Source organism: Romboutsia maritimum (assembly GCF_002251085.2).
Lineage (GTDB): Bacteria > Bacillota > Clostridia > Peptostreptococcales > Peptostreptococcaceae > Romboutsia_B > Romboutsia_B maritimum.
On the sequence record NZ_NOJZ02000016.1, the window covers coordinates 1 to 54,920 of the forward strand.

Consider the following 54,920-nt stretch of genomic DNA (forward strand, 5'->3'; position numbering starts at 1 on the left):
AATAATTGTTTTTTTCATAAAATCTCCCTTTACCAATAAACTTTATAATATTTTCCCCCATTTTTTACATCCCTTTATATATTTAGACATATTTTTAAATAAACCTTTATAATATAGTAATTTTAGAAGAACTAGTGAAATAATAGATAAATTTAAAAATAAATTTTTTAATTATTTAAGATAGATTTTACCATAATCAATTAATCACATTTCTATAGTGAAAATTTTCCAATCAGAATTTTTATCCTTTACTATAGTAAAAAAAACTTGATCTTCCCCATTCTTAATAGGTGTATTTGAATCATCTTTAAATCTAATATAATAAGATACCGAATAAATTTTAATATCTTCCTTTTCTATTAAATTATTCGGATTTAACTGGTTATATATATCTAAATCACCTTTGTATGTATTTTCATTTTTTAATAGTTCTATTTTTATTACCTTAGTATTTTCTATATTATTTAATTCTTCTTTGGACAACTTATATGATCCATTATAGGGTTGTTTCAAATAACAATCACTCAATTTATCGATATCATGGTTATTTTGAAATTTAAAGTAATTTTCAATAACTTTTTCAGGATTATTTTCCCAATCTGTTTGTTTTTTCTGTTTAATAAAAAGTCCTCCTACAAAAACTATTATTGCTAGTGATAATATACATATTTTTTGTTTCTTACTCATAGAAACTTCTCCTTTGACCTTTTTAATATTTTTCAAAAATATTGTAATTTTTATTTTCTTTACTATATTATTAATATAATATTATTAATGGAGGATTTTGTAAATGCTCAAACATTAGAAAATAACAATTAATAAAATGTATTAATAAGGTATGTCTATCATTCATTAGATGTTAGAAAAACTAAAAAAAGCTGAATAAAAATAAAGTTTATTTTAATTCAGCTTTTTTAGTATAGAATTGTAATTATATATCTTAAAGTAGTATTGCTCTACTCATTAATTCATTGCTTCTTTTTATAAATAAATCTAATTCGTCTGTACTTAATTCTTTATTAGCTAACAATGCTAAATCTAGTACATGATTGCATATTAATTTTATATCTTCTTTTTTATTTTCATCTTCTTTAATTGATACCAATTTTTTTATAATAGGATTGTTTTCATTTATTACAAGTGTTTTTTCTTCCTCAAAGTTCATTCCTAAATCTAATCCAGAAAATCTCGTCTGCATTTCTGCCATTCTTCTTGATTCTTCTGATACAAGTATTATAGCTGGTGTTTCTTCATTTTTAAGACTTTCAACAGAATAATTTTTAATTTTTTCACCTATAACTTCATTAAATAAATCTAATATCTTTGATTTATTTTCTTTATTTTCTTCAGTTTCTTCCTTTTCTTTTAACACATCAGAAATATCTGAGTCTATTCTATTAAATTTCACTCCATTTTCTTTAAATTCTATAAATGACATAAAATGATTATCAATAGTAGAATTTAATACTACTGCATCTAAATCATATTCTTTAAATAACTTAATATATTGAGATTGTTGTTTTTCATCACTTATATAAAATACTTTATTTTCATGTTTTTCCTTGCACTTATCTAAATAATCTTTAAGTGTTATATGTTCCCCACTTATATTTTTAAACAATATAAAGTCCTTTATTTTATCATAAAATCCTTCATCTTTTAAGCACCCATATTTTATAAATACTTGGATATCATCCCAGAATTTATTATACTCTTCTCTCTCATTCTTAAATAAACTTTTTAGCTTATCTGCTACTTTTTTAACTATATGCTTAGATATTTTACTTACATCTCTATCATTTTGTAAGAAACTTCTAGAAACGTTTAATGGTAAATCCGGACAATCTATTACACCTTTTAATAAAAGTAAAAACTCTGGAATAACTTCTTTTATATTATCAGCAACAAAAACTTGATTGTTATATAATTTCACTTTACCTTCTACAAGTTCAAACTCATTCTTTAATTTTGGGAAATAAAGTATTCCTTTTAAATTAAATGGATAATCTACATTTAAATGAATCCAAAATAATGGTTCATCAAATGAATTAAATACTTTTCTATAAAAATCTTTATATTCTTCATCAGTACAATCTTTTGGTGATTTTGTCCATAATGGATTTATATCATTTAAAGGAGTTACTTCCTTATTTTCTGTTTCATCTTCTTTTTTAGATTCATCTTCTATATAAATTTCAACTGGCAAGAAAGAACAATACTTATCTATTACTTTTCTTACCTCGTATTCATTTAAGAACTCTTTGCTATCATCATCTATAAATAGTGTTATTTTTGTACCCCTATGTTTTATTTCTTCTGATTTAGATATTTCATATTCAATACCACCCTCAGATTCCCACTTAATAGGTGTTGAATTTTCTAAATAAGAAAGTGTATCTATCTGAACTTTTTTAGATACCATAAATGCAGAATAAAACCCTAATCCAAAATGTCCTATTATATCATTATTTTCTTCCATTTTATCTTTATATTTATTAAAGAAATCTTCAGCTCCAGAAAAAGCAACTTGATTTATATATTTTTGAACTTCTTCTTCTGTCATACCTATTCCATTGTCAGTAAAACTAAGTGTACCTTTGTCTTTATTTACAGCTACTATAATTTTATATTTTGTAGCCTCTTCTTCATTTATTTCGCCTAAAGTTATGAGTCTTTTATATTTACTTATTGCATCACAACCATTACTTATAAGCTCTCTGATAAATATATCTTTATCAGAGTATAGCCATTTTTTTATTATTGGAAAAATATTTTCAGTATGTATTGATATATTACCTTTTTGAATTGACATAATTAACCCTCCTTGATTTAAAGTATATATTTTATCTTTATACCTTTTTTATGGATGTAATTCCATTTTATAATTATTATTGTAGCATATTTGTTAGCACAGTCAAGCATTGAGTGCTAATTTTTTTTATAAAAATACGGATAAAACAAAAGGGCTGTCCCAAAAGTATAATAATTTTGTGAATTAACCTAGCGAAGGGGTGAGATATAAATTCCACCGACATTTGCAGGTATGTTTTTTACCTGCATGGAGGAGAACTTATACTCAGCCCAAGTGATATGTTAATCACAAAATTCTATTTTGAGACAGTCCCTTTATAAAACTACTTCTAACTGACTTAGTTACATAAAATAATCAACACCCGATTTAAATATTTTTTGATCTTTTTCCCCTAATATATTTTTTAATACATTTTCTCCAATTCTTTCTGAATGTCCCATTTTACCTAATATTCTTCCATCTATACTAGTTATTCCTTCAACAGCATATTTTGATCCATTTGGATTAAATTCTATATCATAAGTAGCTTCATTACTAAAGTCTACATATTGAGTTGCAATTTGTCCATTTGCTATTAACTTTCTCATAGATTCATCACTTGCCACAAATCTTCCTTCTCCATGAGATACTGCTATACTATGAGTATCTCCTACACTAGTTTGATATAACCAAGGTGACTTATTTGATGAGATTCTTGTTCTTATTATTTTAGCTTGATGTCTTCCTATATTATTATAAGTAAGAGTTGGCGAACTTTCATCTATATCTCTAATTTCTCCATATGGTAATAATCCTAACTTTATAAGAGCTTGAAATCCATTACAAATACCTAATATTAATCCATCTTGATTTGTTAAAAACTCATTTACTGCTTCTTTTACCTTTGGATTTCTAAATACAGTTGCTATAAATTTACCTGAACCATCAGGTTCATCTCCTGCACTAAATCCACCAGGAAGCATGATTATCTGGGATGATTTTATTTCTTGTACTATAGTTTCTATTGACTGCTCTATATCTTTATATGTTAAGTTTTTAAATACTTTTACACTAGATTTTGCTCCAGCTATTTCAAATGCTTTCGCTGAATCATATTCGCAATTTGTACCTGGAAATGCCGGTATAAATACTTTTGGTTTTGCTATACTTATGGATGATTTAACTTTTTTATTTTTAGAAATAAAACTTATTGTATTTATCTTATCTTTTATTTCTTTAGATTTAGTTGGAAATATAGGTTCTAATGTTTCACAATAAGCACTATACAATTCTTTCAATAATAACTCTTCATTATTTACAACTATACTTTCACTATTTATAGTTCTTCCAAGAAGAATATAGTTGTATCCTTCTAATATACTTAAATCATCATCCTTTAACTCTAAAATTATATGTCCATAATTAGGAACAAACAATTTATCACAATCATCATAAATTTTATTTGCTTCTTCACTAAATCTAAATCCTATTTTATTACCAAATGCCATTTTACTTATAGCTTCTCCAATACCACCATAGCCTACAGCATATGCTGATAATACTTTTTCACCTAGTATAAGCTCATTTACCTTATCTAAATTTCTTTTTAATAAGTTAAAATCTATAACTTCATTTTCAAGTCTATCTGTTGATAAAATTACAACTTTCGAATTAATTTTTTTAAATTCTGGAGAAATAACATGTTTTGCATCCACAGTATCCACAGCAAAAGATACAAGTGTTGGTGGAACATTTATGTCTTTAAACGTACCAGACATACTATCTTTTCCCCCAATTGCAGGTATTTCAAGCATATGTTGTGCATAATACGCCCCTAAAAGAGATGCAAATGGCTTTCCCCACTTACTTGGATTATCCCCAAGTTTTTCAAAATACTCTTGTAATGTTAATCTAATATTTTTATAGTTACCCCCAATAGCCACAACTTTACACACAGAATCTACTACTGAATATAAAGCTCCATGGAATGGACTCCATTTTCCTATCTTAGGATTATACCCATATGTCATTATAGTTGAAGTATCAGTTTCTCCATCTAGTACAGGTATTTTTGCTACCATACCTTGTGCTGGTGTTGATTGATATTTACCTCCAAATGGCATAAGTACTGTATTTGAACCTATTGTATTATCAAATTTTTCAACTAATCCCTTTTGTGAGCAAACATTTAAATCTGACAATACTTCCATAAATTTTTCTTTAATTTTACGTAAGTTACCTTCTTTATCCATTTCTATTTTAGGTAATTTTGATAATTGATTTTGTTCACCAAAGAAATTTTTATCTTCCTCTACTTTTTCTACATGAACCTTAGTTGTTTGTTTAACTCCATTTGTATCCAAAAATTCTCGATTTATATCTACAATAGCCCTTTTGTTCCAAAACATTCTTAAATATCCTGTATCAGTTACTGTTGCAACATGAGTAGCTTCTAAATTTTCTTCTCTTGCTAATTCTATAAATCTTTCTTTATCTTCTTTTTTTATAGCAACAGCCATACGTTCTTGTGATTCCGATATTGCAATTTCAGTTCCATCTAATCCATCATATTTTTTAGGAACTAAATCTAAATCTATATCTAAGCTATCTGCAATTTCTCCTATAGCTACACAAACTCCTCCTGCTCCAAAGTCATTACATCTTTTTATCATTTGTGCAACTTGTTTATTTCTAAAGAATCTTTGTATCTTTCTCTCATTAGGAGCATCTCCCTTTTGAACCTCTGCACTACAAGTAACTATTGATTCTTCACTATGTTCTTTAGATGATCCAGTTGCTCCTCCACATCCATCTCTTCCTGTTTTTCCTCCAAGAAGAACTATTATATCGCCTTCTTTCGGTCTTTCTCTTACTACATTTTCTTTAGGCGTTGCTGCTATAACTGCTCCAATTTCCATCCTTTTAGCTGCAAAGTCTTTATCATAAACCTCAGCTACTTGTCCTGTTGTTAATCCTATTTGATTTCCATATGAGCTATATCCATTTGCAGCTTGTGTAGTTATTTTCTTTTGTGTAAGTTTTCCTGGTAATGTATCTTCTAAAGAAATTCTCGGGTCTGCACTTCCTGTTACACGCATTGCCTGATATACATAACTTCTGCCTGATAACGGGTCTCTTATTGCTCCTCCAAGACAAGTTGCAGCTCCTCCAAAAGGCTCAATTTCAGTTGGATGATTATGTGTTTCATTTTTAAACATAACTAAGTATTCTTCTTTTTTTCCATCTATATCTACATCTACATTTATACTACAAGCATTAATTTCTTCACTTACATCTAAATCTTCTAGCTTACCTTCTTTTTTTAATTCTTTCATTGCTATAATAGCTATATCCATTAAACAAATATCTTTTTTCTTATCTATATATACTTTGTTTCTTGAGTTAAGATACATATTATACGCATCTTTTACTACATCTGTATATTTACCGCTTTCTATCTTAACATCTTCTATTTCTGTCATAAATGTAGTATGTCTACAATGGTCTGACCAGTAAGTATCTAGTACTTTTATTTCAGTTATAGTAGGATTTCTTTTTTCTGTATTCTTGAAATATTTTTGTATATGATCTAAATCTAGAAGTGTCATTGCTAGACCTCTATCTTTTATAAATGTTTTTAATTCTTCTTTTGTAAAATCTATAAATTTATCAATAGTTTCTACAGATGTAGGTACATCACTTTTAATCTTAAGTGTTTTTGGTTTTTCTAAAGAAGCCTCTCTACTATCCACTGGGTTTATACAATATTTTTTTATTTTTGTAAGTTCTTCTTGAGTTAGTTTTCCACTTATAATAAAAATTTTTGCTGTGTTTATAATTGGTCTTATTCCTTGATTTACTATCTGAATACATTGAGATGCCCAATCTCCTCTTTGGTCATACTGACCTGGGAGAAATTCTATTGCAAATATACTAATTTCTTCTTTTTTTAATAACTCATTTATATCTTCATGATAAACTATATCTAAATTAGGTTCAGAAAATATTGTTCTTGCAGCATTTTCATAAACTTCATTTGATATACCTTCTATATCATATCTATTTAAAATCATTAAATTATCTATACTATTTATGTGCAAACTTTCTACTATATCCTTTTTTAATGCCATGGCTTCAAGGTCAAACCCTTTTCTTTTTTGAACAAATATTCTTTTGACACTAGATTTAACACTTATAGTATTTAACATGCTTATTCCTCCATCTTAGAAAAATTAAATTCCTATGTCTGTTCTATAATGCATATTTTCAAAACTTATCTTTTTTATATTTTCATATACTTTACTAGCTGCTTTTTCAACTGTTTCTGCTTTCGCCGTTATACCTATTACTCTTCCACCATTAGTAACTAATTTATTATCTATAATTTTAGTTCCACTGTGAAACACTACTATGTCTTTATCTAAATTCTCAAGACCCGTTATTATCTTGCCTTTTTCATATTTTTCAGGATAACCTCCTGATGTAAGCATTACACATACTACCTCTTCTTTTTTATAATTAATATCTATATTCTTTAAGTTATTGTCAATAATAGCACTCATTATTTTATTTAAATCTGTATCTAGTCTAAATAAAACTGATTGAGTTTCAGGATCTCCAAATCTAACATTGTATTCAAGCACTTTAGGTCCTTTGTCTGTTATCATCAAACCAACAAACAAGATTCCTTTAAAATCTAAATTATCTTTTTTGAATCCTTCTAATGTTTTAGATAATATTTTTTCTTCTATCTCTTCTGATAATTTCTTTGTATAAACTTCACTTGGCGAAAAAGTCCCCATTCCTCCAGTATTTAATCCTATTTCATAATTATTAACTTTTTTATGGTCTTTTGCACTTACCATAGGAGTTATTGTATGATTATCAACAAATGTTAATATAGATGTTTCTGTTCCTTTTAAAAATTCTTCTACTACTATTTTTAATCCTGCATCTCCAAATTTTTTATCTTCCATCATTTCTTTTAGTGCTTCTTGTGCTTGTTCTTTATTTTCAGCTATAACAACACCTTTTCCTGATGCTAATCCATCTGCTTTTATTACAACTGGATACCCAAATTCATCTATTTCATTCATTGCTTTATTTAAGTCTATATACTCTTTATATTTTGCAGTAGGAATATTGTGTCTTATCATAAATTCCTTTGAGAAAGACTTGCTTCCTTCCAACTGAGCACATTGTTTATTAGGTCCAAATATTTTAAGTCCTGATTTTTCAAATATATCTACTATTCCCATAACAAGAGGAACTTCTGGTCCCACTATAGTCATATCTATTTTATTCATTTTTACAAAATTTAAAAGCTTATCTATTTCATCTTCTTTAATATCTATACAATTAGCTATTTTAGATATACCTGGGTTTCCTGGTGCACAATAAATTTGTTCTACATCTTTTTCATTTTTTAATTTCCAACATATAGCGTGCTCTCTACCGCCACCACCTACTACTAATATCTTCATTTTATCCCTCCTAGTGTTTAAAATGTCTTATCCCTGTAAACACCATTGACATACTATATTTGTTACAAGCATTTATTGAGTCTTTATCATTCATTGAACCACCTGGTTGAACTACTGCTTTTATATTATATTTATTCGCTAAAGTCACACAATCATCAAATGGGAAAAATGCATCTGATGCTAATACTGCTCCTGTAAACTCTTTTTCACTATTATTTTCAATTGCATTTTTTAAAGCCCATATTCTTGAAGTTTGACCACATCCTAATGCTAATGTTTGATTATTCTTTACTATAGCTATCGCATTAGATTTCATATTTTTTACTACTTTCATTCCAAACTCCATATCTTTAAGTTGCTGTGCTGTAGGCTCTATTTCTGTTACAGTTTCATACTCATTTACTAAATCATTATTTTTATCTTGAATTAATAATTTTCCATCTATATATTTCATATCATAAGGTTGTAAACTAGATTCTATTTTAGATAATTTTAATATTCTCAAGTTTTTCTTTTTCTTAAGTATTTCTAATGCTTCTGATGTAAAATCATATGCTACAACTATTTCTAAGAAAATTTCACTCATTTTTTGAGCTGTTTCTTTATCTATTATAGAAGTTATACCTACTATTCCTCCAAATATTGAAACTTCATCAGCTTCATAACATTTCGTATATGCTTCAAAAGTATTTTCGCCTAAACCTACTCCACAAGGATTAGTATGTTTTATAGCTACTGAAACTACTTTATCACTATCTTTAAATTCTCTCATGACTTCTAAACATCCATGTAGATCGTTTAAATTATTGAAAGATAATTCTTTACCATTTAATTGTTCATAATTTAATATAGGATTTTTTGCATTTGATTGCTTATATAGAATTCCATTTTGATGTGGATTTTCTCCATATCTCAAAGTTTGCTCTTTTTGGAAAGTTAAATTTAATATTTCTGGATAAGTATCTTCTAATTCTTCAGAAAAATAACTTGATATAAGAGCGTCATATCTTCCAGTTATTGAAAATGCCTTATATGCTAATCTTTTTTTATCTTCTAAAGTTAAATTATTTGTTTTTAGTTTTTCTATTATTAAATCATAATCATTAATATCTACAACAACAGTTACGTCTTTATAATTTTTAGCCGCTGAACGTATCATAGAAGGTCCACCGATATCTATATTTTCTATAATTTCATCATGATTTTTTCCTGCTTTTAATGTTCCTTCAAAGTCATATAAATTTACAACTACTAAATCTATTGATTCTATTTTATGATTTTTTACAGTATCTACATGTGATTGATTGTCTCTTTTATATAAAATCCCACCGTGTATATACGGATTTAAAGTTTTAACTCTTCCATCTAATATTTCTGGGCATTTCGTAACTTTATCTATTTGAATTGCATTTATTCCATTTTCTTTTAGCTTCTTAAATGTATTTCCTGTAGATATAATTTCATATCCAAGATTATTTAATTCTCTAGAAAATTCAACCACACCACTTTTATCTGTCACACTTATTAAAGCTCTTTTACTCATTTATAAACACTCTCCTATCTTGAACATTTAGTTTTTTTTCACAGTAAAGACTTACACTTCTTATTAAAATTTCATGTTCTATCTTTAATACTCTCTTAGCTAATGATTTTGCAGTATCATTTTCTCTTACTCTCACTACATCTTGCATTATTATAGGTCCTGTATCTGCTCCTTCATCTACAAAATGAACTGTAGCTCCTGTAATTTTTGATCCATAATCAATTACTGCTTGATGTACCTTTTCTCCATAATAACCTTGACCACAAAATGAAGGTATTAATGATGGATGTATATTTATAATTTTATTTTTAAATTCATTAACAAAATTAGAATTAATTATTTTTAAATATCCTGCTAAAACAATTAAATCTATTTTATTTTCTTTTAAAATGTTGATTATATTACTCTCATTTGTTTCATAAATTGCATTTATATTGCTTTTTCTAGCCCTTTTAAGTCCATAGGCATCTTCTTTATTTGATATCACAACCTTTACATTTCCTTTTATCTCTCCAGATAAAGTTGCATCTATAATTGCTTGTAAGTTGGTTCCTCCTCCCGATATCAAAACACCTATATTTAACATAATTTTACTCCTTCATGAGTGTCTACAACTTTTCCTATTATATAAGCTTTGTCTTTTAAAAGTTCTGTATATTTACCATCTAGATTTAGTTCATTTTCATAGTTTCTATTATTTATATATGTTAACACTTCATTTGCCTTTTCCTTATTAACGATTAATACTAATCCAATACCCATGTTAAAGCTCTTATGAAGTTCTCTTTCTTCTATACAATTAAAACCTTCTATCATCTTAAATATAGGTGGTTTATCCCAAGAATTTTTATCTATATCTATACCTAAATTTTTAGGTATAACTCTTGGTATATTTTCTATTAATCCTCCACCTGTTATATGAGCTATAGACTTTATTTCATAGTGTTTCATTAGTTCCATAACTAATTTAACGTATATTTTCGTAGGAGTCAAAAGTGCTTCTCCTAATGTCATTTTTAATTCTTCTAGATATTCTTCTAACTTATAATTGTACTGTTCTAAAAATATTTTTCTTATGAAAGAAAAACCATTGCTATGAATACCACTTGATGATATTCCTATTAAAACATCTTCATTTTCAACATTTTGACCTGATATTATATGTTCTTTATCTGCTATTCCTACAGAAAATCCAGCTAAATCATATTCATCTTTTGAATACATTCCTGGCATTTCAGCTGTTTCTCCTCCAATTAATGAACATCCAGATAATTTACATCCATCTGCTATTCCTCCGACAATTTGTTCAACTTGTTCTGCTAATAATTTTCCTGTAGCTATATAATCCAGGAAAAATAAAGGCTTTGCTCCTTGGCATATTAAATCATTAACACACATTGCTACTAAATCAATGCCCACCGTATCATGTTTATTCATCATTTGAGCTAATTTAAGTTTAGTCCCAACCCCATCTGTAGATGAAAGTAGAACTGGCTCTTTCATAGATACAAAATCTTTTAAACTATATAATCCACTAAAATTACCTAAATCACCTATTACATTATTATCATAAGTTGATTTTATCTTTCCTTTTATAAGATTTACCGCTCTATTTCCTTCATCTATATCTACACCCGATTGTTTATAAGTTAGCATTATAATAATTCCTCCTTATCAATTTTCTTAACTGGATAATCTCCATCAAAACAAGCTTTGCAGAATGTACATTTATGTTCTGTAGCATCAAGCATTCCTTCTATATCTAAAAATTTAATAGTATCGCATCCAATAAATTCTCTCATTTGCTCTAAACTATTGTTAGATGCTATAAGTTTTGAGCGATTCGGTGTATCTATTCCATAGTAACAAGAATATTGAACTGGAGGAGAAGTTACTCTTAAATGTATTTCTTTTGCTCCAGCTTCTCTTAATGATTGAATTATCTGTCTAGAAGTAGTTCCTCTTACAACTGAATCATCTACTAAAACTACTGATTTTCCTTTAACTACTGTTGATAATGGATTTAATTTGATTTTTACTGCTATTTCTCTTTCTTCTTGAGTAGGTTTTATAAATGTTCTACCTACATATCTATTTTTAACTAATCCTTCACTAACTTTCAAGCCACTCGCATTAGAATATCCTATTGCTCCTGCCCATCCTGAATCTGGTACTGGAACAACTATATCTGCATTTATATTTTCATCTTTTGCTAATATTTCACCACATTTAACTCTAAAATTATATACATTTACATTATCAATTGTTGCATCATTTCTTGCAAAATAAATATGTTCAAATATACAGCTTTTCTTTAATGGTTTATAATTCTCAGAATAAAAATAAGATTTCATCTTCCCATCTTTAATTACTACAATTTCTCCGGGTTCTACATCTCTTATAATTTCTCCTCCAAGTATATCTATTGCACAATCTTCTGATGCAAATATATACTCATTGTTTTTTTTACCTAATTTAAGAGGTCTAAATCCATGTGGATCTCTAACTGCTACTAATTCATCTTCTCCCATTATTACAAGTGAATATGCTCCTTTTATATAGTCCATAGTTATCTTTAGACTTTCTACTATATCTCCTTTATAATATCTAGCAAGTATATATAAAATCACTTCTGTATCTGAATTAGCTTGAAACATATATCCTTCTTCTTCTAACATTTCTCTTAAATAATTCGCATTTACTAAGTTTCCGTTGTGAGCTAATGCTAATTTTCTCTTTCTACAACTCCCTACTAACGGCTGACAATTTGCCATATGACTTCCGCCTGCTGTAGAATATCTAACATGACCAATACCCATATTTCCTTTTAACTTAGATAATTCATCTTCTTTAAATACCTCTCCGACTAAGCCCATATCTCTTTTATAATTAATATTTTCTCCATCTAGAACAGCTATTCCGCAACTTTCTTGACCTCTATGCTGCATAGAATATAAAGAGTAATATAATTCTTTTGATATATTTTTATCTGAATAAATTCCTATAATTCCACACATTAGATCTCCTCCTAAAGATTTTTCATTCTCGAAAGAACTTCTTCATATCCTTCTACAAGATCTCCTAAATTTCTTCTAAATCTGTCTTTATCCAACTTTTCATTTGTATCTACATCCCAAAGTCTACATGTGTCTGGTGAAATTTCATCAGCTAATATTATATTTCCATTAGAGTCTTTACCAAATTCGATTTTAAAATCTACTAATTTTAAATTCATTTTTAAGAAAAACTCTTTCATTAATTCATTTATTTTCAATGTTTCTTCTCTTAGAAATTTTAATTCTTTCCTTGTAGCTAATTTCATAGCTACTGCATAGTCATCATTTATTAGTGGATCGCCATAATCATCATTTTTATAAGAAGTTTCAAATATTGGTTCATCTAATACTATTCCTTCTTCCATCCCTACCCTTTTACAAAAAGTACCTGCTGTTATATTTCTTACTATAACTTCTAATGGAAGTATCTCTACTTTTTTAACCAACATTTCTCTATCTGATATGCTTTTTATGAAATGTGTATCAATGTTATTTTCTTCTAACATTTTAAATATTATTGTTGATATTTTGTTATTTAATATTCCCTTTGAAGAAATTTGAGCTTTCTTTTCTCCATTAAATGCTGTTGCATCATCTTTGTAAAATACGATATATTCATTTTCATTTTCTGTAGAATATACTTTCTTAGCTTTTCCTTCATATAATAACATTATTATTACCCCCTTAGATTTTTATCATCTTCTAATACTTTCTGTGCCATTTCTTCTCTATATAACTTTAAACCTTCTTTTAATTTTGGATATTTTAAGCTCATTATTTGAAGTGCTAATAATGCTGCATTTAATCCTGAATCTATTGTTACAGTTGCTACAGGTATTCCTTTTGGCATTTGAACTATTGATAAAAGTGAATCTAATCCATCCATTGTAGATGATTTAATCGGTAACCCTATTACCGGTATTAATGTTTGTGATGCTATTACTCCAGGTAGATGTGCAGCTTTTCCAGCGGCCGCTATTATTACGTCTGTATCATTTTCAATTTCTTCTAAGAATTGTGTTAGTTGTTTTGGTGTCCTATGTGCAGATAATACTCTAGTTATAACTTCTATTTCATACTTTTTAAGTAGACTTATTCCTTCTTCTACTTTAGGATAATCAGATTTTGAACCCATAACTACTGCTACTTTCATTAGATTGCCCCTTTCTTGTATTTATTCTTTTTCTAAACCGAAAATATTCGTTTTATTGTACGAACTTTATATTTAAATATTATAATATAATACGTATTTTAGCAACACATATTTTAAATTTTTAAAAAATATTTTTATGCTATTTAAATATTCTTATACTACTTAAATTTTTTTATACTATTTAAATAAATATCAATTTTCCTATATAAAAAATGAGTTGTCTCAAATTTAACTTTGGGACAACTCATTTTAGTTTATTTATTTTAAGAATACGAACTTACATATAAATAATATAGATAGTATTATTAAAGATATATTTACTTCTTCTTTTCTATTTGTTGCAAATTTTAATATTGTAAAAGATATTATTCCAAATATTATTCCATCAGCTATGCTGTATGCAAGTGGCATCATAGCAAATGTTAAAAATGCTGGTATCGCATTTGTAAAATCATTAAAATCTATTTTAGTAAGAGAACTTGCCATCATAACTCCAACTATTATAAGTACAGGAGCTGTTGCTTGAGTTGGAATTGATACAAATATAGGTGCAAAGAATAATGATAATAAGAATAAAACACCTGTCGTAACTGCCGTTAATCCTGTTCTTCCACCTTCACTTATTCCTGAAGCACTTTCAACATATGATGTAACTGTAGATGTTCCTAATAATGCTCCTGCTGTTGTTGCTATTGCATCTGCAAACAATGCATTCTTAGCATTTGGTAAATTACCTTCTTCATCTAACATATTTCCTTTAGATGCTACACCTACTAAACATCCAACTGTATCAAACAAATCTACAAATAAGAATGTAAATACTACTACTACCATATCAAAACTAATTATTTGATTCATAGGAACTGTTAAAGCCTGTAAAAATACTGGTTTTATCGATGGTATACTTGAAGATATTATTGCTTTAGGTAATTCAACTAATCCTGCAACCATTCCTATAACTGATATAATTACCATCCCTAAAAGAAATGCTCCTTTTACATTTTTAGCAATAAGTACTGATGCTATTATTAATCCTAATATAGTTAATAATACTAATGGATCATGTACATTTCCTAACTGTAGTATAGTATCTCCATGAACAACTATTCCTGAATTTGATAATCCTACAAGTGTTATAAAAAGTCCTATTCCAGCTGTAACTGCATATTTTAAAACTGATGGTATACAATTAAGTATTTTTTCCCTGATATTGGTTGCTGTAAGTATTATAAATATTATTCCTTCTATTAAAACTGCACATAATGCAAACTGCCAAGTATATCCCATACTTAAAACTACTGTATATGCAAAGAATGCATTCAGGCCCATACCTGGAGCTAAAGCTATTGGATAGTTAGCTAAAAGTCCCATTGCCATACAACCTATAAATGCTGATATTGCTGTTACTGCAAATACTGCACTCTTATCCATTCCTGTAGATCCAAGTATATCTGCATTAACAACTAGTATATATGCCATTGTCATAAATGTTGTTATACCTGCTATTATTTCTGTTTTTACATTTGTGTTATTTTCAGATAACTTAAATATTTTTTCTAAAAATTTAATATTATTGCTATTATCAGCTACTTGCATGAAATACCTCCATTTTTTTATTTTTGCCTTCTAAAGTTCGTTTATATATTAATATTATAGATTATATTATAATATATAGTTCATATATTTTCAAGATTTATTGAACATTTTTTATTTTTTTTTATTTAATAGTTCGTTTTTTAATAAAAAAATATGGTATCTAAATTAATAGATACCATATTTTCGTAAAGTGTTAAGGTTAAATATATATTAAATTTTTATATAAACAAATTTATTGCTTTATTATTTATTTACCAAATTCATTAAATTCTTTTTCATTTGATGGTATTACAAGTTCGCCAGATTTTATCTTCTTAACTTGATCATTTACATAAGTTAAAACATCTTCTGGTATTAATTTAGCAGTATTATCTGCTATTCCAACACCATCTTGTTTTAATCCATATACTTTTTCAACTCCACCTTCTAATTTTCCATCTGCTAATTCTTTAACTGTTTGATATACAGCTACATTTACTTTCTTTAAAGCAGATGTTAATATATTTTTAGGAGCTAAACTACTTTGGTCTCTATCAACACCAATTATATATTTATTTTGTTCTTTAGCTACTTCTATTGCACCTAATCCTGTTCCACCTGCTGCTGCAAGTATAACATCTACATCATTGCTATATAATTGACTAGCTATTGATTTACCTTTAGCTGCATCTCCAAATGTCCCTGCATACTGAGTTTTTACTTCTGCTGATTCATTAGCTGTTTTTACTCCAGCTTTATATCCATATTCAAATCTAGATATAATTGGGTTGTTCATACCACCTAAAAATCCTACTTTATTAGTTTTTGTCATTTTTCCAGCTATAAGTCCTGTTAAATATGTTGCTTCATTTTCTTTAAATAATATCGGAGTTACATTTTTAGGTATTTCATCGTAAGTTTCGTCTATTATAGCAAATTTTTGTTCTGGATAATTTTTAGATTCTGTCTTTATATCATCCACCATAGTGTTTCCTACACCTATTATTAAATCTAGACCTTCATCCACTAAGCTTTCTATATTAGGCATATATTCTGATTGTTGTTTTGATTCTACAACCTTTATTTCTATTCCTAAATCTTTTTTAGCTTGTTGTAATCCTTCGTAAGCAGATTGATTAAAAGATTCGTCATTTATCCCACCTACATCTGCTACCATACCTACTTTAAAAGTCTTTTTCTCAGCTTTCTCTGATGATTCTTTACCACATCCAACTAGAAGTGATGCTGATAATACTGTAACTAATGATAATGATATTAATTTTTTAAATTTCATAATTTATTCCTCCGTTGCCATTTGTGCAAAATGTCTATTTTTTAGTTTATTCCCATTCTATTGTTCCCGGTGGCTTAGAAGTTATGTCATATACTACTCTATTTACTCCATCAACTTCATTTACTATCCTATTAGATATTTTTTCTAAAACATCATAAGGCATTTTATACCAATCTGAAGTCATTCCATCAGAAGATGTAACAGCTCTTAATCCTACTAAATAAGCATACGTTCTTTCATCTCCCATAACTCCAACTGTTTTTACATCTGGTAAAGTAGCAAATGCTTGCCATATATCCGTATATAATCCAGCTTTTTTAAGTTCATCCATATATATAGCATCTGCTTCTCTTAAGATATCACATTTTTCCTTAGTTATAGTTCCTATAACTCTTATTCCAAGACCAGGACCTGGGAATGGATGTCTGAAGATTAATCCTTCTTCTATTCCAAGTTCTAATCCTATCTTTCTCACTTCGTCCTTAAATAATTCTCTTAAAGGCTCAACTATTTCAAATTCTATGTCTTCTGGTATTCCTCCAACATTATGATGTGATTTTATAGTAGATGCGCCTCCATCTCCATGACCACTTTCAATAACATCTGGATATATAGTTCCTTGAACTAAGAAATCTATTTTTCCTAATTTATTTGATTCTTCTTCGAATACTCTTATAAATTCTTCGCCAATTATTTTTCTCTTAGCTTCAGGTTCTGATACACCTACTAATTTAGATAAAAATCTATCTTCACAATTTACTCTTATTAAATTCATGTCAAATTTTTCTCTAAATATTCTTTCTACATCGTCACCTTCATTTTTTCTAAGTAATCCATGATCTACAAATATACAAGTTAAATTATCGCCAACAGCCCTATGTACTAATACTGCTGCTACAGAAGAGTCAACTCCTCCACTCAATGCACATAATACTTTTTTATTTCCTATTTTTTCTTTTAATTCTTTTATTTTATCATCTATAAATGAATCAGTTGTCCAGTCTCCACTTACCTCACAAATATTATATAAGAAGTTTTTAATTATCTTATCTCCTTCTAAACAATGTTCTACTTCTGGATGGAACTGTACTCCGTATAATTTCTTTTCTGTATTTTCCATAGCTGCTACAGGGCAATCATTTGTATGCGCAACTATTTTAAAGTCTTCTGGAAGAACATCAATTAAATCAGTATGACTCATCCAAACAGTATTTGTAGAAATACCTTCAAATAGAGTAGATTCGCTATATGTTATTTGAGTTTTTCCATATTCTTTTTCACTATTATTTCCTCTTCTAACATTCCCTCCTAAAGTATGAGCCATGGTTTGAACTCCATAACATATACCAAGTATAGGAACTCCTATTTCAAAAATTTCTTTGTTTATTTTAGGTGAATTTTCTAAATACGCACTATTTGGTCCACCTGTAAAAATTATCCCTTTTGGATTTTTTGCTTTTATTACCTCTATATCAGTAGTACAAGGAAGGATTTCGCAATATACATTATTTTCTCTAACCCTTCTTGCTATTAATTGATTATATTGTCCACCAAAATCTATTACAAGTACTAATTCATGTTTTTTCATATTTATATCTCTCCTTGCATACTATAATTTGGCGCTTCTTTAGTTATAGTTATATCATGTGGATGACTTTCTTTTAATGAAGCTGCTGTTATTTTTATAAACTGTGCACTATCCATTAAATTTTGTACTGTTGAAGCTCCACAATAACCCATTCCAGCTCTTAAACCACCTATCATTTGGAAAATTATATCTTCCGCTTTTCCTTTATAAGCAACCATTCCTTCAACACCTTCTGGAACTAGTTTTTTAGAGTTTTCTTGGAAATATCTATCCTTAGACCCATGCTCCATAGCTGCTATCGATCCCATACCTCTATAAGTTTTATATGATCTTCCTCTGTAAAGAACTGTTTCTCCTGGACTTTCTTCTGTTCCTGCAAATAATGATCCCATCATACATACAGAAGCTCCTGCTGCTAAAGCCTTTACTATATCTCCTGAGTATTTTATTCCACCATCTGCTATTACTGGTACTCCATATTTTTTACCAACCTCAGCACAATCCATAACAGCTGTAACCTGAGGAACTCCAATTCCTGCTACTACTCTTGTTGTACATATAGATCCTGGTCCTATACCTACTTTAACACAATCAGCACCTGCTTTTATTAAATCTTCTGTTGCTGCTGCTGTTGCTACATTTCCTGCTATAACTTGAAGTTGAGGATAAGCTTGTTTAACTTTTAAAACTGCATCTAAAACGCCTTTAGAATGACCATGAGCTGTATCTAAAACTATTGCATCTACATTTGCCTTAACTAATGCCTCTACTCTGTCTAGCATGTCATTAGTTATTCCTACTGCTGCTCCACATAATAATCTTCCTTGTGAATCTTTAGCTGAATTTGGGAATTGTATTTTTTTCTCTATATCTTTTATAGTTATTAATCCTTTTAAATAACCTTCATCATCTACGATTGGAAGTTTTTCTATTTTATGTTTCTTAAGTATATTTTGAGCTTCTACTAAATTTATACCTTCTTTAGCAGTTACTAAATTTTCTTTTGTCATAGCATCTTCTATGCTCTTAGTCATATCATCTTCAAATTTTATATCTCTATTTGTTATTATCCCAATTAATTTATTATTTTCATCAACTATAGGTACTCCTGATATTTTATATCTAGCCATAATATCATCTGCATCTTTTATAGTATGATTTTTAGATAAATAAAATGGATCTACTATAACTCCACTTTCACTTCTTTTTACTTTGTCTACTTCTAAAGCTTGTTCTTCTATAGACATATTTTTGTGTATTATCCCTATTCCACCTTGTCTAGCCATAGATATAGCCATCTTTGACTCTGTAACTGTATCCATACCTGCACTCATTAAAGGAATATTTAACTTTATTTTTTTAGTTAGGTAAGTTTCTATATTTACATCCTTTGGTAATACTTCTGATTTTTGAGGAACTAATAAAACATCATCAAATGTTAATCCTTCTTTTATTATAGTTGCCATAGTATTTCTCCCTTCATGATTTCAATTTATACGAATATTTTATTTAAAATATATTGATTTGTTCGATTTTAAAAAAGTTAACAAAAAAACCTGTATAGTAACTTCCATCATTTCTAATAAAAGTGAAATTACTATACAGGCTTCCAAAACATCTCTAAATTATAGCCAATATATAGGGAACTCGTTCAGCCTATACATTTACTTTATTAGATGTTCTGATATAATAATTTCACTCATAGTCAAGACATTTACGGTATCTCGGTAGAAACTCTCAGACCTTATTTCCAAGTATATACGAGTGATTTGTAATCTTATTTCATAAATTTTTTCTTAAGTTGAATACTAATTTATCAAAATTTGTTCATTATGTCAATAAGTTTATCTTATATTCTTCGTTTATTATACAATTTATTATATTAAATATTTGATTCAAAGGAATCCCTTTATTTTTTGCTATTTTTTTACATTCTTCATATTCAGGAGTTGCCTTTATCAATTTATTTTTATAATATCCTAATTTAACTGTTATATCTCCATAATGTGTATTTATTTTAATAAACTTTCTCTTAAGTCTCTCTCTATTATATTTATGATATCTTACTCCAAATGTACTCGTTTCTATAAGTAATAATTCTACAAATTTTTCTAAATCATTTTCATTACATAAAATAGAAATTTTATTTGATGGTCTATTTTTTTTCATATATATACTTTCAGTATAAATATCTAGAGCTCCTTCTTCTAAAACTTTCTCATATAAATAAGAATATACCTCTGAAGACATATCGTCAATATTCGCAATTATTTCATATATTACTTCTTGTTTTTTTTTTGACCTAAAATACATCTTAACATATTAGGTATCTCAAATTGCTTTTCTCCAATTCCATATCCAATTTTATCTGGCTCAAATTCTAATGTATCTATAAATTCATTGCATAATGTTTTTATTATTGCTGCACCTGTAGGCGTTGTACATTCGCCCTTTACTGAATTTAATTTAACTGGGACTCCTTTTAAAATTTCTATCGTTGCAGGAGTTGGCACTGGCATCATTCCATGATCACATTTTACAAATCCAGAACCTAATGGTACTAAACTTGAATATATTTTATCTACACTCAATAAATCAATTAGTATAGAACTACCTACTATATCTACAATAGAATCTATTGCCCCCACTTCATGAAAATGAATTTTATCTATGGTTGTTCCATGTACTTTAGCTTCTGCTTCACCTATAGTCATAAATATATCTTTAGACATTTTTTTTATGTTATTATTTAAATCACTATTATCAATAATATCAAACACATCTACTAAGTATCTATATGCACTGGTTTCTTTTGTGATGACATTTACATTTGTACCCACTATCCCACTTTCATTTTTAGAGGTTATTTCTATTTCAAACTCATCATCTAATTTTAATTTACTCAATTCCTCTAAAAATATTTCTTTAGGTACACCTAAGTTTAGTAATGTAGATAATGTCATATCACCTGATATTCCATTTATAATATCAAAATAAAGAACTCTCTGATTCATATTTTTTCTCCTTAAATACACATACTTTGTATTTTTAAAACTATTTCAGCTTATTTATCATCGATGCTAAATATCCTGCTCCAAATCCATTATCTATATTTACTACAGAAATTCCTGACGCACAACTATTTAGCATTGTAAGAAGAGCTGATAGACCTTTAAAGTTTGCTCCATAACCCACTGAAGTAGGTACTGCTATAACAGGAACATCAACTAGACCTCCGACTACACTAGGAAGTGCACCTTCCATACCTGCTACAGCTATTATCACCCTTGCACTTTGTATTAGATGTCTTTTATTTAATAATCTATGTATTCCAGCTACTCCTACATCATAAACTCTTTCTACTTCGTTTCCTAAAAATTCAGCAGTATAATAAGCTTCATCTGCCACAGCTATATCCGATGTTCCACCTGTAACTATTAAAATTTTTCCTTTTCCTTTATTTCTAATATTATCATTTTTTATTTTTAATATTCTTGATAATTCTTCATACTCAGCATTACTATATATTTTTTTTATTTTTTCAAATGTTTCTTTTCTACATCTAGTACCTAATATATTATATTTTTTTTCATTCATCTTTTCTATTATGCCAATTATATGCTCATCACTTTTACCTTCACAATATATAACTTCTGGGTATCCATTTCTTAATTCTCTATGATGGTCTATGTTCGCATATCCTAAATCTTCATATGGAAGATTTTTTAACTGACATAGTGCATCTTCTACACCTATATTATTATCCTTAACTTCCTCAAGCAATTTTCTTAAATCCATAATAATCCCTCTTTGTTTTTATAAAAATTTTGTTTTAAATATAGTACCTTAACCCCAACTATATTTTTAAGAAAGATATATGGAAACTAGTCCACTTCCCTAATTCACTATCTACATAAATATGTCCTTCATGTGATTCTACAATTGCTTTTGTTAAAGCCAATCCTATTCCTATACTTTGAGGATTAATATTATTTTCATCTTTATAGAATCTTTCGAATACTTTTTTTAACTTATTTTTAGGAATTCCTTTTCCATTATCCTTTATTATTATCTCGACTGACATTGGACTTTCATCAATTGCAATAAATATATTTCCACCTACATCTGTATGTTCTATTGAGTTTTTTATAATATTTGCGATTGCTTCACTCATCCAATTCCTATCATGCATTAGTTTTACATCTTTCTCTGCTATAAATTCAATCTTTTGTTGCTTTAACTCTGCTTTTTTTCTTAATCTAGATATTGAGTCATATATCGTTTCATTTATAGAATTCATTTCTTTATCAAACTTAACTGAGTTACATTCTAATCTTGCATACTTCAGCAAAGTTGTTATTAACCAATTCATTCTTCCTAATTGATCTTTACTTAAATTTATAAACTCTTTCATATCTTCATCGTCATCTGTATTATATTCTAACATTATGTCATTATACATAGTTAAAGCTGAAAGAGGTGTTTTTAATTGATGAGATATATCATTTATAATATTCTTTAAAGTTATTTTTTCTTCTTTTAATTCATCAATCATCTTATTCATTCTTTCTTCCATCAAATCAAATTTACTATTAAACTTGCTAAAAATTCCTTCTTCAAAACTGCTATAAGATACTTTACTAATTCTTCCCTCTATTATATTTTCAGCTCTTTTAGTTACTGACTTTATATTTTTCACTATTTTCTTAATAAAATGATTTATAGATAAAATTGTGCATATAAAAAATAATATCCAAAATATAAAAAGTGTTTTTGTTTTTATGCTTATAATATTTTTAGTTAATGGATTAATATCTCTACTTATATTCGTATTATATGAGTATTTTTCCATAATTCTTTTACCTAATTCATATTCTGATAAATCCTTACCTGTAACAGTTGCTACTATTTCTTCCTCAAGTTCAGGATTGTATTTTACTACTTGTCCAACAATAGATATATTTTGATTTATATAATCACTTTCTATTTTACACAAAATACTATTTACAGCTAAATTTAATCCAAAATAACCTATAATAAAAACTATAATTAGTGATATAAGGATATTTCGTCTCTCTTTATCCCTTATAATATCTAAAATACCGTTCATGTTTAAACTCTCCTTACTTCTGGATTAAATTTATAACCTATCCCTCTTACAGTTTGTATATAATATGGAGATTTTAAATCATCTTCTATTTTTTCACGTAATCTTTTTATATAAACATTTAAAGTATTACCTTCCACAAAATCACCTTCGACATCCCATAATTTTTCTAGTAGAATATTTCTACTCATTACATTTGGCGAATTTTCCATAAGAATTAATAACAATTTATATTCACTTAACGTTAAAATAACTTCTTCTTCATTTTTTATAACTTCATGGCTCAACAAATCAATTTTTAAATCTTCTGATTCTAAAACATGCTTATTATTTATATTGTTTTTTATTTTTTTTCTTTTTCTTAAATTTGCATTTATTCTAGATATAAGTTCTTTTAATCTAACAGGTTTTGTAATATAGTCATCTGCTCCAATATCTAATCCCATAACTATGTTACTTTCTTCATCACAAGCTGTAGTAAATATTATAGGCATTTCAAATCCTTTATTTCTAGTTTCTTCGCAAAATTCATACCCAGTTCCATCAGGTAGCATTACATCTAGCAATATCAAGTCAATATTTTCATCTATATATTCTCTTGCTTGTCTTAAATTAGTTGCATGTAATATATTAAATCCTTCTTTTTGTAATGTATATATAAATCCTAAAGCTAACGGTCTATCATCCTCTACTAATAATATATTATCCATATTTACCTCCTTGTCTATGTAAATATAATATCAAATATTACGACATATAATAACACTTATATTCTATATGACTGATTTCCTCTTATTTTAAAACAAAAAGAGATTTAATAGCAACATTAAATCTCTTTTTGTTTAAAATAATTTACTCTTCATTTTTTATCATATCTATCATATCAAATTTCTTTAACTTAATTATAGGAATTAAGGTACTTAAAATATTTATTATAAGTAGTCCAGATATCCCTATTATAAATATAAATATTGGCATATTAACTACTCTTGAATCTCCATGTCTAATTAAATTTACGTATATAAATTTCAAAATTATACATGATATAGGAACTGAAACTATACATGGTGTAATCCAATTAACTATACCTTCGAAAAGTATACTTTTTATTAAATCTTTTTTATTCATCCCAATTGCCATAAGAGTTCCAAATTCTTTCTTTCTATACAATATTGCTGAACTTCTATTATTTATAATATTTAAGATACTTATTAACATGGTAAGCCCCGCGAAGCTATATATTATTATACTCATTCCTATTATATAATGTTTGTAATGCTCCTTAATCATATAATGATCTTCATATGTATAACCCAAATCCAGAGTTATATAATCTTTTAGTTTTTCTGAATAAATTTTTCTGACTGACTGATTATAATAATCAAATCCTATTTTATGTTGTTGTATACTATTCAGATCTCCATCAACCATTTTATCTTTATATTTATCATATGTATTTTCAGAAACAATTATAGAAAATGTATTATCATTCATTATTCTGTCACTATCTATTATTTGATTCTTTCCTATACTCCCAATTACATGTAATGTAATCTTTGATTTTTTAGCTTCTTCTAAGTCTTTTTTCGTTGGATTTTCAAATTTTTCAATTGAATCAACAGAATTTACAGGATATATATTTATATTATCCTTTTCTTTAAAACTAGTCGAAGCTTTTTCATATATCCTTCCTTTCAAATCTACACTTATCGGGTTAACAAATATAACTCCATTATTTTTAAATTTTATTAAATCCGCATAATTTCCTTTTATTTCTTTGTTTATTTTATTAAAAGCCTCATCATCATATACTAATATTTCTCCATTGTGAAAAACAGTTCCATTTAATTTTTCATTATATTTTAAATCTGTTGTGTCAAATGATTTATCATAAGATTTTATATTTTCAATCAATAAATCTTTGCCCATTATATGAGTTTTATATATTTTTCTTCCTATTTTATCTTTAATTAAATTTTCTTTAATTTTATTTAATAATTTATCATCATCTGATATTCTACTTAGCATACAACTAATAAACTCTTCATCATCTATATCATAAGTATTATCTTTCTTAGAATAATCATAGGTATTATAAATATATTCAGCAATATCTGTATACGTAGAAATTTCAACATCAGAATGATTATTATTTGAAAATTTATTAATACCAACTATTATTGCATCTATATATCCACTAAAAACTAAAAACATTATCAAAGATGCCGATAATGCTAATGTAGTTATTATAAAGCTTCTATTATTAGCTCTCAAATTTCGGTAAGCAAGTTCTCCTTCTACGCCTAATAGATATCTTAAAAACTTACTTTTTCTCTTTTTTATATTTTTTTCTAACTTTAAAGAATTACTCTTTATACCTTGTATCAACGAAATTTTTGATGCTTTTAATGCAGGCTTAGCCGTAGATAAAATTATTGTCACTAGTGTTATAAATACTACGCATAATATAATTTTTGGTGAAAGTTTTACGTTTACACCATAAAAATCAATAGCCATGCTATTCTTTACAACTATATTTATTATAAACCAGGTTATTAAATGACCTATTAAGACTCCTGGAAAAATAGATAATCCACCTAATATTAAAGATTCTTTAAATATTATTTTTCTTATTTGAGTTGGAGTTGCTCCTATACATTTTAATAAACTAAGTTGATTAATTTTTTCTGTAATAGATGAATTAATAGAACTATATATTAGTACTACTGTTGATATAAACACTATGATAATCATCACTAATTCTATAATCTTTTGAGATATAATCATATGACCAGTCATGTCTTCTCCCATATAATATAAAAGCGTAGAATTATATTCCAAATAACTCACTTTGCTTTTTTTAAAATTATATACATTATCATAATTTGCAACTTCAATATCTAGATCCTTAGCTATTCTATCTAATATCTCAACCTTACCGTTTGTTTTATTTAATCTTACAAATACACATAATTTTGTATAATTATCCGGATTTTCAAGATTCGATAGTCCTATCAAGTCTTGAGAATTTGTATAAGTTCCTTGGAAAAATCCACTTATTTTATAACTTTTATCTCCAGCATTAAATATATCTCCTATTTTTTTGTTATATTGTTCTTTTGCCTTTCTCTCTAAAATTATCTCTTTTGATGATTTAGGAAATTCACCTTCTACTAAATTCATAGATCCTTTATATGTGTTAGAGATAAAATTTTCATCTACTGAATATATTTTTAGATTATAGTTTTGATTACCTAAATTATATTTACCTATAAAGTCTTCTGCTCGTAATGAATAATCTTTTATTTCTACATTATTTTCAATAAATTTAATCTTATCATGTGAAATATTATAAAATATTCCCTCCGAATTACCCTCATAATATTTTGCTTCAGCAATTCTATAAGATTTAATAAATTCACTATATTCTCCTATTGAAGTAAATAAAATCACTGAAATTATTATCCCTAAAAGCGTTAATACATTTCGTTTTTTCTTTGATTTCATTTGCTTTAGTACTATATCAGTATAACTATTCATCTGATATCACCTCATCATTGAATATCATACCGTCTTTTATAGTTATAACTCTGTCTGCCATCTTAGCTATATTTAAATCATGTGTAATTAAAATTAATGTTTGATTATATTTTTTTGCACTAAATTTTAAAATTTCCATAATATCTTTTGATGTTTTAGAATCAAGGTTACCTGTTGGTTCATCTGCAAATATTATAGAGGGCTTATTTGCTAAGGCCCTTCCAATGGATACTCTTTGCTGTTGTCCTCCAGAAAGTTGTGATGGTAAATGATTTTTTCTATCCTCTAACTGCAATAACTTAATTAGTTCTTTTTTATAAAATTCATCCATTTTACTTTTATCTAATAAAACTGGCATTTCTATATTTTCTTCTACGGTCAAAACTGGTATTAAATTAAAAGATTGAAAAATAAATCCTATATTTCTTCTTCTTAAGATAGCTAATTCTGTTTCACTCATATCACATAAATCTTTTCCATTTATACTTACCTTACCACTCGTAACTTTATCAATTCCTCCCATCATGTGAAGCAAAGTGCTTTTTCCCGATCCTGATTTACCTACTATTGCAATAAACTCACCTTTTTTTATTGATAAATTTATATTTTTAAGGGCATCTACTTTTCCTTCGCCTTGTCCATAAGACTTGCACACATTTTCAACCTTTATTATATTCACACGATTTCCTCCAAACACATTTACTATCCATTATTCTATCACTGTATATCTAATATAATTCTAAATATATAATACAACGTTTTTATTACTTTTTTATAAATTTTGTTATTACTTTTTAGTAATTTTCTGAAAATTTAAAAATACATAAAAAAGAGCTATCTCAAAATTAAAATTTAAGATAACTCTTTTTTACATATTAAATTTTATTTAATAGAGCCTTACTCTACATCATTCCCGGCATTCCTGCTCCCATACCTGGCATTCCTTCATCACTTTGTGGAAGATCTGCTACTGCAGCTTCAGTAGTTAAAAATACTCCTGCTATAGATGCTGCATTTTGTAAAGCTGTTCTAGTAACCTTAGTTGGGTCAACTATACCATACTCTATCATATTTACATATTTTTCATTTAATGCATCAAATCCTACTTCAGCAGATTCACTCATAACATTTTGTATTATTACTGCTCCTTCAAGTCCTGCATTCAATGCTATTTGTCTTAATGGCTCTTCTAATGATTTTCTTATTATTCTAGCACCTATCTTAACTTCACCCTCAAGCTCTTCTACTAACTTATCTAATACTGGTATTATGCTAACATAAGCAGTTCCACCACCTGCAACTATACCTTCTTCAACAGCTGCTCTTGTAGCGTTAAGAGCATCTTCTATTCTTAGTTTCTTTTCCTTCATCTCAACTTCTGTAGCAGCACCTACTTTTACTACAGCTACTCCTCCAGAAAGTTTAGCTAATCTTTCCATTAATTTCTCTTTATCAAATTCTGAAGAAGTTTCTTCTACTTGATGTTTTATTTGATTTACTCTATTTTCTATTTCAGATTTTTCACCATATCCATCAACTATAGTTGTACTGTCTTTTGTAATCTTAACTGAAGATGCTCTACCCAACATAGTAACATCAGCTTCTTTTAAGTCATATCCTAATTCTTCTGAAATTACTTTTCCTCCTGTAAGTATTGCTATATCTTCAAGCATAGCTTTTCTTCTATCTCCAAATCCTGGAGCTTTAACAGCTACAACTTCAAATGTTCCTCTTAGTTTATTAACTACTAATGTAGATAATGCTTCACCTTCTACATCTTCAGCTATTATTAATAATTTTTTACCTTGTTGAACGATTTGCTCTAGTACTGGTAATATCTCTTGTATATTAGATATTTTCTTGTCTGTTATTAATATATATGGATCATTTAATACAGCTTCCATTTTATCTACATCTGTAACCATATATGCAGATACAAATCCTCTATCAAATTGCATACCTTCAACAGATTCTAATTCTGTATTCATAGTTTTTGACTCTTCAACTGTTATAACTCCATCTTTTCCTACTATTTCCATAGCTTCTGCTATTAACTTACCTACTTCTTCATCTCCAGCAGATATAGATGCAACTTGAGATATAGATTCTTTAGTTTCTATAGTTCTTGATTGATCTTTTAATTCTTTAACTGCTACTTCTACTGCTTGTTGTATACCTTTTCTTATAAGTACTGGGTTTGCTCCTGCTGTTACATTTTTTAAACCTTCTCTTATTATAGCTTGAGCAAGTACTGTTGCAGTTGTAGTACCATCCCCTGCTACATCATTAGTTTTAGTAGCAACTTCTTTAACTAATTGAGCTCCCATATTTTCAAATCTATCTTCTAACTCTATTTCCTTAGCTATAGTAACACCATCATTAGTTATTAGAGGTGCTCCGAATTTTTTATCTAAAATAACATTTCTTCCTTTAGGACCTAATGTAACTTTTACTGTATCCGCTAATTTATTAACACCAGCTTCTAAAGCTTTTCTTGTATTCTCAGCAAATTTTATTTCTTTAGCCATTTTAAACCCCTCCTAATAAAATTATTCTATTACTGCTAATATATCATTCTGTCTTAATATTGTATATTCTGTTCCTTCTATTTTAACTTCATTTCCTGCATATTTTTGGAATATAACTTTGTCTCCAACTTTTAATTCCATTTTTATTTCTTTTCCATCTACTACTCCACCTGGTCCAACTTCTACAACTTCTGCCATTTGAGGTTGCTCTTTAGCTGCTCCTGGTAAAACTATTCCACTTGCAGTTTTTTCTTCAGCTTCAACTTTTTTTATAACTACTCTGTCAGCTAATGGTCTTATTTTCATAATTTATACCTCCTAAGTGAATTTTTATATGTAGAAATATATCTTCATCTATTTTTGTCACTCTACTAAGTAGAGTGCTAACAATTATTATGATATACTAATTATCCATAATTTTCAATAGTTTTAGTAAAAAATTTAATAACCTTTTTTAATATTTTAAAGTATAGGAGAAAATAGTCTTGCTATGGATTCTTTAGCCTTTTTTATAATTTTTCTACTTTCAAATTCATCTCTATTTATTTCTTTACTATTTTTCATATCTTCAAAAAAATCTTTCTTCATTATTTCTATAACTTTTTTATCATATATGAATGCATTTATCTCAAAATTCAACATAAAACTTCTTAAATCCATATTAGCAGATCCTGTTGATGAAATAATATCATCTATTATTACTACCTTTGAATGGATAAATCCTTTTTCATATAAAAAAACTCTACCTCCAGATCTTAATATATCTCCAAAATATGAATAAGATGCTGTATTAACAATTTTATGATCAGCAATTTTAGGAAATATTATCCTTACATCCACTCCACTTAAAGCAGCACTTTTCAACGCTCTTAATATACTTTCATCAGGTATAAAATATGGTGTTTCTATATATACACTTTTTTTAGCCTGACATATAGCTGAAAAATATGCATAATGTATAGATTCCCAATCACTATCTGGTCCACTGGCTACAACTTGAATTATACTTTCTCCTATTTTGTTAATTTTAGGGAAATATTTTTTAGTCAATATAACTTCCTTTGTTGTATAATACCAGTCTATTAAAAATACCATTTGAAGCATATATACTGAAGTTCCTTCTATTCTAATATGCGTATCTCTCCAATATCCAAATTTTTTATTTTTACCTAAATATTCATCGCCTATATTGATTCCACCTGTATACCCGATTTTCCCATCAATTACAGCAATTTTTCTATGATTTCTGTAATTAATTTTGCCTCCTATTATAGGAAATTTAGCTGGTAAAAAAGCTTCTATTTGTATACCATGATACTTCATTTCTTTAAAAAATTCTCTCTTAAACCAAAATCTCCAACAACCTACATCATCATAAATTATTCTTATTTGAACCCCTTCATCAGCTTTTTGTATTAAAAGCTTTTGTATTTTTCTACCTATATTGCTGTCCTTAATTATAAAGTATTCTAAATGTATATGTTCTTTAGCATTTTTTATATCTTCAATAAGCCTATCAAATTTTTCATTTCCATCAATAAATATATCTACATTATTATTAGTGGTAAAAGGAAATTTCCCTGTATTTAATAATAATCTAATTACCCTTTTCTTTGCATTATCTACTTCATTATCATGCAAAAGCCTATTATCATCTATAGTTTGTTGCTCAAGTCTTACTAGTTCTTCAATTTCCTCTAAATTATAAAAGAACTTTTCTTCTCTTATGTTATTTGCAAGTTTTTGTGTTCTAAATATTTTTCTTTTTCTTAGATTCCTGCCAAATATAGCATAAAAAATCAATCCTATGCCTGGAAGTAATAAAAAAATTAATAACCACGTCATAGTTTTGGAAGGGTCTCTATTTTCAAGTAATATAGTCATTGAAACTACTGCACCTGCTAAATAAGATATAATTAAGTAACTTAAAAATAATATCCCTGATAATCCCATATTCTCTCCCCTTTACTTATCTACCAATTCCTAATTCCCTAGCATAGTAGAATAAATATTGTTGTGCAAATCCCGATAAATCACCAAACTTATTTATTGCATATGCTCTTATTTTAGGTAAACTCATATCTTCATTTACATAAAATTCTTGCATAACTCTTTTTACCCAAATATCTACTGGAAAAGTATCATATTTTCTCATTCCAAATAGAGCTATACAGTCTGCTACTTTCGGACCTACTCCATTAAATTTAGTTAATTCTTTTACACATGTCTGTGTATCTAGATTTATGTATTCTGTTACATCATCATTTTCTTCAATAACTCTATCTGTTGTACTTTTTATATATTTATCCCTAAATCCTGTTTGACATGCTCTTATCTCTTCTTGTGAAGCTTTGCTCAATTCTTCTGGTGTTGGAAACGCATAGTACTTTTTTCCTTTATATTCTCCTAAATATTTACCATATTTTTTAGATAAATTTTCTATGGCCCTTTGTATCATAGGTATTCTATTGTTAGATGATATTATAAATGATATTAACATTTCCCATCCATTTTGTCTTAATATTCTTATCCCCCAACCAAACTCTGTAGCTTTTAATAAATAATCATCCATATTTTTTAAATTATTTTTTATTTGTGTGTAATTAGTTCCTAAATCAAAATAATTAAACCAAATACTATTAAAATCCTCTAAATTAGTATTATTTAAATATATTTTATTACCCTCTTTTTTTATATTTAAAATTTTTCCATATGCAACACCTGTAAAAGATCCATCTTCATTCTTATTCCATCTAAAACATTGCCCACATTCAAATATATGCTTAGGATCAAAATCTGCTACTTCTTCTAATATAACCGAATTATCTTTTTCATAAGCCTTCATTAATTCATTCTCCTTTAATTTACATCTTATTATTTCATGATATATTTAATTTACCCATATTTTACATAAATTAAATAAAATTTTTTATATACAAATTTAAATTCAGATGTCTAGAGTAGTATTCTAAGAATTTTTCTGATAAAATACATTAAACATTACTTTTAGAAGGTGAATTTATATGAAAAATAAAGGAATTTTTATTGCGATAGAAGGGCCTATAGGTGTAGGAAAAACAACTTTAGCTACTATACTTAGTAATCACTTTAATCATACTCTTTTACGAGAGATAGTTGAAGAAAATCCTTTTTTATCAAAATTTTATAATGATATTAAAGAATATGCTTTACAAACAGAAGCATTTTTTCTATTTAATAGAGTAAAACAGCTAGAAGATATTGAAAAAAATACTTTGAGTAAATCACAATGTGTTATTAGTGATTATCATATTATAAAAAACCTTATATTTGCAGGATTAACACTTGATAAGATGCAATTTCATAGATATAAACAAGTATACAATACTTTTGTTAATGATTTACCTCAACCAGACATAATTGTTTATTTAAATTCACATACAGATATCCTAATGAAAAAAATTGCATTAAGAGATAGAAGTTTTGAAAGACAAATGGATCGAAATTATATTGATGAATTGAGTAGAGAATATAAATATTACTTCAATCCCTTGTCTATAAAACATAACTTTATGGGAACAGAACCTATTATAATAGAAGTTGATAATTCAAATTTAGATTTTTTAAATAATGAAAAAGATAAAGCGTTTATAATAAACAAAGTAGAACAAGCAATCAAACAACTAGGAGGATATGCATAATGTTTAAATTAGTAAACCAATGCAACAAGCCTTTAAGTAGAGATTTATTTATAACTGTAGCTGGTAATGTTGGGGCCGGTAAATCAACATTAACTAAATTAGTAGGTGAAAAATTAGGATTTGAAACCCATTTTGAAAAGGTGGATGGTAATCCTTATTTAGAAGATTTTTATTTAGATCAAGAAAAATGGGGATTCCACTTGCAATTATATTTTTTAGCTCAAAGATTTAAGCAACAAAAAGAAATAGATAATAATGGCCTTAATAATATCCAAGACAGAAGTATCTATGAAGATGTTGAAATATTTGCTAGGAATTTATTTGATAATAAAAAAATGAGTAAAAGAGATTATATAACTTATAGAGATTTATTCAATGATATGGTTCCTCATTTAAGAAGACCTGATTTAATGATTTATCTTAACGGATCTATAGATACAATAGTAAACAGAATTAATCTTAGAGGACGTGAAATGGAAAAAAGCGTTGATATAAATTATTGGAAAAACCTTCACAATAGATATGAACGATGGATAGGTGAATACAGTCAATCTCCTGTTTTATATGTTAATATAAACGAAATTGATATAATAAACAACCCAGAACATCTTGATTTATTATGTAATGAAATTAAAAAAGCATTAGGTATTGGGGCTGTCTCAAAAATACAATAATTTTGTGAAGTAACCTAGCGAAGGGGTGAGATATAAGTTCCACCGACATTTGCAGGCATGATTTTCACCTGCATGGAGGAGAACTTATACTCATCCCAAGCGGTAGGTTAACCACAAAATTCTATTTTAACAAAATCCCAGTACCTTTTTAATTTATTTATAATATTAAATATATTAAAGTTGTTGCTGATATTATTTGAACTAACCCTACAAAGAATCCATATAAAGATACAGCTTTTCCTTGTTTAATTAAATCTCTTATGTTAACTTTTAATCCAATAGCTGCTAATGCTATTATTTCAAATTTATTACTTAACTCTTTACAAATTAATGATGCTTGAGTTGGTATTAACTTTAAAGAGAATAGTGCACACGCTACAAAGAAAGCTATTACATACCAAGGCACTTTTACCTTTCCCTTTTTAGTATCCTTTATTTCTTCTTCTAATATTTCTATATTTGATTTATTCTTTAAGTGTCCAAATACAAATACAACAACTACCAATAATATAACTCTAACTATTTTAAACAATGTTGATAGTTCTTTTACTTTTTCATTTACCATGGCTCCACTTGCTACAACTTGTCCAACAGATTGTAATGTACCACCTATAATTGCTGATGTTTTCATAGGTTCAAGGTTATATAAGAAGTTTGCAATTATTGGTAACGAAAACATTAAAAATATACCTGTTACATTTACTATTGTTATTGCGATTCCTTTGTCTTTATCATCTGCGCCTATAACAGGTGCAGTAGAGGCTATAGCTGATGAACCACAAACTGCATTTCCACTAGCCATAAGATATCTAAAATTTTGTCCAAATCCTAATTTTTTTCCTATATATAATGCAGAAATTATAGTTATTGACATTTGTAATACTATGAATAATATACCTGATACACCTAATTCCATTAATGTTGATATACTAAGTGTTGCTCCAAGCAAAGCTATTGAATATGATAATAAATCTGTTTCTGAAAATTTGTATCCCTTTTGAAAAACATCTTGATTTAAAAACAAGTTACCTACGAACATACCTAAAAATATAGCTATAGATGCTGCTCCTATCTTAGGTATTATATTTGCAAGTAACATACTTGCTACTCCAACTGAAACAGATACTATTAGACCTGGTAATATATCTTTCACTTTAATTTTCATTAAATTTATGTTATCTTTTAACATTATATATTAATTCCTTTCTTTATGAATTTATTTTAATTACGTCATAGAAATAGTATATATAGAAAATATCCATAAGTAAAATAAATAATTAAAATGATATTCATTAATATTTTTTATGATTATTATATATAATATAATAATACTCAAATTTAAAATAAATAATTAAGAAATTTAAAAATGGGAGGTCGTTGAATTGTTTGAAGAATTGAAAACATTCATTGCAGTAGTAGAATTTAAAAATTTCACCAAAGCTAGCGAGTATCTTCATATATCTCAACCTAGTGTAAGTACTCATATAAAAAACTTAGAAAAGTTTTTTGGTGTAATTTTAATAAATAGATCGATTAAACAAAAATCTATTATGATAACAGAAAGCGGTCAAATTTTATATAAAAGAGCAAAAGAAATAATTAATTTATTAGATATAACAAAATTAGAAGTAAGCAATGTTTCTGATTCATTAAAAGGCCGTATAAAAGTAGGTGCTAGCTTAACAATAGGTGAATATATTTTACCTAAATTCCTATCAACTTTTATAAAAAAATATCCTGATATCGATGTAGAAATATTCATAGAAAATACGTCTCTTGTGTGTTCTAGTTTAAAAGATTTGAAATTAGATATTGGTCTTATAGAAGGAATTTCACCTTCACTAGATTTTAACCAAAAATACTTTTTAAAAGATAAAATGGTGTTGGCCCTTCCTTATAACTCAGATTTATTATCTAATAATTTTACTTATGATAAACTTCAAAATCAAAAATGGATTGTTAGAGAATCTGGTTCTGGAACTAGAGAATCACTTAATATGTTTTTAAATGTAAATGAGATTTCTCCTAAAAATATAATGATGCTGGGAAGCAATTATGCAGTTAAAGAAGCTGTCAAAAACAATCTTGGGGTAACGATTATATCTAACTTTATAGCTTATCCATCTTTTTTAAACAAAGAACTATCAATAATAGATTTAGGTGACAATTATAACCGACATTTTTCATATATTACACCTAAAAATATGAAGCTATCTAAAGCTTCAGAAGTTTTCATAAGTGAATTGAATCAATATGCATTAACTTTACAATAAATAAAAAATTTACTTCGCTCATATCGCCAACGACCTTAAAAATCAGGTCAGTTGCTCAAGTTTAAGAGATTGGAATCAAAAAAACATGGGGTAATTATTGTCCCATGTTTTTCATTCCTTTAATATTATTACAATCAATTCCTACTGCAAAGTAGCATGCTAAAGTTACCGCTGCTATATCAATACTACAGGTTAATAATACTTCTAATATATTAAATTTATAACTATAATTAATATAACTTATAATACTAAAAGTAAGCCAATTTGTACCAAACATTCCCATGCCAAATTTTACACATTCTATAATTGCCCTTTGTATATCACTAACCTTCATTAAAGATATATACATAATTCCAATATGAACGCCCATAATAATAGTCCAAATTAATGTATACACAGGTTTTTCATTATACATAGATATTGTAATATTCAAACAATATGATGCACACCTTGTTCCCAAATAAATTAATGTAAATATACCTATAATTAAAATACTATTTCTTTTTTCTCTTATATTACTTTGTAGTTCTGTGGTATTTTTTCTTTTAATTAATTCCAAAGTAAATTCCATTCCTATAATAGGAGTAAAAATTTTAATAATCTCTATAAGTTCGTTTTGTATTGGTATACCTAAATAAGAATTATACCCAATTGCTCCATACATCCACATTAATCCAATTAAAATACCATACTTAACATTTTTACTCACTTTACCACAAGGTATTTTGTACGAATTTCTAAAAAATATGTAATTCATCAATAAAAAAGATATAAAAATTAGTACTTTAAATCCAATTGTATATACATTTGAATTATATGATGGAAAAATAGTATTTATTAGCATATTTATAACTAGTCCAACTAAAGATATGACAATAATACTTAATAAATTACTCCTCAAATCATTCACCTTTCTTTGATTTTCCCCTCCATTGTACATTACAATTTTAAAATTCATAATTAAAATTTATATTTTAATTATGAACACTAAAATTATAATATCACAATTCTTTTAATATAAATACAAATATTAGTCGTTTTATTTCGACTTATTTTTTAATCCAATTTAATCTTGTATTAAGTCTAAAAAAGATGTAGCTAAATTAGCTACATCTAAAAATTATTAAATTCCTAATTCTTTAAATTCTCTACTTCCTGGTTTAACTAATTCTATTTTTCCTTCATTACAAATTGGGCAATTTTCTGCATCATGAACTTGTATATCAAGTTTAATTGCACTATATATAGGCATTCCTATATCATGATTCGTTCTATCTGCTATACATGCTACACCTATAACTTTTCCCCCTAAAAGTTCTAGTGCTTTTTTAGTTTCTATTGTTGATTTACCTGTAGTAACTACATCTTCAGCAATTATAATTTTGGCACCTTCTTTAACTTCAAATCCTCTTCTTAATTGCATTATTCCATCTTTTCTTTCTGTAAATACAGCTTCCTTTTCTAATTGTCTTCCTAGTTCATAAGATACTATTACTCCTCCCATCGCAGGCCCTACTACTAAATCTATATCCAAATCTTTTATTTGCTCAACTACTGTACTTAATACATCTTTTGCATATTGTGGAAATCTTAATACTTTAGCACATTGAACATATTTATTACTATGCTTTCCTGACGATAATAAAAAATGTCCTTCTAATAAAGCATCACTCTTTTTTAATATATCTACTACATTTAAATTAGTCATAATTCTATTCTCCATTCTTTTGTATATTTAAGTTTTTTAGCCTTTTATAAAATTCCTCTAATTTCATCTAAGTTTTTTATTCCTTCTTTTTTCATAAAATCTTCTATTCCAGATATAATTTCTATTCCTATCCTTGGATTTATAAAATTTGCAGTTCCTATTTGTATACATGTAGCTCCTGCCATTATAAACTCTATAGCGTCATTTGCAGTTGTTATACCACCCATTCCCATAACAGGAATTTTTACATTTTTACAAACTTCATGAACCATTCTAAGCGCAATAGGCTTTATAGCTGGTCCTGATAATCCTGCATATATATTCTCAAATACTGGTCTTCTATTTTTCACATCAATAGCCATAGCCTTAAATGTATTTACTAAAGATACACCATTTGCACCTTCTTCTTCACACACTTGTGCCATTTTAATTATATCCTCAGCATTTGGTGATAATTTTATAACTAAAGGCAAATCAGTTACTTTCCTTACCTGTTTTACTACATCTCTCGCAACTTCATTTTTTATCCCAAATGCCATTCCTCCTGCTTTAACATTAGGACAAGATATATTTAATTCAATAATATCTATTGGCTGGTTACTCAACAATTCTACTCCCATTATATAATCTTCTAATGTTCCTCCACCAACATTTGCTATTCTTACTAAATCTAACTCTTTAAAAAATTGCAATTCATTTTCTATAAATCCCTGGATTCCTGGATTTTCAAGTCCAACGCTATTCATCATTCCTGAAGGTGTTTCACAAACTCTTATACCTGAATTACCATCTCTCTTGTTTAAAGTTAAACCTTTACTACTAACTCCGCCTAGTTTTTGTATATCATAAATTTCATTGTACTCTCTTCCGAATCCAAATGTTCCAGATGCCATAATCACTGGGTTTTTAAATTCAACATTTGAGAATTTAGTCTTTAAATTAGCCATTGAATACCACATCCTCTCCCCAGAATACTGGACCATCTTTACAAGTTTTTTTATTTCCAAATTTCGTTTTGCAAGTACATACCAAACAGGCCCCCACTCCACATGCCATATGATTTTCTAAAGATACCATTATCTTAGTATTTGTACCGTTTACCATATTTACTAACTTCTCCATCATTGGTGTTGGTCCGCAAGTTAGTATATAGTCATATTTTTCAACATCCAATATATCCGTTACAAAAGTATTTCCAGTTGCTATATATACATTATTACAAACAGCCTTATACTCTTCTTCTAATATGGATTCATTTCTAAATCCAAGATACGCATCACAATTTTCTATATTTTTAGCTACTAAATATAATGGTGCTATACCTATTCCTCCACCTACTATAGCTACTTTTCCTTCTACTTTTTCATATCCATTCCCATATGGTCCTTCTAATTTTATCTTTTCATTTTCTTTTAATTTGCTTAATATTTTAGTTCCTTCTCCTACAACTTTATACAAGAAACTTATACTATTTTCATTTATATCATGTATACTTATAGGTCTTGATAGTAATGGATATGTATCCCAAGCTCTTAACATATAAAATTGACCCATTGTTCCCTTAAAACTACCTTCCACTTTCATAAAATACATATCATCTCCGATGTATTTATTCTCTAGAACTTTATACATTACATATCCTCCTTTGATTGATAAACTATTCTTCCGTCCCTTATCGTCATAATTATTTTACCTATAATTTTTTCACCATTAAATGGATTGTTTCTTCCTTTTGATATAAATTCATTTGTATCTATAACACTTTCAAATTTTTCGTCTACTAAAACTAAATCTGCTTTTAATCCTTCTTCTACATACCCTTGATTTAAACCAAGTAATTTAGCTGGATTTGCACTCATCATTTCACTTAATTTATTTAATGATATATTATTTTCTTTAAAAACTTTATTAATCATTCTAAATGCTACCTCTATATTAGAAATTCCAGGTGCTCCCTTTATTTTATCTTCTACAGAATGAGGTGCATGATCCGTTCCTATCATATCTATATAACCGTCTTTAATTCCTTGTATTAATGCTTTCATGTCTTCTTTTTTAGCAAAAGATGGATTAACTTTATAATCTATATCATATCCAAACAAATGATGAGGACCAACTTCACATGTAAACTTATATCCTTCATCTTTATATTTTTTTATTTCTTCTAAAGTATCTTTTAAACTTATATGGCATATGTGTAAGTTTCCATCTATATTTTTTAATAACTTTAAATCTCTTTTTACTATTTCTAATTCAGGTTGACAATGAGTTAAAATTTTAAAATCTAGCTCTTTTGATAGTTTTAAACACTCTTTCATGATATTTTCACTAAATAACGTATATCCATCATCAGAAAATAAGTTAGTATATTTTCTCATAGTCCTTATATCAACTATTTCTAATCCTTCTAATTTTTTTGTTATTGCACAAACTTGATTTATTTGACACAAATCTAACTCTTTAGATTTGTTCAATATATATTCCATAGTTTCTTCATTATCACAAACAGGCTTTGTATTTGCCATAGGACAAAGCACAGTATACCCACCTTTTAAAGCTGCATTTTGACCTGTTTCTAAATCCTCTTTATACGTTAATCCTGGGTCTCTTAAATGAATATGAATATCTATAAAGGACGGCATTAATGTATATTTTTTTCCATCTATTATTATTAATTTTTCGTCTGACAAATTTATATTTTTTTCTATTTTCCTTATAATTCCATGTGATATTAAAACATCTGATTTGATATCCTTTTTTCCATCTACAACTCTTACATTTCGTATTAAAATTTTATCCACTTATGTCCACTCCTACAAGTTTTAATATTTTATTATCATTTCCAATATGTTTTGATTTTATATCTAATCCTAGGAGCTTCATTATCAACGCCATTCTTACAAACATTCCGTATCTAGCTTGCTTAAAGTATACTGCTCTATCATCAGTATCTACTTCAACATCTATCTCATTTACTCTTGGTAATGGATGCATTACCAACATATCTTGAGATGCTTTTTTCATTCTAGATTGATTCAGTATATAGCAATTTTTTAATCTTTCATATTCTGATTTATCTTCAAATCTTTCTCTTTGAATTCTAGTCATGTAAAGAACATCTAAACTTCCTATCACTTCATCTAGATTGTTAGTTTCATAGTATGCATGGCCTTTTATTTGATTTTTTATTTGATGTGGCATTTTTAATTCATCTGGAGATATAAACACAAATTTTGTATTTTTATATCTAGCCATAGCTTTAACTAAAGAATGTACTGTTCTTCCATACTTTAAGTCTCCGCATAATCCTATTGTATGATTTTCTAAATTTCCTTTAAGGGATTTTATAGTTAATAGATCTGTAAGTGTTTGAGTTGGATGTTGATTTCCTCCATCTCCCGCATTTATAAAAGGTACTTCTGTATATTTAGCTGCTTCATCTGCAGCTCCTGACTGAGGATGTCTCATTGCTATTATATCTGCATAACAAGATACTGTTCTAATTGTATCTCCAAGAGATTCGCCTTTCGTAACAGATGATGAGTTTGGTTCTGAAAAACCTATCACTCTTCCTCCTAATCTGTTTATAGCTGCTTCAAAGCTTAATCTTGTTCTTGTTGATGGCTCATAAAACAATGTAGCCAATAATTTACCTTCACATGTACGAGAATATTTTGATGGATCATCAATTATATTTTGAGCTAATGCTAATATTTCGTCTATTTCTTCCACTGAAAAGTCTTCTGGTTGGATTAAATTTCTTATTTCTAACATATTATTTTCCTCCTTTTTTAGCCTCTCTGGACTAAAATTAAAAGTATTTTTTATACTAATTGTAGGGTATCATTTTTATTATTGTATGTCAATATTTTTATATAATTTGAATACAAAAAAAGGCAACTCAAAATGATTTTAAATATCATTTTGACTTACCTTTAAATAATCATTTATTATAAAACTCTCTTAGCTGTAACAAATTTTGATGCAAAATAAGATGAGTTTATTCCTGCTACCTGTACACTTTGTCCTGGAGCTGGTGAATGTACCATATTACCTCCACCTACATATATACCAACGTGACTTACACTTCCTGTTCCATTAGTACTGAAGAATACTAAATCTCCTGGTTGTAAGTTAGCTTTACTTACAGTTCTTCCGTAACCAGATTGAGCACTTGATGATCTTGGTATAGATATTCCCGCTGCATTTCTATATACATAAGAAGTCAAACCTGAACAATCAAAGCTATTTGGCCCTTCAGCTCCCCAAACATATGGGCATCCTATCTTAGCATAAGCTAAATTTACTACAGCTTGAGCAACTGATGTATCACCTTTTGGTGGATTATAAGAATTATTTTGTTCTTGTTCTGGTTTTTGTGTAGTATTTTGTGTGTTCTTGCTTGGTCTATTATTACTTGGTTTATTATTTTGTGTACTATTTTGTGTATTATTGCTTGGTCTATTTACATTAGTAGATTGGTCGCTATTTTGTTCTACATTTGATGAATCATTAGCTTGTACCTCTTCTACTACTGGTGATTCTTCTTTTTCTTCTTCTATAACAGGAGCTTCATCAGATAAATATAATGAACTTATATATCCTTCTGCTTCTCCTTTTTTAACTTTCACCCAGTCTCCTTCGTTAGATAAAACTGTTACAGAACTTCCTATTTGTAATTCTTCTATTATTTCAGAATCTTGATTCATATCTTTTCTGAAGTTTACCTTATCAGCTGTTGTAAATCCTGCTGCTTCTTTTACTTCTACGAATCTAGATGGTAACCAACCTTCATCTTCTCCAACTAAAACTTTAACCCATTCTCCTTGAGTTCCTATAACTTTAAATTCATCACCTGAATAAGCTACATTTTGAACTGATCCTTGCTCTCTTATTTTTACAGCTACTCCGTCCTTAACAACTGCTGTTTTATATGTAGTTTCTTCATAATTTCCTAGTTCAAGAGCATTTGATTTATCTTCATTATTTTCAACCTTATTGTCTTTAACTTCATCAGCATTTGCTGTTGCATTCATTGATAACGCCATTACAGACGCAAACATAGGTACTAATATTTTTCTTTTCATATGATATTTCCTCCTAAAATTCACCATAAGTTTTCTTACGTGTTATTTTCATAAGTTATATGTATGTAATGTAAAATACTAATACACAAGATTTATGTAAATTATAGTTGTAACTAATTTGTAATTTATTATTGTTTATTATGTAGTATTCTTATATTAACAAGCATAAGAAAATTAAATTTACATCTTGCATAAAATATTTTATAAAAGTAATCAAACTATTTATTTTATCCAGTATCATTCTTAAATATACATTTTTATTTAATTATACCTTATGAAAATGTTAAAGTAAAGGTTTTTGTAGGTTTTTGCTGTAATGTACGCGTAAAATTTAAATTTTATGTGTTTTTTTGCTGTTCAGAAACTTATATTTATACATATTTAAAAACCCCTAGTTTATAAATATAAACTAGGGGTTTTATTTCAAATGTTTCTTTTATTATTCAGTTGCTAATGCTTCTTTTGGAGATTCAGTGTACCAACCTCTTATCTTCATAGCATCTGCTATTCTCTTAATTGACATCATATATGCAGCTGTTCTCATATCTACGTTGAACTCTTTAGCTAAGTCCCATATCTCTTCGAAAGCTTTATTCATTAATTTTTCTTGTTTTTCTTGAACTTCTTCAAATGTCCAGTTATATCTCATTAAGTTTTGTACCCATTCAAAGTAAGATACTGTAACTCCACCACTATTAGCTAATATATCTGGAACTAAAGTTAATCCTTTTTCAAAGAATATCTTATCTGCTTCTGGAGTTGTAGGTCCATTAGCACCTTCACATATAAACTTAGCTTTTACATCTTTTGCAGTAACTGAAGTTAATTGATTTTCTAATGCACATGGCATTAATATATCTACTTCTGCAGTTAATACATTTTCTTCAGTAGGTTCAGCTCCTGAGAATCCTTTTATACCACCATGTATTTTAACATACTCTACTAATGATTTCATGTCTATACCTTTATTATTACGTATAGTTCCTGTGTGGTCTCCTACTATAACTACTTTAGCACCAAATTCTTCTATGTAAGTACCTGCAAAGCTACCAACATTACCACAACCTTGAAGTGCTACTGTTATGTTATCTAAATCTAAATTTAATTTTTTAGCTGCTAACATTGCCATTTTAGCAACACCATAGCCAGTTGCTTCTGTTCTAGCTAAAGAACCATAGAAATCTACTGGTTTACCAGTAAATACACCTGGTTGGAATTGTCCTGTAACTTTAGAATATTCATCTAACATCCAAGACATTATTTGACCATTTGTATTAACATCTGGAGCTGGTATATCTTCTTTTTCTCCTATTATTGGTGCTATAGATGCTGCAAATCCTCTTGATATTCTTTCTAACTCAGCTTTTGAATAATCTCTAGGATCTATAGCCATACCACCTTTTCCTCCACCGTATGGAATTCCTACAACTCCACACTTAAATGTCATCCAAGTTGATAAAGCTTTTACTTCATCTATATTTACAGCTGGATGGAATCTTATTCCACCTTTGAAAGGTCCACAAGCATTATTATGTTGTGCTCTATATCCAGTAAAAGATTTAGTAGTTCCATCATCCATTTTTACTGGGAATGATACTTCCATAACTCTCATAGGATTTTTTAGTATTTCATACACTGCTGGGTCTGCACCTAATTTGTCACATGCATTTTTTACTTGAGTTCTTGCAATTTCGAAGACATTTAAAGTTTTTTCTGCCATTTGAAAAGCCCCCTTATAAAATTATCTAAATTAAATTCTTAATTCCCCCTTGATGTGAAAAACATTTTCCCTGTCCTACATTTTGATTGTAGCATAATTTTTTCTTATTTAGTGTGTAAAATTTTAATTTATTTTTTAACTAAGTTTTTTATAAATTTTTAATTTGATAATAAAGTTAAGGCTAAAGATATTAATCTCTAGCCTTAACTTATTTAAATACTATAAGAATATTCCACTTCCTTTAAACCTAAATTTTTTCTTCTATCTATAATTATTTTTTCTAACTCATCTGCTGATAATTTAGGATCTGGATTTATAATTACATGACCACCTGTTAAAGTTTTTAAACCTTCTGTTAAAACTTCAGTAACTAACTTTCCTCCTGTTATAAATGGAGGCAATGCTAAATGTAGAGGTAAACCTAGTGCTAATCCAAATGCGCCATCAGCTAATGCTTGTTCTTCTAACCATTGAGGTGCTGATAAAACTAATGGTAATTGTGGTAAATCTACGCCTAATTCTCTAGCTAATTCTGTTGCAACCATTTCAAGTCTTCCTATTGCTAAACAAGGACCAAAATTTAATACAGGTGGAATTTTTAACTCTTTACAAACTTCTTTTAGATTTTCACCCGCTAATTCCTCTGCACCAGGTGACATAAGGCCAACATTTTCAAGTCCTCCTGTTGAACATCCAGCAGAAAGCACTATTATATCTCTTTTTATTAACTCTTTAGTTAACTCAACTGTATTTATATCATGACCACCTGCTGTCATATTTGAACAACCAACAACTCCAGCTATTCCTTTAATTCTTCCATCTGCTATCAAATCTATAAGAGGCTTCCATGAGTCTCCTAAAAATTCTTTTAAGTTAGTTTCACTTACTCCTGTTAGTGATTTTTCATATCCATGGTCTTTAGGTATATCAATTTCTACACTTCCTCGTCTATCTTTATATGAATCTATTGCTTTTTTTATTAACTCATTAGTAATTTCATCTTGATTTAATCTATCAAATGGTATATATTCTGCATTTGCTTTTTTAGCAACATCATCCAAACAAATCATCTTAACTTTATACTTATCTGCTATTGGTTCTAATCCCGGAATTGTACAATTAAATTCTGATAATACTAAATCGATTGCTCCCGTAGATAAGACTGCTTCACTTGTAAAATTATTACCTGCATGACCTGCAAATACTTCTTGATAGTGTTCTCCCCTTAGTTGTAAATCCTGACCTACGCAAGTACATCCTACAAGTTTAAATCCTTTAGCCCCTACTGCTTTTGCTAAAGATATTACGTTTTCGTCTTTTAATTTATCTTGGAAATTTGAAAAAATTGAATGTTGATGACCTGTAATCATTATATTTATATAGTCTTCATCTATTACATTGAATCCAACTGGAGCCATTCTTATAACTGGTTCTCCTAGCATTACATCATTTAAAAGGTTTGTAAGTGTCAGTCCATATAAACCTGTTGAAATACCTAGATTCAAACAATTAACTAACATGTCTACAGGATCACTATTTAAATTTGTTGAAGATTTAACTATCGCATCAAATACCTCAGATTTTGCTCCCCCAGGCATTATACCTAGTTCCTTCCATTTCTTAATTCTTGGTCCATATGCTATCTTTTCAACTAATTCCATCTTTTGATCTCTAGGTTTATATAAATCATCTAAAACTTTATCTGCTACTTTTATACACTTTTCATAATTATCCTCTGAATCTATTTTAAATAAACTAGATAATTTATTTAAGGTTTTTTCACCTTTAATAATCCCTCTACTTTCACCTAGATTTTTTAAATTTCTTGCTGTATTTTCTACTACATGTAAGTAGCAAGCTGATCCTGATGCTACAGCTCTTAAAAAGTTTCTAGCTACTATTGTATCTGCATTAGCTCCACAAATTCCTCTAGGTGATGTAGGTGTTATTCTACATGGTCCATTTGCACAAAGTCTACAACATACTCCTTGAAGCCCAAATCCACATTTTGTTTTTTGTTTTTCTGTTCTATGAAATGATGTTTCAACATCTTTAGATGATATAAATTTCTCTAATCTTTTATCTGCACTTTTACACATATTACAATTATTACAATTCATTTTAAATCCCCCTAATTTAAATTTTTGAATTTATTAAAAACTCTTTTAAGAAAATAAAGGTATGATTATTTAAACGATTTTACGAGATGACTTTTTATCATTTATTTTTTTCTTATTATTTAATTACCACCTAATTAATATCTTTAAACATCAATTAGGAATAAATTACTAAATAATTTTTTAAATATATATATAATAAATTTTTCAATATATTTACATTTAAATTATAACTTTTCTAGCCTGTCGTAATAATGGTATTAATGTAGAATTAATTTGTTTGTTATATATGGTAAGTTTTGCTATAATATTACTGAATAAATTATTACACATAGGAGGATTTTGAGATGGCTTATAAAATAACTGATGCTTGTATAAGTTGTGGAGCTTGCGAAGCTGAATGTCCTGTTGAATGCATATCTGCTGGAGATGACAGATATGTTATAGATGCAGATACTTGTGTTGAATGTGGTTCTTGTGCAGGAGTATGTCCTGTTGATGCTCCTCAACCAGAATAATATCGTATAAAGAATAAGCTATCAGAATAGTTATTTTTACTTTCTGATAGCTTATTTTTTGAAGTACACAAAAAAATAAAACTTAAAATCAAAAAAGTCACAAGACTAAAGTCTTCTGACCTTTCATATGTGATATTTTCAAATATCTAACATTATAAGTATTATTTTTTTATACACTTAGTTTAAATCTTATTGTTCTTCCTTCATTAAATAAGATAATGTAAATAAACTTTCTGTTAGATTTACATTTTCAACTATAACTTGTTGAGGAACTTCTAAATCTATTGGAGCAAAATTCCAAATCCCCTTAATTCCTACATTAACTAATCTATTAGCAAGTTCTTGAGCTCCATTCTTTGGTATACACATTATTGCTATATCTATTTTATTATTTTTTATAAAGTTTTCTATATCGTCTGAATCTAATATTTCGAATTCTCTTATTTTTAATCCTATCATTTTAGGATTTGCATCAAATAGTGCTTTTATTTCAAATCCAGCTTTTCTAAATCCTGAATAATTTGCAATAGCTTGACCTAAATTCCCTGCACCTATAAGAATTGCATTGTATTCTCTATCAAGACCCAATATTTTCCCGATTTCATTAAAAAGCGCTTCCACGTTATATCCGTAGCCTTGCTGACCAAATCCCCCGAAATTGTTCAAATCTTGTCTTATTTGTGATGCTGTGAACCCGATTATATCACTTAACTCTTTAGATGATATTCTTTGTATATCTTTATCTAATAAGTCTCCAAGATATCTATGATATTTTGGTAGTCTTCTTATTACCGCCATTGATATATTTTTATTGCCCACTTTTTCACCTCCCAAATTATTTTTATTATAAATCAATTTACAATAAAATCTTGTCAATCCTTAAAACATAACATATATCCTTGATTATATTATATCAAAACATTATAATTTTAGGTAGTTTAAGGAGGTATAAATTTATGATTGTTTTGTCATGTAATAACTTGAATAAAAGTTTTGGAATAGATTCTATATTAGAAAATGTTAACTTCACCGTCAATGAAGGTGATAAAATAGGTATTATAGGTATTAACGGAACTGGTAAAACTACTTTATTTAAAATTATTTCTGGTATATATGGTTATGATAGCGGAGACATATATACATCTAAGGATTGTGAAATTGGGTATTTAGAACAAAATACAAACTTCCACTCGGAAAATACTATATTAGAGGAAGTTTTAGAAGTATTTAAAGATTTAATGGAGATGGAAGCTTATTTAAGAAAATTAGAACTTAAAATTTCTGAAGAAAGTTCCGATGAAAACTCATCTTCTCTTGAGAAACTTATGAATGAATACTCTCACAAATTAGAATTATTTTCAGATATGAACGGTTACGGATATAAATCAGAAGCTAAAGGTATACTAAAAGGTTTAGGCTTTAATGATAATGATATGGATAAACCTATAAGCATACTTTCAGGAGGAGAAAAAACTAGAATTCTCTTAGGTAAATTACTTTTAAAGAAACCTAATCTTTTACTTCTAGATGAACCTACTAACCATTTAGATTCTGAAGCAATAGAGTGGCTAGAATTTTTCTTAAAACAATACAAAGGTACTGTTATATTAATATCTCATGATAGATATTTTTTAGATCAAGTAGTTAATAGAGTTTTTGAAATACATAATAAAAAATTAAAAACTTATAACGGAAATTACTCAAAATTTATTGAATTATCTAAAATAGATAAAGAAATTGAATTAAAAAAATACGATGACCAACAAAAAGATTTAAAAAAACAAGAAGAGTCTATTGATAGATTAAAAGCATTTGGTCGAGAAAAACATCTTAAAAGAGCTCGTAGTAAAGAAAAGGCTCTAGATAAAGTTGAAGTTTTAGACAAACCTGAATCATATAGAAAGAGAGCTAAAATTCAATTTAATCCTACAGTCACTAGTGGAAATGATGTCCTTCAAATCAGGGATATTTCTATGGGATATGGAAACAGAATTCTTTTTAAAGATTTAAATCTAGATATTTATAGAGAAGAAAAAGTCGCTCTTATCGGTGCTAATGGTATCGGAAAATCCACTTTATTTAAAATAATAACAAACGAACTATGTCCTTTATCTGGGAACGTAAAATTCGGTGCAAATGTTAATGTATCTTATTTCCACCAAGAACAAAAGACACTTAACTTAGATAATACTATAATAGACGAAATTTGGGATAGTAATGCTCACTTAACTCAAACAGCTATAAGAAGTATGTTAGGAGCATTTTTATTTGAAGAAGAAGAAGTATTCAAAAAAATATCTACTCTAAGCGGTGGCGAAAGAGCTAGAGTTGCTATACTTAAGCTAATTCTTTCAAATGCTAACTTCTTATTGCTAGATGAACCTACAAACCATTTAGACATAGATTCTAAAGAAGTACTAGAGGAAGCTTTATCTAACTATACTGGTACAATATTTACAATATCACATGATAGATATTTCCTTAATACTGTTGTAGATAAAATACTCGTTCTTGATAAAGAAGGTATTACAGAATACCTAGGTAACTACGATTATTATGTCGATAAAAAAAGAAAAACCCAAGAAATGAGTATAGTCGAAGAAAAAGAAGAGAAAACTAAAACTCAGCTTAAAGAAGAAAAAAGAAAAGAAAGAGACCAAAGAGAAGCAGAAAAGAAAAATAGAATAAAAAGACAAAATATAGAAAAAGAAATAGAAGAAATAGAAGCTAAAATTGAAGAAATAAATGACCTTTTATGCCAAGAAGAAATTTATTCAAATCCAGAAAAGGCTAAAGAGGTAAGCTTAGATAAATCAAACTTAGAAGAAAAACTTTCATTACTTTATGAACAATGGGAAGAATTCATGTAGGTTTTATATATCCCATATTTATATAATATTTTTTCAGTTACATAAATTGATTAGTATGATATGATTTATAAAGTTAAGTTTATTTTAAGAGAGGTGATTTTTTGCAAGGTTTATTTTCTTTAAACGAAGATAACAAGAGATTTTATAAAATACTTATTTCTCTATGTATTCCAATTATTATACAGAACCTTATTTCAACGTCTGTAAATGTAATAGATACTATAATGATAAGTAGTCTAGGAGAGACTTCTGTTGCTTCTATCGGTGTTGCTAATCAATTTTTCTTTTTATTTAATATGTCATTAAGTGGAATTACTGGTGGCGCTGGAGTTTTTATATCTCAGTTTTATGGTAAAAAAGATGTTAACAATATTAGAAAAGTTACTGGATTAAGTACCATATTAGCAATTATACTTAGTGGTTTATTTTTTATACCGGCTTTAGTTATGCCTGAATATATAATTCATATCTTTTCATATGACCAAGAGGTTGTTAAGTTATGTATTGAATATTTTAGTATAGTAATTTTTTGCTATCCTCTTATCGCTATAAGTACTGTTTTTAGCATGGGTTCTAGGGGTGTTAGAAATCCAAAATTAGGAATGTTCTGTAGTGCTTTTGCATTAATTAGTAACATTGTTTTAAATTATGGATTTATATTTGGTAATTTAGGACTTCCACAATTGGGAGTTAAGGGTGCCGCTTTAGCAACTGTTATAGCTAGAGCTTTTGAATTAATATTAATACTTTCATATGTTTACTTTGTTAAAAAAGACTATATATTAAAGTTTACATTAAAAGATTTAAAATCTATAAATAAAGATTTTATGAAGTCTTTTTCTTCAAAGAGTATGCCTATATTTTTAAATGATACAGCATGGGCATTTGGAACAGTTTTATATTCTGTTGCTTTTGCTAAAGCTGGAACATCTGCAATTGCTGCAAGCCAAATAGCTACTAGTACTGGTAATTTCTTTATTATGACAGCTGTTTGTATAGCTGTAGGTGCATCTATAATGCTTGGAAATGAACTTGGTGCTGACCATATTGATAGAGCTCTAGTGTATGCAAAAAAATTCTCTATACTTGTATTTTTAGCTGGATTATTTTTAGGAATACTTTTAATATTAAACATACCTTTATTATTAAAAATATTCAGTGTATCAGATGCTTTAGCACCTGATATTATCAAGATATTCTTTATAATGGGTATTTTAATGGCTCTTAAATCATTTAATACGTTAATAGTTATTGGAGTTTTAAGAAGTGGTGGAGATACAAAATATGCTTTATTCTTAGAACTAGGATGTATGTGGTTTGTTTCTATTCCATTAACTTTCTTAGCTGCATTTAAAGGACTTCCAATATCTATTTTAGTGCTACTAACTTACACTGAAGAAATAGCTAAATTTATATTTGGAGTTCCTAGGGCACTTTCAAAAAAATGGGCTGTAAATATAGTTAAAGAAATGTAATAAATTCATATATTTTTAAAGGGTATAAATTAAGTCATATTACGATGACTTAATTTATACCCTTTTTATCTTTTTAATTATCTTTCATTTATTTTTAAATTTGGAACTGCATTAAGACTCATATCGCTGACTTTTCCTTTAATAAAGTTATAATATCCTGCGCATCCTATCATAGCTGCATTATCTGTACAAAGTACTAAAGGAGGATATTTTATATCTATTTCATATTCTTTTGCCATTTGAGTTATTTTTTCTCTAAGTGCAGAATTTGAGGCAACCCCTCCTGCTAAAGCAATTGTTTTGTACCCTTTTTCACTAGCTGCTTTAATAGCTTTCGTAGATAAAACTTCTACAACTGATTCCTGGAATGATGCCGCTACATCTTCAACTACTATATCTTCTTTTTTCATCTTTTTAGCATTTAAATAATTTAAAACAGACGATTTTAATCCACTAAAACTAAAATCATAGCCATCATCTAAATATGCTCTTGGGAATTCAATTGCATGTTTATTTCCTTGCTTAGCCAATTTATCTATTATTGGTCCACCTGGATACCCTAAATTCATAGCTCTAGCAATTTTATCAAATGCTTCTCCTGACGCATCATCTCTAGTTTTACCCAATATTTCATATTCTCCATAATCTTTTACTTCTACTAAATGAGTGTGTCCACCAGATACTATTAATGTTATAAACGGTGGTTTTAATTCTTTATGTTCTATGTAATTTGCACTTACATGCCCTTCTATATGGTTCACACCAACAAGAGGTATATCAAGAGTATACGCAAGTGCTTTTGCATGAGAAAGCCCTACTAATAAAGCTCCTACTAGACCCGGTCCATAAGTTACTGCAATATGATCTATATCATTAAATCCTACATTAGCTTCTTCTAATGCTTCTTGTACTACTATATCAATATTTTCTATATGTTTTCTTGAAGCTACTTCGGGAACTACCCCTCCAAATTTTTTATGTAATTCTATCTGAGTTGATATTATATTTGATAAAACTTCTCTCCCATTTTTCAGTATAGCTGCAGATGTTTCATCACAACTACTTTCTATAGCTAATGTTATTATATCTTTCATTAATTTACACCTCTTTTATTTGGTTCCACATTATAATTGCATCTTCTTTATTATCACTATAATATTCTTTTCTAATCCCAGCTATTTTGAATCCATATTTCTTATAAAGATTTTGTGCTACTATATTTGATACTCTAACCTCTAAAGTCATTGAATTTATGTTATTTTGTTTACATAAAACCACTAATTCTTTTATTAGTTTGTCTCCTATTTTCTTCCCTCTATAATCACTATGTACTGCTACATTAGTTATATGACCTTCATCTAATATAAGCCAAATTCCTACATATCCAACTATTTTTTCATCTATTTTAGCTACAAGATATCTTGCCTTATCATTTGTGAGTTCTTTCTTAAAAGACTCTCTTGACCAATGATGTTCAAAACAATTTTTTTCTACTTGAAAAACACCCTCTATATCTTGTGATTTCATTTGTTCTATAATTAAATTATCTATCATTATTTAACCTCTTCATTTTCTCCTCATACTGAACTTCAGCTTGAGACTTCCTAATATACATAGGGTTTATTGTGTAACAATCATGAACATCTTTATTTTCATTGTATTTATTAATAGCTACTGAACATAAACTACTTGCTTTTGTTACATTATTAGAAGGAGCTGGAATACTTATATTTTGTATTTCTTTTATCATATCTTTGTACTTATAAACCGCTTCTCCAACTAATATCCACTCATCGTCATTAGAAGATAACTCTTTTAATAAATTTTCTATCTCTATAACATCAACACTTTCTATTTCTATTAACTTACCTTCTTCAAATTTATATTTTGCTGTATAAACTTGGTTTCTTTGAGCATCTAATATAGAACATATTTTTTTATCACATAAATCCATATTTGCAGCTAATATTTCCATAGAATTTACACCTATTATAGGTAAATTATTTACATGTGCTATAGCCTTTGCTGTTGCCATACCTATTCTTAAACCTGTAAAAGATCCTGGTCCTACACATATAGCAATTGCATTTATTTCATTAATTTTTAAATCACTCATTTTAAGCATATTTTCTATCATTGGCATAAGCTTTTGTGAATGTGTCTTTTTTGTATTAACTGTGTATTCACAAATTAATTTGTCATCTTCTATAACAGATACACTAGCTGCCATTGAAGATGTATCTATACCTAGTATCTTCATTATTTAGTCAACTCCTCAACTATTTTCTCATATTTTTCTCCTATAGGTTTTAAAATCATTTCTCTACCCATATCCTTATATCTTAACTCTATATCTAAATACTCATCTGGAAGTATGTCCTCTATTAAATTTGCCCATTCTATTATACAAATTCCATCAGAATTTATATATTCATCATATCCGATGTCATACATTTCATCACTACTTCCTATTCTATAAACATCAAAATGATATAAAGGAATTTTTCCTTCATATTCATTTACAATTGTAAATGTCGGACTTGTTATATAATCTTCAACTTCAAGTGCTTTAGCTAAACTTTGAGTCATAGTAGTTTTACCTGCTCCTAAATCTCCAATTAAACATACAACACTTCCTGGTTGTAATAACGTTCCTAACTTATATCCAATCTCTCTTGTCTTTTCTTGTCCATCTAAATATATCTTAACCATGACTTCATCTCCATTACAACTAATTATTAAATCTCAAATTCCAACTAGATATTATTATAGTATAACCATGCCTCATTATAAAGCCTTTCTATATATAAACTTATCTAACATTGTTGACTTTTTGCTCTTATTCGATTACATTTCATGATTCTTTTTATAAAAAGATTATCATTAAATTTTAATAGGTAAACTCAAATAGAAACTGTCCCAACTTAAAATGGACCCTATATAGCGGACACGAGAAAAAACGTGTCTATCTATATAGGGTCTTTTTTTGTAAAATATTAATTGAGGAGTGATTGAAATATGAGTAAAAAGATATTTACAGAGCAAGAAATACTAGACATATATGCCGTACGGCAATGGCAAAATAGCTTATCTATCTACGATAAAAGATTCATCAACTAATGAAATATTAGCATATAATC

Annotated in this window: 44 protein-coding genes, 1 pseudogene and 1 riboswitch; of the genes and pseudogenes, 6 read left to right on the forward strand and 39 right to left on the reverse strand. The window is 27.9% G+C overall.

Annotated features, from left to right (window positions below; all coding sequences use genetic code 11):
• Positions 1–204: 204 nt before the first annotated feature.
• The 24 genes and pseudogenes from CHF27_RS09165 to CHF27_RS09280 form a co-directional block, all read right to left on the reverse strand.
• Entirely contained in the window at positions 205–687 is a 483-nt protein-coding gene (locus CHF27_RS09165) for a DUF4829 domain-containing protein (protein ID WP_095406532.1), read from the reverse strand.
• Between the two features lie 253 nt (positions 688–940).
• The gene (gene htpG / locus CHF27_RS09170) at positions 941–2,812 is read right to left on the reverse strand and encodes a molecular chaperone HtpG (RefSeq protein ID WP_095406533.1); all 1,872 of its coding nucleotides are present in this window, start codon (positions 2,810–2,812) and stop codon (positions 941–943) included.
• A 341-nt stretch (positions 2,813–3,153) separates the two neighbouring features.
• Positions 3,154–6,999 (reverse strand): phosphoribosylformylglycinamidine synthase, encoded by a 3,846-nt coding sequence (locus CHF27_RS09175; RefSeq protein WP_243444985.1) that lies wholly within the window; start codon positions 6,997–6,999, stop codon positions 3,154–3,156.
• A 24-nt stretch (positions 7,000–7,023) separates the two neighbouring features.
• Positions 7,024–8,274 (reverse strand): phosphoribosylamine--glycine ligase, encoded by a 1,251-nt coding sequence (gene purD, locus CHF27_RS14455; protein WP_243444986.1) that lies wholly within the window; start codon positions 8,272–8,274, stop codon positions 7,024–7,026.
• Positions 8,275–8,284: 10 nt separating this feature from the next.
• Positions 8,285–9,817 (reverse strand): bifunctional phosphoribosylaminoimidazolecarboxamide formyltransferase/IMP cyclohydrolase, encoded by a 1,533-nt coding sequence (gene purH / locus CHF27_RS09180; protein WP_095406534.1) that lies wholly within the window; start codon positions 9,815–9,817, stop codon positions 8,285–8,287.
• On the reverse strand, positions 9,810–10,403 hold the full coding sequence (purN, locus tag CHF27_RS09185) for a phosphoribosylglycinamide formyltransferase (protein WP_095406535.1): 594 nt from the start codon (positions 10,401–10,403) through the stop codon (positions 9,810–9,812). The genes purH and purN overlap by 8 nt, the downstream gene beginning before the upstream one ends.
• Entirely contained in the window at positions 10,397–11,473 is a 1,077-nt protein-coding gene (gene purM, locus CHF27_RS09190; RefSeq protein ID WP_095406536.1) for a phosphoribosylformylglycinamidine cyclo-ligase, read from the reverse strand. Before purM ends, purN begins: the two co-directional genes overlap by 7 nt.
• Positions 11,473–12,834 carry an amidophosphoribosyltransferase gene (purF, locus tag CHF27_RS09195; protein ID WP_095406537.1) on the reverse strand — a complete coding sequence of 454 codons (1,362 nt, stop codon included), beginning with the start codon at positions 12,832–12,834 and terminating at the stop codon, positions 11,473–11,475. The genes purM and purF overlap by 1 nt, the downstream gene beginning before the upstream one ends.
• 11 nt (positions 12,835–12,845) lie before the next feature.
• Positions 12,846–13,544 (reverse strand): phosphoribosylaminoimidazolesuccinocarboxamide synthase, encoded by a 699-nt coding sequence (gene purC, locus CHF27_RS09200; RefSeq protein ID WP_095406538.1) that lies wholly within the window; start codon positions 13,542–13,544, stop codon positions 12,846–12,848.
• 5 nt (positions 13,545–13,549) lie between these two features.
• Positions 13,550–14,026, reverse strand: coding sequence for a 5-(carboxyamino)imidazole ribonucleotide mutase (purE, locus tag CHF27_RS09205; protein ID WP_095406539.1), 477 nt, complete (start codon positions 14,024–14,026; stop codon positions 13,550–13,552).
• A gap of 258 nt (positions 14,027–14,284) precedes the next feature.
• Positions 14,285–15,622 carry an NCS2 family permease gene (locus CHF27_RS09210; RefSeq protein ID WP_095406540.1) on the reverse strand — a complete coding sequence of 446 codons (1,338 nt, stop codon included), beginning with the start codon at positions 15,620–15,622 and terminating at the stop codon, positions 14,285–14,287.
• 247 nt (positions 15,623–15,869) lie between these two features.
• Positions 15,870–16,895 (reverse strand): BMP family lipoprotein, encoded by a 1,026-nt coding sequence (locus tag CHF27_RS09215; RefSeq protein WP_095406541.1) that lies wholly within the window; start codon positions 16,893–16,895, stop codon positions 15,870–15,872.
• A gap of 46 nt (positions 16,896–16,941) precedes the next feature.
• Entirely contained in the window at positions 16,942–18,483 is a 1,542-nt protein-coding gene (gene guaA, locus CHF27_RS09220) for a glutamine-hydrolyzing GMP synthase (protein ID WP_095406542.1), read from the reverse strand.
• Positions 18,484–18,485: 2 nt separating this feature from the next.
• Entirely contained in the window at positions 18,486–19,949 is a 1,464-nt protein-coding gene (gene guaB, locus CHF27_RS09225) for an IMP dehydrogenase (protein ID WP_095406543.1), read from the reverse strand.
• Positions 19,950–20,165: 216 nt separating this feature from the next.
• A riboswitch (purine riboswitch) is annotated at positions 20,166–20,267 on the reverse strand.
• 46 nt (positions 20,268–20,313) lie between these two features.
• A pseudogene (gene larC, locus CHF27_RS14735) lies at positions 20,314–21,497 on the reverse strand (nickel pincer cofactor biosynthesis protein LarC).
• A gap of 40 nt (positions 21,498–21,537) precedes the next feature.
• Entirely contained in the window at positions 21,538–22,281 is a 744-nt protein-coding gene (larB, locus tag CHF27_RS09240; RefSeq protein WP_095406545.1) for a nickel pincer cofactor biosynthesis protein LarB, read from the reverse strand.
• 58 nt (positions 22,282–22,339) lie between these two features.
• On the reverse strand, positions 22,340–23,593 hold the full coding sequence (locus CHF27_RS09245; RefSeq protein ID WP_095406546.1) for a sensor histidine kinase: 1,254 nt from the start codon (positions 23,591–23,593) through the stop codon (positions 22,340–22,342).
• Positions 23,594–23,595: 2 nt separating this feature from the next.
• A complete protein-coding gene (locus CHF27_RS09250) occupies positions 23,596–24,300 on the reverse strand; it encodes a response regulator transcription factor (protein WP_095406547.1) in 705 nt (234 codons plus the stop codon).
• Positions 24,301–24,442: 142 nt separating this feature from the next.
• A complete protein-coding gene (locus CHF27_RS09255; protein WP_095406548.1) occupies positions 24,443–27,130 on the reverse strand; it encodes an ABC transporter permease in 2,688 nt (895 codons plus the stop codon).
• The gene (locus tag CHF27_RS09260) at positions 27,123–27,809 is read right to left on the reverse strand and encodes an ABC transporter ATP-binding protein (protein WP_095406549.1); all 687 of its coding nucleotides are present in this window, start codon (positions 27,807–27,809) and stop codon (positions 27,123–27,125) included. Before CHF27_RS09260 ends, CHF27_RS09255 begins: the two co-directional genes overlap by 8 nt.
• A 223-nt stretch (positions 27,810–28,032) precedes the next feature.
• Positions 28,033–29,658: a chaperonin GroEL gene (gene groL / locus CHF27_RS09265; RefSeq protein ID WP_095406550.1), complete on the reverse strand. Its 1,626-nt coding sequence runs from the start codon at positions 29,656–29,658 to the stop codon at positions 28,033–28,035.
• 21 nt (positions 29,659–29,679) lie between these two features.
• Positions 29,680–29,964, reverse strand: coding sequence for a co-chaperone GroES (locus tag CHF27_RS09270; protein ID WP_095406551.1), 285 nt, complete (start codon positions 29,962–29,964; stop codon positions 29,680–29,682).
• A gap of 156 nt (positions 29,965–30,120) precedes the next feature.
• Positions 30,121–31,611 (reverse strand): cardiolipin synthase, encoded by a 1,491-nt coding sequence (gene cls / locus CHF27_RS09275; RefSeq protein ID WP_095406552.1) that lies wholly within the window; start codon positions 31,609–31,611, stop codon positions 30,121–30,123.
• Positions 31,612–31,627: 16 nt separating this feature from the next.
• Complete coding sequence (locus CHF27_RS09280) at positions 31,628–32,503, reverse strand: DNA-3-methyladenine glycosylase family protein (protein ID WP_095406553.1); 876 nt, start codon at positions 32,501–32,503, stop codon at positions 31,628–31,630.
• Between the two features lie 178 nt (positions 32,504–32,681).
• Between CHF27_RS09280 and CHF27_RS09285 the strand changes: the two genes are divergently transcribed.
• Together CHF27_RS09285 and CHF27_RS09290 are read left to right on the forward strand one after the other, a co-directional pair.
• A complete protein-coding gene (locus tag CHF27_RS09285; RefSeq protein ID WP_095406554.1) occupies positions 32,682–33,338 on the forward strand; it encodes a deoxynucleoside kinase in 657 nt (218 codons plus the stop codon).
• Positions 33,338–34,012, forward strand: coding sequence for a deoxynucleoside kinase (locus CHF27_RS09290; RefSeq protein WP_095406555.1), 675 nt, complete (start codon positions 33,338–33,340; stop codon positions 34,010–34,012). Before CHF27_RS09285 ends, CHF27_RS09290 begins: the two co-directional genes overlap by 1 nt.
• Positions 34,013–34,169: 157 nt before the next feature.
• Here CHF27_RS09290 and CHF27_RS09295 read toward each other — a convergent pair whose 3' ends face one another.
• Complete coding sequence (locus tag CHF27_RS09295) at positions 34,170–35,201, reverse strand: YeiH family protein (RefSeq protein ID WP_243444988.1); 1,032 nt, start codon at positions 35,199–35,201, stop codon at positions 34,170–34,172.
• Positions 35,202–35,394: 193 nt separating this feature from the next.
• Here CHF27_RS09295 and CHF27_RS09300 point away from each other — a divergent pair, with 193 nt between their 5' ends.
• Positions 35,395–36,285 (forward strand): LysR substrate-binding domain-containing protein, encoded by an 891-nt coding sequence (locus CHF27_RS09300; RefSeq protein ID WP_095406556.1) that lies wholly within the window; start codon positions 35,395–35,397, stop codon positions 36,283–36,285.
• 94 nt (positions 36,286–36,379) lie between these two features.
• Here the strand turns inward: CHF27_RS09300 and CHF27_RS09305 are convergent, their stop codons facing one another.
• The 9 genes from CHF27_RS09305 to cooS form a co-directional block, all read right to left on the reverse strand.
• On the reverse strand, positions 36,380–37,195 hold the full coding sequence (locus CHF27_RS09305; protein ID WP_095406557.1) for a hypothetical protein: 816 nt from the start codon (positions 37,193–37,195) through the stop codon (positions 36,380–36,382).
• A 213-nt stretch (positions 37,196–37,408) separates the two neighbouring features.
• Positions 37,409–37,993: an orotate phosphoribosyltransferase gene (gene pyrE / locus CHF27_RS09310; protein ID WP_095406558.1), complete on the reverse strand. Its 585-nt coding sequence runs from the start codon at positions 37,991–37,993 to the stop codon at positions 37,409–37,411.
• Between the two features lie 44 nt (positions 37,994–38,037).
• The gene (locus CHF27_RS09315; RefSeq protein ID WP_095406559.1) at positions 38,038–38,940 is read right to left on the reverse strand and encodes a dihydroorotate dehydrogenase; all 903 of its coding nucleotides are present in this window, start codon (positions 38,938–38,940) and stop codon (positions 38,038–38,040) included.
• On the reverse strand, positions 38,933–39,625 hold the full coding sequence (locus tag CHF27_RS09320; protein ID WP_095406560.1) for a dihydroorotate dehydrogenase electron transfer subunit: 693 nt from the start codon (positions 39,623–39,625) through the stop codon (positions 38,933–38,935). Before CHF27_RS09320 ends, CHF27_RS09315 begins: the two co-directional genes overlap by 8 nt.
• On the reverse strand, positions 39,625–40,794 hold the full coding sequence (locus tag CHF27_RS09325; protein ID WP_095406561.1) for a dihydroorotase: 1,170 nt from the start codon (positions 40,792–40,794) through the stop codon (positions 39,625–39,627). Before CHF27_RS09325 ends, CHF27_RS09320 begins: the two co-directional genes overlap by 1 nt.
• Positions 40,787–41,767, reverse strand: a complete 981-nt coding sequence (pyrB, locus tag CHF27_RS09330; protein WP_095406562.1) for an aspartate carbamoyltransferase — start codon at positions 41,765–41,767, stop codon at positions 40,787–40,789. The genes CHF27_RS09325 and pyrB overlap by 8 nt, the downstream gene beginning before the upstream one ends.
• 176 nt (positions 41,768–41,943) lie before the next feature.
• Entirely contained in the window at positions 41,944–43,080 is a 1,137-nt protein-coding gene (locus CHF27_RS09335; protein ID WP_095406563.1) for an NlpC/P60 family protein, read from the reverse strand.
• Positions 43,081–43,519: 439 nt separating this feature from the next.
• A complete protein-coding gene (locus CHF27_RS09340) occupies positions 43,520–44,800 on the reverse strand; it encodes a Glu/Leu/Phe/Val family dehydrogenase (protein ID WP_095406564.1) in 1,281 nt (426 codons plus the stop codon).
• Between the two features lie 212 nt (positions 44,801–45,012).
• Positions 45,013–46,920 carry an anaerobic carbon-monoxide dehydrogenase catalytic subunit gene (cooS, locus tag CHF27_RS09345; RefSeq protein WP_095406565.1) on the reverse strand — a complete coding sequence of 636 codons (1,908 nt, stop codon included), beginning with the start codon at positions 46,918–46,920 and terminating at the stop codon, positions 45,013–45,015.
• A 344-nt stretch (positions 46,921–47,264) separates the two neighbouring features.
• On the opposite strand from cooS, the gene CHF27_RS09350 reads away from it, so the two are divergent.
• Positions 47,265–47,435: a DUF362 domain-containing protein gene (locus CHF27_RS09350; RefSeq protein ID WP_095406566.1), complete on the forward strand. Its 171-nt coding sequence runs from the start codon at positions 47,265–47,267 to the stop codon at positions 47,433–47,435.
• Between the two features lie 189 nt (positions 47,436–47,624).
• Here CHF27_RS09350 and CHF27_RS09355 read toward each other — a convergent pair whose 3' ends face one another.
• Entirely contained in the window at positions 47,625–48,254 is a 630-nt protein-coding gene (locus tag CHF27_RS09355; protein WP_199533653.1) for a redox-sensing transcriptional repressor Rex, read from the reverse strand.
• A 137-nt stretch (positions 48,255–48,391) separates the two neighbouring features.
• Here CHF27_RS09355 and abc-f point away from each other — a divergent pair, with 137 nt between their 5' ends.
• Positions 48,392–50,305 carry a ribosomal protection-like ABC-F family protein gene (gene abc-f / locus CHF27_RS09360; RefSeq protein WP_095406567.1) on the forward strand — a complete coding sequence of 638 codons (1,914 nt, stop codon included), beginning with the start codon at positions 48,392–48,394 and terminating at the stop codon, positions 50,303–50,305.
• A gap of 101 nt (positions 50,306–50,406) precedes the next feature.
• Positions 50,407–51,780 (forward strand): MATE family efflux transporter, encoded by a 1,374-nt coding sequence (locus CHF27_RS09365; RefSeq protein WP_095406568.1) that lies wholly within the window; start codon positions 50,407–50,409, stop codon positions 51,778–51,780.
• A gap of 77 nt (positions 51,781–51,857) precedes the next feature.
• Here the strand turns inward: CHF27_RS09365 and tsaD are convergent, their stop codons facing one another.
• From tsaD to tsaE, 4 genes are read right to left on the reverse strand one after another with little or no spacing between them, the layout of a single operon-like run.
• Positions 51,858–52,874 carry a tRNA (adenosine(37)-N6)-threonylcarbamoyltransferase complex transferase subunit TsaD gene (gene tsaD / locus CHF27_RS09370; RefSeq protein WP_095406569.1) on the reverse strand — a complete coding sequence of 339 codons (1,017 nt, stop codon included), beginning with the start codon at positions 52,872–52,874 and terminating at the stop codon, positions 51,858–51,860.
• Positions 52,875–52,878: 4 nt separating this feature from the next.
• On the reverse strand, positions 52,879–53,334 hold the full coding sequence (gene rimI, locus CHF27_RS09375) for a ribosomal protein S18-alanine N-acetyltransferase (protein ID WP_243444989.1): 456 nt from the start codon (positions 53,332–53,334) through the stop codon (positions 52,879–52,881).
• The gene (gene tsaB / locus CHF27_RS09380) at positions 53,324–54,040 is read right to left on the reverse strand and encodes a tRNA (adenosine(37)-N6)-threonylcarbamoyltransferase complex dimerization subunit type 1 TsaB (RefSeq protein ID WP_095406570.1); all 717 of its coding nucleotides are present in this window, start codon (positions 54,038–54,040) and stop codon (positions 53,324–53,326) included. The genes rimI and tsaB overlap by 11 nt, the downstream gene beginning before the upstream one ends.
• Positions 54,040–54,492, reverse strand: coding sequence for a tRNA (adenosine(37)-N6)-threonylcarbamoyltransferase complex ATPase subunit type 1 TsaE (gene tsaE / locus CHF27_RS09385; protein WP_095406571.1), 453 nt, complete (start codon positions 54,490–54,492; stop codon positions 54,040–54,042). Before tsaE ends, tsaB begins: the two co-directional genes overlap by 1 nt.
• Positions 54,493–54,920: the final 428 nt, after the last annotated feature.

Excerpts from the sequence above, each read along its gene's own strand:
- CHF27_RS09165 (WP_095406532.1), bottom strand. The coding sequence starts at position 687 with ATGAGTAAGAAACAAAAAATATGTATATTATCACTAGCAATAATAGTT.
- htpG (WP_095406533.1), bottom strand. The coding sequence starts at position 2,812 with ATGTCAATTCAAAAAGGTAATATATCAATACATACTGAAAATATTTTT.
- CHF27_RS09175 (WP_243444985.1), bottom strand. The coding sequence starts at position 6,999 with ATGTTAAATACTATAAGTGTTAAATCTAGTGTCAAAAGAATATTTGTT.
- purD (WP_243444986.1), bottom strand. The coding sequence starts at position 8,274 with ATGAAGATATTAGTAGTAGGTGGTGGCGGTAGAGAGCACGCTATATGT.
- purH (WP_095406534.1), bottom strand. The coding sequence starts at position 9,817 with ATGAGTAAAAGAGCTTTAATAAGTGTGACAGATAAAAGTGGTGTGGTT.
- purN (WP_095406535.1), bottom strand. The coding sequence starts at position 10,403 with ATGTTAAATATAGGTGTTTTGATATCGGGAGGAGGAACCAACTTACAA.
- purM (WP_095406536.1), bottom strand. The coding sequence starts at position 11,473 with ATGCTAACTTATAAACAATCGGGTGTAGATATAGATGAAGGAAATAGA.
- purF (WP_095406537.1), bottom strand. The coding sequence starts at position 12,834 with ATGTGTGGAATTATAGGAATTTATTCAGATAAAAATATATCAAAAGAA.
- purC (WP_095406538.1), bottom strand. The coding sequence starts at position 13,544 with ATGTTATTATATGAAGGAAAAGCTAAGAAAGTATATTCTACAGAAAAT.
- purE (WP_095406539.1), bottom strand. The coding sequence starts at position 14,026 with ATGAAAGTAGCAGTAGTTATGGGTTCAAAATCTGATTATCCTAAAGTA.
- CHF27_RS09210 (WP_095406540.1), bottom strand. The coding sequence starts at position 15,622 with ATGCAAGTAGCTGATAATAGCAATAATATTAAATTTTTAGAAAAAATA.
- CHF27_RS09215 (WP_095406541.1), bottom strand. The coding sequence starts at position 16,895 with ATGAAATTTAAAAAATTAATATCATTATCATTAGTTACAGTATTATCA.
- guaA (WP_095406542.1), bottom strand. The coding sequence starts at position 18,483 with ATGAAAAAACATGAATTAGTACTTGTAATAGATTTTGGTGGACAATAT.
- guaB (WP_095406543.1), bottom strand. The coding sequence starts at position 19,949 with ATGGCAACTATAATAAAAGAAGGATTAACATTTGATGATGTTTTATTA.
- larB (WP_095406545.1), bottom strand. The coding sequence starts at position 22,281 with ATGGATTTAAGAAAATTGCTTGAGGAAGTTAAGGATAATAATATAGGT.
- CHF27_RS09245 (WP_095406546.1), bottom strand. The coding sequence starts at position 23,593 with ATGAACGGTATTTTAGATATTATAAGGGATAAAGAGAGACGAAATATC.
- CHF27_RS09250 (WP_095406547.1), bottom strand. The coding sequence starts at position 24,300 with ATGGATAATATATTATTAGTAGAGGATGATAGACCGTTAGCTTTAGGA.
- CHF27_RS09255 (WP_095406548.1), bottom strand. The coding sequence starts at position 27,130 with ATGAATAGTTATACTGATATAGTACTAAAGCAAATGAAATCAAAGAAA.
- groL (WP_095406550.1), bottom strand. The coding sequence starts at position 29,658 with ATGGCTAAAGAAATAAAATTTGCTGAGAATACAAGAAAAGCTTTAGAA.
- CHF27_RS09270 (WP_095406551.1), bottom strand. The coding sequence starts at position 29,964 with ATGAAAATAAGACCATTAGCTGACAGAGTAGTTATAAAAAAAGTTGAA.
- cls (WP_095406552.1), bottom strand. The coding sequence starts at position 31,611 with ATGGGATTATCAGGGATATTATTTTTAAGTTACTTAATTATATCTTAT.
- CHF27_RS09280 (WP_095406553.1), bottom strand. The coding sequence starts at position 32,503 with ATGAAGGCTTATGAAAAAGATAATTCGGTTATATTAGAAGAAGTAGCA.
- CHF27_RS09285 (WP_095406554.1), top strand. The coding sequence starts at position 32,682 with ATGAAAAATAAAGGAATTTTTATTGCGATAGAAGGGCCTATAGGTGTA.
- CHF27_RS09290 (WP_095406555.1), top strand. The coding sequence starts at position 33,338 with ATGTTTAAATTAGTAAACCAATGCAACAAGCCTTTAAGTAGAGATTTA.
- CHF27_RS09295 (WP_243444988.1), bottom strand. The coding sequence starts at position 35,201 with ATGTTAAAAGATAACATAAATTTAATGAAAATTAAAGTGAAAGATATA.
- pyrE (WP_095406558.1), bottom strand. The coding sequence starts at position 37,993 with ATGACTAATTTAAATGTAGTAGATATATTAAAAAAGAGTGATGCTTTA.
- CHF27_RS09315 (WP_095406559.1), bottom strand. The coding sequence starts at position 38,940 with ATGGCTAATTTAAAGACTAAATTCTCAAATGTTGAATTTAAAAACCCA.
- CHF27_RS09320 (WP_095406560.1), bottom strand. The coding sequence starts at position 39,625 with ATGTATAAAGTTCTAGAGAATAAATACATCGGAGATGATATGTATTTT.
- pyrB (WP_095406562.1), bottom strand. The coding sequence starts at position 41,767 with ATGTTAGAAATAAGAAATTTAATCCAACCAGAAGACTTTTCAGTGGAA.
- CHF27_RS09335 (WP_095406563.1), bottom strand. The coding sequence starts at position 43,080 with ATGAAAAGAAAAATATTAGTACCTATGTTTGCGTCTGTAATGGCGTTA.
- CHF27_RS09340 (WP_095406564.1), bottom strand. The coding sequence starts at position 44,800 with ATGGCAGAAAAAACTTTAAATGTCTTCGAAATTGCAAGAACTCAAGTA.
- cooS (WP_095406565.1), bottom strand. The coding sequence starts at position 46,920 with ATGAATTGTAATAATTGTAATATGTGTAAAAGTGCAGATAAAAGATTA.
- CHF27_RS09350 (WP_095406566.1), top strand. The coding sequence starts at position 47,265 with ATGGCTTATAAAATAACTGATGCTTGTATAAGTTGTGGAGCTTGCGAA.
- abc-f (WP_095406567.1), top strand. The coding sequence starts at position 48,392 with ATGATTGTTTTGTCATGTAATAACTTGAATAAAAGTTTTGGAATAGAT.
- tsaD (WP_095406569.1), bottom strand. The coding sequence starts at position 52,874 with ATGAAAGATATAATAACATTAGCTATAGAAAGTAGTTGTGATGAAACA.
- rimI (WP_243444989.1), bottom strand. The coding sequence starts at position 53,334 with ATGATAGATAATTTAATTATAGAACAAATGAAATCACAAGATATAGAG.
- tsaB (WP_095406570.1), bottom strand. The coding sequence starts at position 54,040 with ATGAAGATACTAGGTATAGATACATCTTCAATGGCAGCTAGTGTATCT.
- tsaE (WP_095406571.1), bottom strand. The coding sequence starts at position 54,492 with ATGGTTAAGATATATTTAGATGGACAAGAAAAGACAAGAGAGATTGGA.